The organism is Herbaspirillum sp. LeCh32-8 (assembly GCF_017814915.1).
In the GTDB taxonomy this organism is placed as follows: Bacteria; Pseudomonadota; Gammaproteobacteria; order Burkholderiales; family Burkholderiaceae_D; genus Herbaspirillum.
In genome coordinates, this window is sequence record NZ_JAGIPZ010000001.1 from 1,004,352 (window position 1) to 1,062,022 (window position 57,671).

Here is a 57,671-nt window from a genome sequence, read left to right on the forward strand (position 1 = left end):
TGCTGCGGCGGCAGGCGCAGGCATTGCGCGCCATCGTCGGTGGCCAGCCACAGCTCGATCTCGACGCCGGCAGACGTGTCGCGCCAATGGCGGCTGAGGATGAATCCCCGGCGTTCGCCTTGGCGCAATTGCTCTTGTTCGTCGCTGCCTTGCATAGTGTGTCGCTGTCCCTTTTTCCTGCTCTGCCGGCGCATGGCGCCGCCAAAGACCCGCGATTTTACTTCGATGAGCAAAGCCGCGCCCGGCTTGATTGTAAAGACTTCCAAACATGCTTTTTCAGCTGCAAAGATTTTTTCAAAAAGACCTCTCTTCTTGTCGTTTTGCGTTGCTTGCGGCGGTGCGAAGCTTGCGCACATCGCATCACCGCACCGCAGGAGAAACCATGCACAACGCCGCCACCAGCTTCTGCCCGGCCGCATCGTCTTCCTTGCCGCCCCTTTCTCCGCAACGCCGATTTCGTCCCGCCATGAAGAGCTCTCTTTGCGCCGCCGCTTTCGCTGCCGGCCTCGTCGCCTGTGTCCCCTCGCTTGCCGCCAGCTTCGACTGCGCCAGGGCCGGCGCCGCCAACGAAAAGATCATCTGCGGCGACGCCGAGCTGTCGGCGCTCGACGACCGCCTGGGCAAGGCCTTCCGCCAGGCCCGCCAGCGCGCGGCGGATCGTCGCGCCTTCAGCGTCGAGTCTGACAAGCAATGGCGCTGGCGCGAGCAGAACTGCCGCGACCGCGCCTGCCTGCTGGACTGGTACCACCGCCGCCAGGCCGAGCTGGAGGCGCTGGCCGAGGGCTCGATCACCGAAGCCGCACGCATACCGCCGAAGGGCGATAAAGCAGATAAGGCAGACAAGCCCGCCAAGATCGCAAAGGCGGATGCCCCCGTGCCGGCGCTGGCGCAGGTGACTCCGACGCAACAGGCCATCCCGGCGGCGCCGGCCGCCGCAGCTCGCCCAACGCCGGAACCCTCGCGCCTGCGCCTGAATCTCAACGCCAGCCAGATCGCCGGCATTGCGCCCGCCGGGGCCAACCCGTGGCCGCACTATATGCGCGTCGACCAGGGCCAGTACTACTATGAAGACCCGCAGGGCGACGCCAAGGGCGGGCTGGTATCGGCGCGCTACTACGGGGTCGAGAACGGCCAATACATCATCGAGGTCAACCGCGGCAATGCCGTACTGCGCTACACCTGCAGCGCCGATTGCACCTACATCGGGCAGCTGGCGCTGCCGGGCGATATCGAGAAGGACATGGTCATCGTGCGCAACGACCGCAACTCGCTGCCCTCCATCATCGTCACCGACGCCGTCAACGGCCTGCTGGCACAATCGGCAGTGCGCTGACCGACCGTCCCGTTCTCCTACAGCAAGTCGCGGCGGCGGACGACATTCTTTCGCGCCCCGCAGCGACATACTCGTCATCGCTGGAAAAGGTATGACGACTCAATGCGCTGGCGAGAGAACAACATGAAAAAGATCCAATTCGACGGTTACCTGCTCATCTATCTGGCCGACAATGCCGAAGGTCGCTGGAAAGGCTCCTTCGCCGTGCTCAGGGGGCGGACGGAGATCAGTCGTGGCTCCCTGCCGTTGACCGCCCGCTCCGAAGACGATGCCGAACTTGAAATCCTCGCCGCTGCCCGCCACAGTAGCAGCGTGAGACTGGCCGCCTGAGAGGCGAGCTTCCTCCACGGCAAATCAGGTTCCTCCTCTGCCGCACTTCTTTACGGCAGGCATACAATCCCCAAAATAAATTGCGACCGGCGGGAATAAACCCCGCTGCTGTTCGTTTTACGGGCATCACGCATCAAACGATGCGCATCACGCGGCGCCACCGCGCCCGGACCGGATTGCCATGAGCCAAGATTTCACCGACGACGATTTGCGCGAACTGCTGCCGCGGCTGCGGCGCTTTGCCTGCTCGCTCACGCGCAACGAAGGCAGCGCCGACGACCTGGTGCAGTCTTGCCTGGAGCGCGCCTTGTCCCGGCGTGAACGCCGCGCCGAAGGCGACCTGCGGGCCTGGCTGTTCCAGATCATGTACCGCCGCTTCATCGACGGCGAGCGGCGCGCCAAACGTTACGCCGGCCTGCTCTCGCTGTTCTCTGCGCGCGAGGAGGAGCTGGCGCCCTCGTCCGAGGACATTGCCCTGTCACGCGCCGCGCTGGCCGATTTCTCGCGCCTGCCGGCCGAACAGCGCGCGCTGTTGCTGCTGGTGTCGGTGGAAGGACTGAGCTACCAGGAGGCGGCGACGACGCTGGACATCCCCATCGGCACCGTGATGTCGCGCCTGTCACGGGCACGCCGCGCCCTGCGTGAATTGAATGAAGGCGCCGCCGCCGCGCCCAACCTGCGGATCATGAAATGACCAGCTACCTGCCCACTGAAGATGACCTGCATGCCTATGCCGACGGCCAGCTCGACCCGTCGCTGCGCGAATGCGTGGAGCGCCACCTGAGCATCCATCCCGAGGCTGCGCGCCATGTCGACATGCTCAAGGCCGAGGCGCAGCGCCTGCGCGCCGCCATGGAAAACGTCCCGGCCTCGGCCGCGCCGCCGCGGCTCGACCCGTTTCGCATCCGGCGTGAACTGCAATCGCGCAACCGCCTCCACTGGAGCATCGCCGCCTCGCTGCTGCTGACGCTGGCGCTGGGCGCGGCGGGCGGCTGGCAGTGGCGCGACCTCGACATGCGCAAAACCTACCTGCCGATGGCTGACGCCACCCAGGCTTACCGCATGTTCGCCTCCGACGAGTCAACGGCGATGGTGGACATACGCGCCGACGCCGGCGCGGACAATGCCCAGCAGCTGCAGCACTGGCTCGACCGCCACTTCGTCCAGGCCGCGCCGCTGCCGGACTTCAGCGCCTACGGCTTCAAGCCGGTGGGCGGCCGCCTGATGGCCAGCGACAAGGGGCCGGCGGCAATGGTGGTCTACCAGAACGGCCAGGGCCAGGCCATCGTCTATTACCTGCGCCCGCCGGGCGAGCTGTTCAACTTCGGCAACGGCAATCGCCGCGACGGCAAGCTGCTCACGCAGTACTGGCGACAGGGCCGCTACTTCTACGCCGTGGTCAGTCCGGACTCGCCGGAGACGCTGCCGCTGCAGCGCGCGGTAGAGCCCGGGCGGCCGCTCTCCTAGCCACTCCCCGACCCAACTCCGTGTGACTGAATCTTCCGCCCTGATCGGGGCGGCGGGCGGCGCTCGTCCCGACACATGGCGCGCCGCATGCAACGACCGATCGCGACCTTCGCTTTTCCAAACCCTCCAACCACTGAAGAGGATCCACCATGATCAAACGCCAATTCCTGAAAACCCTGATCGCGGCCGCAACAACCGTCGCCGCCATGACGCTGTCGCACGGCGCGCTGGCCGCCGACGGCGCGCCTGCCATCCGCAACGTGGTGCTGGTGCACGGCGCCTACGCCGACGGTTCCTGCTGGACCGACGTCATCGAGCGTCTGCAGAAGGCCGGCCTGCACGTGACGGCCGTACAAAACCCGTTGTCGTCGTTGGCCGACGACGTCGAGGCGACCAGGCGCATCCTGGCGCTGCAGGACGGACCGACCATCCTGGTTGGCCACTCGTGGGCGGGTACGGTGATCAGCGAGGCCGGCACCGACCCCAAGGTGGCAGGACTGGTGTATGTGGCCGCGCGCGCGCCGGATGCCGGTGAAGACTACGGTGCGCTGGCCGCCAAATTCCCGACGCCGCCGGCCTCGGCCGGACTGGTCAAGGCCAACGGCTTCGCCCAGCTGAGCGAACAGGCTTTCGTGCATGACTTTGCCGGTGATGTCGATCCGGTCAAGGCGAAGGCGCTGGCAGCCGTGCAGGGCCGCATCTCGGACACCCTGTTCGCCTCGCGCACCACGCAGGCGGCATGGCGCAGCAAGCCGAGCTGGTACGCGGTGTCGACCAACGACCGCACCACCTCGCCGGAGCTGGAACGCTTCCTGGCTGCGCGCATGAAGGCGAAGACGATTGAAGTGGCGTCTTCGCACGTGTCGATGCTGTCGCACCCGGACGATATCGCCAAGCTGATCCTGGAAGCGGCGCACGAGGCACCGGTGAAGTAAGCCTCAGACAGCCGTCAGACCACGACCTCGCGATGACCGCGGCGGTGGGCCAGTTCGGCCAGCCGCCGCAGCGCGTTGACCAGCTCGAAGCGGCTGCGCGAGCGTCCCAGCGAGATGCGAATATGCGCCTGCGCACCGGGCGCATCGGCTGCGGCCACCCGGAAGGCCTCGTGCGAGACCACGTTCAGACCTTCGGCGCGCGCCTTCTGCACGAAGTCGGCGCCACGCCAATGCGTCGGCAGCGCCTTCCAGATATGGATGCCGCCGGAGTCCGCCAGCCGGCCGTCGCCCAGCGTGCGCAACGCCAGCTCCTGGCGCGCCCAGGCCTCGGTGCGGATGCCCTCCAGCAGCGAGGCGGCGGTGCCGTCGTGTATCCATTGCGTGGTCAGCGCCGTCATCAACGGCGTGGACATCAGAACAAAAGAGCGCAACGCGCCCAGCACTTCTTCCTGCGGCATCTGCTCGGGCATCACGACGTAGGCCGTGCGCAGCCCCGGCAGCAGGCATTTCGACAGGGTCGACACATAAAACACATGGCGCGGCGCGTAATGCGCCAGCGGTTTGGGAGCGCCCCGGCTGAACAGCCAATACGGATCGTCCTCGATAATACGCAGCGCCAGCTTTTCGGCCACGGCCGCGATCTCGGCGCGACGCAACGCCGGCATGGTGTGGGTGCTCGGGTTCTGCAGCGTGGGGTTGAGATACACCAGCCGCGCCTGGTGCTTCTTCGCCATCAGCTCCAGCGCATCGGCGCGCATGCCGTCGCCGTCGGTCTCCACCGCGATCACCTGCCGCCCCAGCTGCGCGGCGGCCGTCAGCAGGCCGGGATAGGCCAGCGGCTCGGCCAGGATCGCCTCCCCCGGTCGCGTCTGCGACAGGATCAGCGCGGCCAGCGCCGATTGCGCCCCCGGGCAGGCCAGCACCCGCTCCTCATCCACCGCACCCAGCATCGGCGCAATCCACATCGCCCCGGCGGCGCGGTCGGCGCCGGCGCCGCCGCCCAGGTGATAGGTCATCAGCAGGTCGACGTCGCTGTGGATCAGCACCTGCGATACGCCCTGGCGCAGCAAGTCGTCCAGATCGATGCCGGACGGCGGCGGCGGGATGTTCATCGACAGGTCGATCACCTGCGTCAAGTCCACCCGCGGCGCGGCGATGAAGGTGCCGGCAGCGCCGCGCGCCTCCAGCAGGTTGCGCCGGCGCGCCTCGGTATAGGCACGGGTGACGGTGGTCAGGTCGACGCCCAGGCGCTCGGCCAGCAGGCGTTGCGGCGGCAGGCGGTCGCCGGCTTTCAGGCGCTCGTCGGAGATCGCCTGCTCCATGAATCCCACGATTTGCAGGTAACGCGGGCCGCCGTCCCCGGTGAATTCGCTGACCCATTCCAGCGCGATGTCTGCTCGGCCCATGTCGGTGTCCTGGTGTGATGTTTAGGTGGATGTATGGCTTTTGCCCGGATTGTTGCTGCACATACCGGGTGTTAGTATGGATTCATTCTAAGCATAAATCCATACATTTATCCGATTTCCCGTCCGGTGCCGGATATGCGCACGTCAAGGAACTCGACAATAGCCAGTTGCCTTCCTTTCCTCAATCAGCGGAAGCGGCCGAGATGCGCCATCGGCTGCAATCCGAGGCCTGAGGTTTTCCGCCGAATCTATCGCGGAAATTCTTCGAATTTCCCAGCATGGATTGCTCATTTCTACTTCGATTATTTCGATAGATCCTCGTATCTACTGAGCTTTCGGACTATTCCTATATTTCCCCATGCCTTAGCTCTCTAGTCTCCCGCTCTTAGTTAATTTCAGAGCGGTGTGCGGATGAACAAGGGAATCTACCGGGTTGTCTTCAACAAAAAGACCGGTGACTACACAGCTGTCGCTGAAACGGCCTGCATCCAAGGCAAGGGTAAGCACGCCGGCAACGCCGCCCCGCGTGTTTTTGCGCCTCGCCCCTTCCCTGATTTGTTCTCGCTGCGATTTGTACGTCTGGCTGTCGGCATTGCCGCACTCTTTGGCAGCGTCACCGAGGTCCATGCCCAGGTCGTCGCCTATCGCAATGCTCCTGCCAACCAACAACCCACGGTGCTCAAGACTGGCAATGGCGTACCGCTGGTCAATATCCAGACGCCGAGCGCACAAGGTGTCTCACGCAACATCTATAGCCAGTTTGACGTCGATAGCAAAGGCGTCATTCTCAACAACGCCCGCAGCAATGCGCCAACGACGTTGGGCGGGTGGGTGCAAGGCAATCCCTGGCTCGCTACCGGCACCGCCAAAGTCATCGTCAATGAGGTCAATTCGGCCAGTCCGAGTTACTTGCGCGGCTACGTTGAAGTCGCCGGCGACCGCGCCCAGGTCATTCTTGCGAATCCCTCGGGTCTGGTGATCAATGGCGGAGGTTTCCTGAATGCCACCCGCGCCACATTGACCACCGGCACGCCCAGCATCGTCGGCGGCGCGCTCGACGCCTACCGCGTCACTGGCGGCATGGTCACCATCGACGGTACCGGCCTCGACACCAAATCCGCCGACTACACCGACATCATGGCGCGCGCCGTGCAGATCAATGGCAACATTTGGGCCAACAAACTGAAGATCAGCACCGGCATCAATGCAATCTCTGTCGATCACGGTACGGTCACAGCCACCACGGGCCCCACCGGGGCAGCACCGGGGCCGTTCTCCATTGACGTGGCACAACTGGCTGGTATGTATGCCGGGCAGATCACATTGGTGGGCACAGAACACGGCGTTGGCATGAACAACGCTGGCGCCATCGGCGCCAGTGCCGGCGATGTGGTGGTCACCGCAGATGGTTTGCTGCAAAACAAGGGGCGCATTACCGCCAGCCAAGGAATCACCGCCAAAACTGCCGGCCTGAACAACCAGGGTGGCCAATTGCAGGCCGGCGGCAACACGACACTTGCGCTTGGGGCGGCGCAACTGAACAACACCGGCGGACTGATCCGCAGCAACGGCGCCGTCTCGATCACGGCCGCCAGCGTCAACAACAGCAACACCACTGGCGCCGATCTTGGCATTCAAGGCCAGTCGGTGACGATTGCGGCAACTGACCTCAGCAACAAGGCAGGCGCGATTCGCGCCAACACCGATTTGACGATCGCCGGCACAGGCGGCATCGACAACACCAATGGCACCCTCTCCGCCGGCCAGACGCTGAATGTGCACGACGCTCATGCCGCTGGCGCAGCCAAGACACAAACCGTCACCAATACCGGCGGCACCGTCATCGCCGGCAAGCAACTGAGCATCGACAGCGCCGCCGTGAGTGGCGACGGCCAAGTACTCAGCCTGGGCGATCTGTCGCTCAAGGTCAACGCCGATTATGCCAATACAGGCACCACACAGGCCGATGGCAACGCCACTATCACCACCACCGGAAAGCTATCCAACAGCGGCAAGCTCTCCGCCGGCAAAACACTCTTGGCCACTGCGACCTCTATCGACAACCAAGCCGGTGGCCAGATCATCGCGCGGACCAATCAACTGCGCGCAACCGACAGCCACACCTTCACCAACCGCGGCCTGATCGACGGCAGTGATACTTTCATCGACAGCCCGACCATCAACAACATGGGCGCCGGCCGCATCTATGGCGATCACCTGGCCCTTTCCGGCGACACGCTGAACAACCTCCCGGAGACCGTCAATGGCGTCACATCGGCCCCGGTCATCGCGGCACGCGTACGTGCGGACCTGGGCTTCTCCACTATCAACAACAGCGACCACGCCCTGATCTACTCTGCTGGTGACTTCGCCACCGGCAACGCGCTTAATGCCAGCCATCAAGCCGCTGGCATGGGTGATGTCATCAATAACAGCAGCGCCACCATCGCCGCCGATGGCAATGGCACGTTCAGCCACAAGACCGTCAACAACGTCAACGCTCATCTGGAAACGACCGTCGAAAATAGTACCGGTCGGCGTATCGTGCAATACCGGCTGAACGGCGCGACCGAAAAGATCGACGCCGACAGCGTCAAGCTCGTCAATATCGGCAATGGCCAGATCGTGACCGATTGGAAGCAAATGGGCGACGAAGACAACTTCCGCCTGCAACTTCCCAACGGCCAGACCGTCCGCGAATGGACCATCTACGACGGCACCGAACAGATCGCACGCACCAAGGTCACCAAGAGCGATCCCGGCCTGATCAACATCGGCGGCAATCTGCGGTTCAACAGCCAGTCCGTCAACAACCGCAATAGCCAGATCATCGCCGGCGGCGACAATACCGGCAGCAATGTTCTCGGCACCAAGCCGGTCAACAATGGCATCACCGGCACACAGGTGGTCACCACCACGGGCGTGGCCAAATACACCTATATCAAAAGCCATAGTTTCAGTGCCGACGACCGCCGTTACGACGACCGTCCCTATGAAGGGCAATCGATCCAGACCAGCTTCGTGCTGGACATCACCCCGACCGACGGTACCGGCGCCCAGCAAGATCGCACGCTCAAGAACACGCCCAGCGCGGTTTCCGGCAGTGCCGGCGTGGTCGTGCGCACCAGCAACCCCAACATTACGCTACCCAATAGCGCACTCTTCGTCCCTGGCAACAATCGCTACCTGATTGCCACCGATCCGCAATTTGCCAACTATCGCAGCTGGCTCAGCTCCGACTTCATGCTCACCCAGCTGAGCCAAGACCCCAATGTGGTCATGAAACGACTGGGCGACGGCTTCTACGAGCAACTCCTGGTGCAGCAGCAAATCCAGAAGGCCATCGGCCAGCGTTATGCCGGCAACTACGCCAATAACGAAGCGCAATACCAGGCACTGATGACGGCCGGAGTGCAGATGGCACAGACATTCCATTACGAACTCGGCGTGGCGCTCACCACCGAACAGATGGCCATGCTGACCTCAGACATCGTCTGGCTGGTCAAGCAGACGGTAACCCTGGCCGATGGCAGCCATCAAGACGTGCTGGTGCCACAAGTCTATTTGCGCGCAAATCGCACGCAGGTCACAGGTGAAGGCACCTTGATTGCCGGCACCAATGTCAATTACCAGACCGCCGACGACATCCTTAACAACGGCACGATTGCCGCCAAAAACACCGCCGTTCTGAGCGGCAACAACATCAACAATCTCGGCGGGCGCGTGTCCGGCACCGATACGGTATTGCAGGCGCAGACCGACATCAACAACCTGGGCGGCCAGATCGACGGGGACAACAGCGTCACCGCTGCGGCCGGCCGCGATATCAACATCAACAGCACCAGCGTATCGACAGCCAACGCCACCACTACCGGCGCCAACATCGACAGCGTCGCCAGCGTTAGCGGCAAGACCCTCAGCATTACCGCCGGGCGAGACCTGAGCGCCAACGCCGCCGTAATCGATGCGACCGGCAACGCCACGCTCTCCGCCACGCGCGACATCAAACTGGGCACTGTCAAGGAAGGCTTCACAGAGACGATTCGCTGGGCCGACGACAAAGGCGCCTCCAATTGGGTGGAGGCACTCACCGGGCCCAACTTCGCTGACGAGGCCAACGGCGCGCACGGCACCAAAGAAGTCGGTGTGAACCGCGCTACGCTCAGCGTCAGCCGGGAAGTCGCCACGCAACTCAGCGGCAACAACATCAGCATCAACGCCGGGCACGATATCACCACGCAAGGCACACAAGTCACCGCTGCCGGCGCCTTGGCCGCCATCGCCGGGCACGATCTCAACATCGGAACGGCCAACGCCTCCGCCAGCGCCCGTGATGAGCATCAGAAGAGTTCCAGCGGCATCCTCAGCGGCAAAACCACGCAAACCGACGACGCCAGCAGCTATAGCCGCCAAATGGGCAGCACCTTCAGCGGCAACACCTCCGTGCTGACTGCTGGTAACAACGCCAGCATCAACGGCAGCGACGTAGTCTCCACACAAGGCACGCAAATCACCGCTGCCGGCGACATCAACATCGTGGCCGCCGCCGACACCAGCACCGAGAGCCACTACAAGAAAGAAACCACCTCCGGCATCTTCAGCGGCGGCGGCCTGGGCGTGACGGTGGGCAGCAAGATGCAAAGCAACGCCCAGACGCGCACCACCGCCACCGCATCGGGCAGCACGGTCGGCGCCACCAACGGCAACGTGCTACTTACCGCCGGTCAGCACTACACCCAAACCGCCAGCACCGTTATCGCCCCGCAAGGCAATGTCAGTATCAGCGGCAAGCAGGTCGACATCACCGCCGGCATCAACACCGAACAGAACACGCAAGAGACCAAGTCCAAGCAACAAGGCGTCACCGTGCAGATCACCAATCCGGTCGTCAGCGCCGTACAAACGGTGATGAGCATGCAGGACGCCAAACAAAAGACCAAGAACGGCCGCAGCAAGATCCTGGCCGACGCCGCCAGCGCGCTGGCGGTGGCTAATGCCGCCGCACAGACCAGCGCAGCCGCTCCGGCCGGCGGCATCGACCTGGCCGCCTCCATCGGCGCCTCCAGCAGCCAGAGCACTACCGTACAAAACGGCACCAGCGCCGCCAGTTCCACCGTAGCCGCAGGCGGCACCACCACCATTACCGCCACCGGCGCCGGCAAAGACAGCAACCTCGCCATCGTCGGCAGCGAGGTCAGCGGCAACAACGTCAACCTCAAGGCTGACAACCAGATCAACCTGCTCGGCCAACGCAATAACAACGAAGAGCACAGCAGCAACAAGAGCAGATCGGCCAGTGTCGGTTTCTCTGTAGGCAGCAGCGGCTGGCGCTTCAACGCCAGCGCCTCCGGCAGCCGTGGTAAAGGCGATGGCAGTGACAGCGATGTCACTAACACCCTCGTCACTGCCAACAATCAGTTGGCCATGGCCTCAGGCGGCGACACCACCATCAAGGGTGCTACTGCATCGGGTAAGCAGGTCACAGCCAATGTGGGCGGCGACCTCAATGTGGAAAGCCTGCAAGACAGTAGCCAATACAAGAGCCAGCAACAAAGCTTGGGTGGCAGCATCAGCGTGGGCACCGGCTTCTCCGGCAGTATCAATGCGTCGCACAGCAAGGTTGACGGCAACTATGTCAGCGTCATCGAGCAAAGCGGTATCAATGCCGGTGATGGCGGATTCCAAGTGAACGTCAATGGCAACACGGACCTCAAGGGCGGCAAGATCGCGAGTACTGACAAGGCCGTCGCCGATAACAAAAACACCTTCCAAACCACCAGCCTCACCACCAGCACCATCCAGAACCAAAGCAACTACAAGGCCGAGAGCCAGAGTTTTAGTGTGGGTGGTGGCTATGCCGGTGGCAACACCTCAATGAACGGCGGCGGCCTCGGTGTTAGCAACGAAAGCGGCAGCGCCGCCAGTACTACCACCTCAGGCATCTCGGGCATCGCCGGCGACAAGGCCGTACGCAGCGACAAAGACAGCAGCAACGCGCTTAAGAAAACCTGGAACGGCCAGCAACTCAACGACGATGTGACAGCGCAAGCCCAGATCATGCAAGTGTTTGGGCAACAAGCAGGCCAAGCCATCGGCGACTACGCCAGCAAACAACTCAAAAAAGCCATCGACTCAGGTGACACCGAAGGCATCAACAATTGGAAAGAAGGCGGCATCTATCGTGTCGCCCTACACACCTTGGCCGGCGGCCTGGCTGGTGGTGTGGCGGGTGCTTCCGGTGCGGGCGTATCGGCGGCCTCCATTGCAGATATTGGTAAGCTCATTAACCAGCTTGATCTACCAGACGGAGTAAAGAAAGGACTCATTGCCGCAGCCGGCACCGCCGTAGGTGCTGCTGTAGGTGGTGCATCAGGCGCTGCGGCCGGGTTTAACCAGACCGTCAATAATTACCTAAAACATGACGAAGTCGAAGAAAAGCTGAAGAAGAAAGCGGACTGTGCGACAAGCAGCAATCCAGCGCAATGCCGTAGCGCCGTAGAAGCGGCTTATAACCAAATCGGTCGCGACCGCCAGCAACGACAATGCAGCGACGCCAATAGCTGCCGGGCCAATCGTGACGAGATCACGGCAGACTTGCAAACAACATCATCACGCCAAGCGGAACTGGATCGAAAGCTCTATCAAGGCAAACTCTCTCCGGAAGAAAATCAGGAATATTTTGCGAACGGCCAGCAGATACAATTGATGCAATCTGCCTTACAAGAAGCGAACCGACAGATTCGTGCAGTTGTTCCGATGTCGCAATGGACGACGGCTGAACGGGACCAGACCTTTACGGATGCAATGACGGCCGTTGGCGGATTGGGGGCTGCTGGGGCGGCAGGTAGTGTGAAGGTGCCAAGGGCAAATAGTGCAGCGAATTTCGCAAGTGATGATCTGCTCGTCGGGCACTTCAATAAGCATGGCATGGAGTTCCGTACAAACAGTTCGCAGGAATATCTGCAAGTTGGTCGGGACATTATGCAAAACGGGCAGAAAGTTACGTACTTCTATGAGCCTGCGAATGAAATACGGACGGGTTACATCTCATTCATGAGAAATTCCAGTAAGACTGGCGAGTCGCTGTTTGGATTTGTCGGGACGAACACAGATGGGGCCATTACTACCATTCATGTCAAGCCTCGCACCGAGCTGTTCGACTTGCTTGGAGATGGTGCACAGAGTCAACTGAAAGCATTCCGCACTAATACAGTTGGACCTGCACCTCAACAAGGATGGAAGTATCCGTACAACAAACCTTGAGATAAAAAATGACAACTACCAATTACCAAACTGTCCGAGTTAAAAAAATTGGGAACGATGTTGAAGAAGAAGTCGTTCTTGAGAGTGATGGCCATGAACTCGTGTGCTTTGCCAGCAATCGCCCCGCCTCTTTAGAGGTGAGTAAGACCTATCCCGTTGCCCTTACTCTTCTTGTTATGGATGACTATGACATAACTGTCTTGGAGAATGATGGCAATCAAAGCCTTGAACGGTTAGATGACAGTTTTGCTTATAGAGTTGTTGGCTCGTTAATTGATGGGCGTTTGCGGTGCTGCGGTTTTGAATTTAAAGACGAAGCGTTAGAAACTGAGTTCGCGTATTTGAACGGGCAAACTGTTGTCATGAGAGTCGATCGAATTAACGTTAAATTCTTGAAGAGTTCCTCAGGTTGTTGAAAGAGAGAAGTCCTTACTCACTCGCCTGCGGCGGGTAGCAGTTAAGAGAGGGGTCTCGATTGTAGACCTTCTCTTGTGTTTTTTTTTACTCGGGGCAAATAGCGCATTCGCTCCAACAGTGCACCGACCTACTTCCCTTACATAATAGAGGTAGCGTTGAGCGTCCAACACTCAGCAGCGTCGATGGCAAAAGTGGAATTTACGAATTCGACTGGAAAAGTGAGGCATCCGGGGGACGGCATGGCAATGAATGGCTATGTAGAAACGTTGATTTACTTCGGACTGTTTGTTCTTGCCTTGTCGCTAGTGGCATTGAGCGTCAGGAAGCGGGACAAGGATGACGATTGACCTGAGCGTCAACCGCGCCACGCTCACCGCCAGCCAGGAAGTCGCCACCCAACTCAACGGCAACAACATCAGCATCAACGCCGGACACGACCTCACCACGCAAGGCGCACAAGTCGTCGCAATCGGTGCGCTGGCCGCCGTTGCCGGCCATGATCTCAACATCGGTACAGCCAACGCGTCTGCCAGCGCCAGCGACGAACACCAGAAGAGCGCTTCCGGCATCCTCTCCGGCAAGACCACGCAAACCGACGACGCCAGCAGTTACAGCCGCCAGATCGGCAGCACCTTCAGCGGCAACACCACCCAACTCACCGCCGGCAACAACGCCACCCTCACCGGCAGCGACGTAGTCTCCACCCAAGGCACGCAGGTCACGGCAGCCAACGACCTCAACATCATTGCCGCCACCGACACCAGCACCGAAAGCCACTATAAAAAAGAAACCACCTCCGGCGTCTTCAGCGGCGGCGGCCTGGGCGTGACGGTGGGCAGCAAGATGCAAAGCACCGACCAAGCCCACACCACCGCCACCGCATCGGGCAGCACGGTGGGCGCCACCAACGGCAACGTGACACTGACTGCCGGCCAAACCGCCAGCACCGTTATCGCCCCGCAAGGCGACGTTGCCATCAGCGCAAAGCAGGTCGACATCAGCGCCGGCGTCAACACCGAACAGAACACGCAAGAGACCAAGTCCAAGCAACAAGGCGTGACTGTGCAAATCACCAACCCGGTGGTCAGCGCCGTACAAACGGTGATGAGCATGCAGGAGGCCAAGAGCAAGACCAAGAACGGCCGCAGCAAGCTCCTGGCCGACGCCGCCAGCGCACTGGCAGTGGCCAATGCCGCCGCACAGACCAGTGCCGCTGCCCCGGCCGGCGGCATCGACCTGGCCGCCTCCATCGGCGCCTCCAGCAGCCAGAGCACTACCGTACAAAACGGCACCAGCGCCGCCAGTTCCACCGTAGCCGCAGGCGGCACCACCACCATTACCGCCACCGGCGCCGGCAAAGACAGCAACCTCGCCATCGTCGGCAGCGAAGTCAGCGGCAACAATGTCAGCCTCACCGCCGACAACCAGATCAACCTGCTCGGCCAACGCAACAACAACGAAGAACACAGCAGCAACAAAAGCAGCTCGGCCAGTGTCGGTTTCTCTGTAGGAAGCAGCGGCTGGCGCTTCAACGCCAGCGCCTCCGGCAGCCGTGGCAAAGGCGATGGCAGTGACAGCGATGTCACTAACACCCACGTCACTGCCAACAATCAGTTGGCCATGGCCTCAGGCGGCGACACCACCATCAAGGGTGCTACTGCATCCGGCAAGCAGGTCACAGCCAATGTGAGCGGCAACCTCAATGTAGAAAGCCTGCAAGACAGTAGCCAATACAAGAGCCAGCAACAAAGCCTGGGCGGCAGCATCAGCGCGGGTACCGGCTTCTCCGGCAGTATCAATGCGTCGCACAGCAAGGTTGACGGCAACTATGTCAGCGTCATCGAGCAAAGCGGCATCAATGCCGGTGATGGCGGCTTCCAGGTCAATGTGAATGGCAACACCGACCTTAAAGGCGGCAAGATCGCCAGCTCCGACAAGGCAGTTCAGGACGGTAAAAATACTTTCCAAACCGCCAGCCTCACCACCAGCGACATCCAGAACCAAAGCAACTACAAGGCCGAGAGCCAGAGCTTCAGTGCGGGTGGTGGGTATGCTGGCGGCAACACGGCATTGAGCGGCACTGGCATCGGCTTCGCCAACGAGAGCGGCAGTGCCGCCAGCACCACTATCTCAGGTATCTCCGGCATCGCCGGCGACAAATCGGTACGCAGCGACAAAGACAGCAGCAACGCACTCGCTAAAACCTGGAACGGCAAAGAGTTGCCGCAGGACGTCGCCGCACAAGCCCAGATCATGGAGACCTTCGGCAAACAAGCTGCGCTGAGTGTCGGTACCTACGCCACCAGCAAACTCAACGCGCTCAAAAATCAGATCAAGGTTGAAACCGATCCTGCCAAGAAAGCCGAACTACAAAGCGAAGCCAAGAACTGGGATGAAGGTGGAGCCTACCGCACTGCCCTGCATGCGGCCGCTGGTGCACTAGGCGGTGGACTGGCAGGAGCCGCAGGGGCGACGGCATCGGCTGTAGCCATGCCGGCCATTGCAGCACAAATCGACAAGCTGGACGTGCCCAATGCAATTAAGCAGGCCTTGGCGCAAGTAGCGGCTGCGGCACTGGGTGTTGCTGTGGGTGGTACGGCGGGGGTGTCGTCGGCGGTGAGTGTGGAGGCTAATAATCGGCAGTTGCATCCCAAGGAAATACAGTGGATCAAGGACAATGCCGCCCACTATGCACAACAGAGAGGCATTACTCCCGCCGAAGCAGAAAAAGAACTGGCGGAGCAAGCCTACCGGCAGGATCAGAATGGCGCGGCAGGCACATGGGATGCGAATGCCAGTGCTTTCTTAAAGCAGGCCTATGGCACTCTGTTGCCGCCTGATCCGAATTGCCCGAGCTGTGGCCCGGGTTATATGTTTCAGGCCACGGCAGCGCAGAAGGCGGATGTCAACATGTACGCTAATCAGTTGCCACAAACTGCAGCCTTTTATATCAAGAACGGTCTGCAGATACCAACTGCCCAACAAGCAGCAGATGCAACCAAGCGCAGTAATGACATACGCGATACGGTAGGCAAAGCTACGATAGGTGCGGCTGCAGTAGCAGCCGGAACAACACTTCCGCCGATATTAAGTCTTTGCTTGTCCAATCCGGTTGTGTGTAACCAGCTTGCCATTACTGGCGGAGAAATCGCTGCTGGTGATGCTCTGGGGCCAGCAAGTCTTGCCATAGGTGGCGTCGCCGCTGGAAAGATGGGATTGAAGTCTGTGCAAAGCGCTGAACAGGCCAATGCGAAGATGATCAGAGATGGCATGGATGCCGCTTGGGCTAAGGGGACGCCGGTGATTACGGCTGACCTGACGCCCGGGACCAGGGTACGGATGGTGTTGAGTGAAGTGCAGTACAAAGAGTATGAAGAAACCAAGCGCTTGCCAATCGGTGGCTGGGCTACATTTGATAACGTCGCATCGCAGGCGACCGCTAAACAGGATTTAGCACTTCTCAATAAATTCAAGCCCGATACTAAATATGTGATGGAGCTGGAAGTTGTGAAACCAATCACTGCAGATATTGGATATGTTGGAAAAATGACTGAACCTACTGGTCAATTACTGCAAGGGGGCCGAACACAAGCAGCGTTTGATTGGAGTGGCATTACCAATCGCTCAGAATATTTGAAACTTGTAGCTAAGCCCGTATTGTTACCTGTGTTATCGAAATAGGAAAATAAGATCATGGATAAGGTAACGAGTGTTAAATCTGTTTGGGAAAATGGACAATCTTTCCCTCACGGTTGGCCTGTTGGTTTGGAAAAAAATTCAGATTCAATTGGTGAGCTAGAAGGTTTTGTCTGGAATTTTTTTGGAAGGGAATATCAAATCTCATGCAAAGAAAAGGGATTAGGTTTTCTGAAAATATTACCTGACCAAACCGGCTTCGTTGCCATCGACGGCAACCCCGGAAAACATGCCTATGTCTTGAATGGCGACGCTAGTGTTCGCTTTGTCTTAACTCCAGCTTTCAATATGAGGGGTTTTGATGCAGAACGATTAGCAGTCGTTCGCCAACATGATGAAGAACGGGCAACGCTGTCCGGTCGCATGCTCAATACGGTCATACCGCGAGAAGAACAAACCTGCTTCCATAGCGTCGACACAAGCGGTGGCAAACTGGAAATCTTTGGTGACGATGGGCTAGGCGATTGCTATTACACCTACGACTGGAATACTGGCGAACTACTTGCAACGCGCACATTATCGCGTCGGAGTTAGAACTAAAGCATGACTTTGTTCTTGTGTGCCAATCGTCTGCAAGGCGAAGGGCGTTTTCCCAGCATCGCCCGCGGCATCAATATCGTAGCCGCCACCGACATCTTCAGCGGCGGCGGCCTAGGCGTGACCGTGGGCAGCAAGATGCAAAGCAACGCCCAGACGCGCACCACCGCCACCGCATCCGGCAGCACGGTCGGCACCACCAACGGCAACGTGATACTTACCGCCGGTCAGCACTACACCCAAACCGCCAGCACCGTCATTGCCCCGCAAGGTGACGTTGCCATCAGCGGCAAGCAAGTCGACATCACCGCCGGCATCAACACCGAACAGAACACGCAAGAGACCAAGTCCAAGGAACAAGGCGTCACCGTGCAAATCACCAATCCGGTGGTCAGTGCCGTGCAAACGGTAATGAGCATGCAAGACGTCGCCCAAAAATACCAAGAACAGCCGCGGCAAGATCCTGATTGACGTCAATGAAACAGCTCAGACCAGTGAATTTGAGACTATTCCCATATTGCTTAGAGGCTTAAATCTTTAGCCTTCACTTGTCCATTCGGAGAGTTTGTAGCAGCTCGGAATGTAGCGATTGATTTGCTGCCTAATTCAAGGCAACTGCAAGACGCCAAAGAAAATCCAGAATGGCTGCAAACTCAATGACAACGTGACAGCGCAAGCCGCGCAGGTGCTCTGGCTGCATGCAGATAGACAAAAGGCTCGATCGTTCCGAGTCCAATACTGTGGCGAACCGTAATTCGGGTGATGTCTACTCGGTAGGACATTCCCTTGAGCGCCCCGTATGTCTAGCTGAAGACTCTATCGAACACGGCTGTCAAAAATCCCGTTGTGATGCTCGCAGCTGACCGTGAGCAACCTCCGTCGCTACGTTCCAAAATCATCGACACCCGCATCTGCCTGGGCGATAAAAATCCGCGTCCGCATTGAATCAATTGCAAAAGTCATGAACAGTATGTCCCCTCGCTTGCTGGGCAACATCGCCCTACTGCTTGCCAGTACCGCCGTGCACGCCCAAACCACCGGTACTGATATTGCCACCAGTCAGGAACAGCTACAGCGCGAACGCGAACGCCTATTGCGTCAGCAGCAGGAGCAAACACCCAACGTGCGTTTGCCGGCGCCCAAGGGCGTTGATCTCTCGACGGTCTTCCCGGCGGAAGAATCGCCCTGCTTCCCCATTACCAAAATCAGCTTGATCGGTGAAGCGGCTGAGCGCTTTCAGTTTGCACTGGACAGTGTCATCGGTGATGGCGGCGCGCTGGGCCGTTGCCTGGGTACCGGCGGTGTCAATGCTGTGCTCGCGCGCGTACAGAATGCGCTGATCCTGCGCGGCTATACCACCACGCAGATTCGTGCGACAACGCAAGACCTCAAGGCGGGTGAGCTGGTCTTGACGGTCTTGCCTGGCCACGTGCGCCATATTCGTTTTGCGGCTGATGCCAGCCCACGCGGTACTGCCTGGAATGCCTTGCCGATGAGCGAAGGCGATATCCTCAATCTGCGCGATATTGAACAAGGCCTGGAGAATTTCAAGCGCGTGCCGACAGCTGAGGCCGACATTCAGATCACTCCGACGGAGGTTGCCACACAACCGGGCGACAGCGACTTGGTGATTAACTATCAACAGCGCTTCCCGTTCCGCCTGAATGTCTCGCTTGACGATGGCGGCTCCAAAGCCACCGGCAAGTACCAGGCGGGCACCACGCTGGCTTATGACAATTGGTGGACGCTCAACGATTTGTTCTATGCCAGCTGGAGCCGCAACCTTGGCCGCTATGGCGACCATGGCGCCAACAGCTATACGTTGCACTACTCTGCACCTGCCGGGTACTGGATGCTGGGTGCGACCATGTCAGGCAGCCGCTATCACCAACAAATCGCGGGCGCTAACAGTCCGATTGTTTATAGCGGGCAAAGTGAGAACGTGGAATTGAAACTGTCTCGCCTGGTTTATCGTGACGACGTCCGCAAGACGACGCTTTCACTCAAGGGCCTGCTGCGCAACTCACGCAACTTTATCGACGACACCGAAGTCGGGCCGCAGCGCCATCAGACCAGCGCCTGGGAAATAGGCGTCAATCACCGCGAATTCATTGGCAATGCCACGGTGGATGCCAACCTTGCCTATCGGCGCGCGTTCGACAAGCAAGGCCGGGAGCCGGAATCCAATACCGATCTGCCGCAAGTTGCCACCCGCTACAGCCTGTTCCTGGCCGACGCAGCGGTCAATGCGCCGATTCAGGTCGCCGGACAACACCTGCGCTACAGCGGCAGCGTGCGTGCCCAATGGAATGGCGGAGAACTGCCGTCACAAGATCAGTTCGCCATTGGTGGCCGCTACACCGTCCGCGGCTTCGATGGCGAATTGATCTTGCAGGCCGAACGTGGCTGGTTAGTGCGCAACGAGCTTGCATGGGCGCTGGGTGCTAGCAATCAGGAGCTATACGCCGGCATCGATGCCGGCCAGGTCAGCGGGCCTTCGGCCCAATACCTCTTGGGCAAACGCCTGGCCGGTGCAGTCATCGGTTTGCGTGGTGCGCTTTGGAAGGCAAGCTATGACGCGTTCGTCGCTACGCCACTGAACAAACCGGAGGGATTCAGGACTGCGGCGGTCACTGGCGGGTTTAGTCTCGTTTTTGCGTTTTGATTGCTCGGATTGCTCGATCAACGCCTAAGCACCAACTGCACTGTCTCCCCAAAATGCCTACCAGAAAAAAGATTGCACCTCAGGCTGCGGCAGCCCAGGCGATCGCGTCCTCACCGGCCGGAATGCGCGTCGGTGCCGAAGGATCGGTGGCGGCCTGCCAGACGGCGTCGGCCACGTCCTTGGCGTAAGTCACCTGCGATTCATCCTGGAAGTTCTCGAACACCGCTGCAGCCAGCGGACCGTAAGCCTCGGGAATGTTGCCGTCCATGCGGGTGCGCGCGTTCTCGGCAAATTTGGTACTGGGCGAACGTCCCGGCAGCACGATGTGCGCGCGGATGCCGAACGCCTGCAATTCCAGCGCCAGCGATTCGGTGAAGCCGTTCACCGCCGCCTTGCTGCCGGTGTAGACCGCCAGCAGCGGCAGCGACTTCAGCGTGACGCTGGAGGTGACGTTGATCACCACGCCCTCGCGGCGCTCGCGCATCTGGGGCAGCACCGCCTGCGTCAGCGCGATGGTGCCCAGGGTGTTGGTCTCGAAGATCTCGCGCACCTTGTCCATGGTGATGGCCTCGACCGCGCCCAACAGGCCGATGCCGGCGTTGTTGACCAGCACGTCGACGGGGCCGGCGGCCTCCAGCGCGGCGCGGATGCTGCTCTCGTCGCCGACGTCCAGCGGCAGGATGCGCAGGTTCGGCGAAGCGGGCAGCAGATCGGTGCGCGGCGTGCGCATGGTGGCGACGACGTTCCAGTCGCGTGCGAGGAAGTGTTTGGCGATTTCAAGACCGAAACCGGAAGAACAGCCGGTGATCAGGACGGTTTTCATGGGGGGCTCCTGGTGAGGGTGGCAATGGTGAACAGGGATCATGACGGCCGCCGATTGCGACCGATGACCAAGCATAGAAGCCACGCGCTGGACTTGCTACAATCAAACGTCCAATTTCCTTTCGCGATAGTCCAATCATGCTCGATGCCATCGATCCGCTGGCCGAATTCGTCACGCTGCTGCGCCCGGCGGCGCGCTACTCCAAGGCAGTGTCCGGCGCCGGGCCCTGGCGCGTGCGGCGCACCGATCCCGGGCAATCTTTCTACAGTGCGGTGCTGGAAGGCGCCTGCCGGGTGCTGCTGGACGATGGCAGCGAGGTGGTGCTGCAGGCCGGCGACTTCGTGCTGGCGCCGTCCATGCAAGGCTTCGCGATGGCCAGCCTGGAGGCTTCGGACGCCCCGGACATCACCGACGACAATCCGCCACCGCAACTGGCCAACGGCGAATTTCGCCTGGGCCGGCTCGACGCCGAACCGCAGGCGCGCTTCCTGGTGGGGCATTGCATGTTCGACTCGCCCGACTCGGCGCTGCTGGTCTCGTTGCTGCCGCAGCTGGTGATCGTGCGCGGCCAGGAGCGGCTGGCCACGCTGGTGCGGCTGGTCAGCGAAGAATCGCGGGCGCAACGGCCGGCGCGCGAGGTGGTGCTGGCGCGCTTGCTGGAGGTGTTGCTGATCGAGGCGCTGCGTTCGGGATCGGAGAGCAGCGCAGGCGCTTCCCCCGGACTGCTGCGCGGCTTGGCCGATGCCCGACTGGCGCTGGCGATACGGCGCATGCACGAGCGCCCGTCCGAGCCATGGAGCGTGGCGCAGCTGGCCAGGGAAGCGGCCTTGTCGCGCTCGGCGTTCTTCGAACGCTTCCGTCGTGAAGTGGGTGTGGCGCCGATGGAATACCTGCTGGCCTGGCGCATGGCCCTGGCCAAGGGCCTGCTGCTGCAAGGCGCCGGCGGCGTGGCCGAGATCGCGCAGCAGGTCGGCTACAGCTCGGCCAGCACCTTCAGCGTCGCCTTCGGCCGCCATGTGGGGATGCCGCCGTCGCGCTATGTGCAGGAGCAGAGGCAGGCGCGGCCGGCCTGAGTGCCTGTCCGGGCATCAGGGGACGCACGCTGGAGCCGGGGTGGTTCCGTACAGAACCGGGAATGTTTGCGTCATCCCCGGCTGTCCCTTTGCAGCGAACGATGAACGACGCTGGATCCCTGCTTTCGCAGGGACGACAGGCCGGCGTTTGTCGATACCGCCGTCGCTCCCGCGAAAGCAGGAGCCCCGTGGCGTTATCTTTGCCAACCCTGTCGCCTCCACCGCCTGCAGCCCTTGTTCGCTCAACCCGTCTTGAACCCCACCCGCTCCATGGTGCCGATGTGCATGCTCAACAGTTGCAGAGCCCGCTCGGTCTTCTTCTCTTTCAAGGCGTCGATGATCAGCATGTGGTCATGGTCCGACCTCGGCTGCCAGCCGCGCTTCATCCCGGTCGAAAACAGATAACGTGAATTGGTCAGCTGCAGCTGGGCCAGCACCGCGAGCAGGCGCGGCATGCCGCATTCGCTGGAAAGGATGTCGTGGAACTGGTTGTTGGCGCTGTCCCATTCGGCCAGCGAGCTCGCCTGCGAGCAGGCTTCGTGCGCCTGTTCCAGGCGGCCGATGTGCAGCGAGGTGAAACGCGGCGCGCCGTGCTTCAGGGCCAGCAGCTCCAGCGACGCGCGCATCACCACGTTCTCCTTGATGGTGACCGGATCCAGCTCGGTCACCCGCACCCCGCGACGCGGCAGGGCGATGGCCAGGCCTTGCGCTTCCAGCTGCCGGAAAGCCTCGCGCACCGGCACATGGCTGGACTGGAATTGCTGGGCGATATGGTCCTGCCGCAAGGCCGCGCCGGCGGCGATTTCGCCGCGCACGATCTGCGTTCTGAGGGTGTCGGCGATGCGCTCCACGATGGTCATGGAGGCGGGAATGAGGCCACTCATTTTATAGATAATCTATGATAAAACTTGTTGTTTGATGAAAAAGCACGAAGATAGAATCCCCGAAGCAGAATTTTAAGCTTTTCAAACCTTGCTTTGGATTTTATCTATGAGCCTGAGCCCCATCGCCTTTCATCCGCGGAAGGCTGCATTGCCGTCTTCCCCGTCCCTCTCCGACGATATCCGCACGGTTGACGCCGACGCCGTCGAAGCCCTGTTCGAACTGCCCTTCCTGGACCTGCTATATCGCGCCCAGACCGTCCACCGCGAGCGTCACGCCGCCAATGAGGTGCAGCTCTCCAGCCTGCTCTCGATCAAGACCGGCGGCTGCCCCGAGGACTGCGGCTATTGCTCGCAGTCGTCCAGCCACAAGGACGCCGGCGTGCCGGCCGGCAAGCTGATGGCGCCGCAAGACGTGCTGCAAGCCGCGCAGGCCGCCAAGGCCCAGGGCGCGACGCGCTTTTGCATGGGCGCGGCCTGGCGCAATCCCAAGGAGCGCGACATGCCGGCGCTGACCACCATGGTCGGCCAGGTGCGCGCGCTGGGGCTGGAGACCTGCATGACGCTGGGCATGCTGGAAGAACAGCAGGCGCGCGCCTTGAAGGAAGCCGGCCTTGACTTCTACAACCACAACCTCGACACCTCGCCCGACTTTTACGGCCAGGTCATCTCCACCCGCGGCTACCAGGACCGGCTGGACACCATCCGCAAGGTGCAGGAGGCCGGTCTGCATGTGTGCAGCGGCGGCATCATCGGCATGGGTGAGACGCGGCGTCAGCGCGCCGGCCTGATCGCCCAGTTGGCCGCACTCGATCCGCAGCCGGAGTCGGTGCCGATCAATCACCTGGTGCCGATCAAAGGCACGCCGCTGGAAGACGCGCCGCCGCTGGACGAGTTCGAGTTCGTGCGCACCGTGGCGGTGGCGCGTATCGCCGTGCCGGGCGCGGTGATCCGCCTGTCGGCCGGGCGCGAAAGCATGAGCGACGCCACGCAGGCGCTGTGCTTTGCCGCCGGCGCCAACTCCATCTTCCTGGGCAGCAAGCTGCTGACCACTCCCAATGCCCCGGTCTCGGCCGATCTTGAGTTGCTGGCGCGCCTGGGCATGCGCCCCGCTCCCGCCAAGGCATGATGCGCGACACCCCGCCGCTCGCGCAGCCCGCGCATGAGCCAGTATGGAGCGAGCAGTACTGCGGCGGCGCCTGGGTGCTCAGTGGTTATGACGATGTCGCCGCGGCGCTGCGCGATCCGCGCTTCTCGGTGCGGCGCGCGGCGCGCTGGATCAACGGCGCCGCGTCCGACGCCGGCGACGCCAGGCAGCAGCGCGACTTCAAACGCGTCTTCTCGCGCTCCCTGCTGTTCCTCGACGGGCGTGCGCATCGCCGCTTGCGCCATGTCATCCAGCCCGGTTTCAAACCGGCCGAGCTGCAGCGCCAGGCGCCGGCCATCGCAGCGATTGCCCGGCGCCTGCTCGATCGTATCGGGCCGCAGGTCGCCTCCCATACCCAGTTCGACTTTGTGGAGGCCTTCGCCCGCCCGCTGCCGGCGCTGGTGATCGCCAACCTGCTGGGCCTGCCCGACCGGGTGCCGGCAGAGTTCATCGACTGGGCCGCCGCGCTGGCCGCCTTCATCGGTGCTCCGACGCCGGACCAGGCGCAAGCCGCGGCGGCACGGCAAGCGCTGGCGGACATGTGCGACTTCTTCACCCTGGCCATGGCCGCCGACGATCTCGGCGATGGGCTGCTGGCGCGCATCGCGGTGGCGCATCGCGAGCAGAAGATCTCCGGCACCGAGGCGTTGGCCCAGTGCAGCACCCTGCTCTTCGCCGGCTATGAAACCACCCGCAACCTGCTGGGCAACGGCCTGCTGGCGCTGCTGCGGCATCCAGCGCAGTGGGCCGCCCTCAAGGCTGCGCCGCAGAACCTGCGGCTGGCCGTGCGCGAGATGTTGCGCTACGACAGCCCGGTGCAATACACCGGGCGCCGCCTGGTGGCGGATATCGAGCTCGGCGGGCAGCGCCTGCGCCGGGGCCAGCTGGCGATACTGCATATCGGCATGGCCAACCATGATGCGCGGCGCTTTTCCGATCCCGGGCGCTTCGACATCGCGCGTGACCAAGGCAACCATCTTTCCTTCGGCCACGGGCCGCACGTCTGCCTGGGCGCGGCGCTCACGCAGCTGGAGGCCGAGATCGCCTTCGGCACGTTGCTGCAGGCCTTGCCGGAGATATCGCTGGCGCCCTCGCCCCCGCAATGGCAGCCGCTCGCGGCCTACCGGGCGCTGGAGCGGCTCCCCGTGACCCCGGGGAAATCGACACAACAGCCGACGCAACCACCGACGCATAGAGAACTGACCCATGCATGATTTCACGCAAGACCTGGCCGAACTCGCCGCGCAGAGCCTGGCGCGCACACGGCGCGTAGTGGCCGGCGCGCAGGGGCCGGTGCTGGAAGTGGACGGGCAAGCCTGCCTGTCATTCTGCAGCAACGACTACCTGGGCCTGTCCAACCATCCGGACATCGTCGCCTCCTGTATCGCCGCAGCCGATCAATATGGCGTAGGCGCGGCCGCCTCGGCGTTGATCTCCGGCCACGGTGATGCGCACGAACAGCTGGAGCGCGAACTGGCCGCCTTCACCGGCCAGCCGCGCGCACTGTATTTTTCCAACGGCTACATGGCCAACCTCGGCATCCCTTGCGCCTTGCTGGGCGCGGGCGACACTATCTTCCTCGACCGCCTGAGCCATGCTTCGCTGATCGATGGCGCACGCTTGTCCGGCGCCGAGCTGCGCGTGTTCCCGCACAACGACACGGCGCGTTTGGAACAGGTGCTGGCCCGCTGCAAGAGCGCGCGCAAGCTGGTGGCCACCGATGCGGTGTTCAGCATGGACGGCGACCTCGCGCCGCTGGCCGAACTGGCTGCGGTATGCGCGCGCCACGGCGCCTGGCTGCTGGTGGACGACGCCCACGGCTTCGGCGTGCTGGGCCCGCAGGGACGCGGCAGCCTGGCGCATGCGGGCGTCTCTGCGCTGCATGCACCGCACGTGCTGTACATGGGCACGCTGGGCAAGGCCGCCGGCGTGGCGGGCGCCTTCGTGGCGGGCGATGCGACGCTGGTCGAGTGGATCATGCAGCGCGCCCGCACCTATATGTTCACCACCGCCAACCCGCCCTTGCTGGCGGCGGCCGCCTCAGCGGCGTTGCGAGTGATCGAACGCGACGAATGGCGGCGCGAACGCCTGCGCGAGCTGGCCGCTCAACTGACGCTGGGCTTGGCCGACCTGCCCTGGCGACTGCTGCCCTCGCCCACTGCCATCCAGCCGCTGATCGTCGGCGACAACGCGCCCGCGCGTGCGTTGATGCAAAGCCTGCGCGAGCAAGGCATCTGGACGCCGGCGATCTGCCCGCCCACGGTACCCAAGGGAACGGCCCGCCTGCGCATCAGCCTGTCGGCCCTGCACACGCCGGCGCACGTGGAACGCCTGATCGACGCCTTGCGGCAAGCCGCCGGAGTTCGCCAATGAATACGCCACACCCCGACAGCCTGGCCGCGCGCAGCTCGCGCAGCGTCTGGCATCCCTGCACCCAGATGCGCCGCCATGAGAGCCTGCCGCCGATCGCGGTTGAACGCGGACACGGCCCCTGGCTTTACGACACCGACGATCGTCGCTATCTGGACGCGATCAGCTCCTGGTGGGTCAACCTGTTCGGCCACACCAACGCGCGCATCAACCGCGCCCTGACGGACCAGCTGGGCCGACTGGAGCACGCCATGCTGGCCGGTTTCACGCATGAGCCGGTGGTGGCGCTGTCGGAAAAACTGGCGGCCCTGACCGGCCACGCGCTGGGCCGCTGCTTCTATGCCTCCGACGGCGCCTCGGCGGTGGAGATCGCGCTGAAGATGAGCGTGCACGCCTGGCGCAATATCGGCCACAGCGACAAGACCGAGTTCATCTGCATCGCCGGCGGCTACCACGGCGAAACGCTGGGCGCACTGGGCGTGACCGACACCGCGCTGTTTCGCGCGCCCTATGAAGCGATGCTGCGGCCGGCGCATATCGCCGCCTCGCCCGATGCGCGCTTGGCGCTACCCGGCGAGCGCGCAAGCGACGTCGCAACACGCGCGCTGGCGGACGTCGAACGGCTGCTGCAGGAGCGCCATGGCCGGATCGCCGCGGTGATCGTGGAGCCGCTGGTGCAATGCGCCAACGGCATGGCGATGCACGATCCGGCCTACGTCGCCGGCCTGCGCAAGCTGTGCGACGCCTACGGCGCGCACCTGATCGCCGACGAGATCGCGGTCGGCTGCGGACGCAGCGGCAGCTTCTTCGCCTGCGAGCAGGCCGGCGTCTGGCCCGACCTGCTGTGCCTGTCCAAGGGCATCAGCGGCGGCTACCTGCCGTTGTCGCTGGTGATGGCGCGGGAGCACATCTACCAAGCTTTCTACGACGACGATGTGCGCCGCGGCTTCCTGCACTCGCACTCCTACACCGGCAATGCGCTGGCCTGCCGCGCCGCGCTGGAGACGCTGGCCATCTTCGAGGATGACGACGTGCTGGAGCGCAACCGCCGCTTCGCCCACACCATGACCGCCGCGCTGCACCCGCTGGCGCAGGATGCGCGCATCGCGCACTTCCGGCGCACCGGCATGATCTGGGCCTGCGACGTCAGGCTCGATCATGCGCGCGCCAGCGACTTCGCCCGGCGCTTCGCCCAGGAGGCCGCGCGTCGCGAAGTGCTGATGCGGCCCATCGGCAACACCCTGTACCTGATGCCGCCCTACATCCTCGACGACGCCCACGCAGCTTGGCTCGGGCGGCGCGTGTACGAGGCCTTTGAGGCCGCGATGGGAATGCAATGAAAGAAACGGCAAAAGAGACGATGAACAAGGTCATCAAAGACACACCCCGGGCAAGGGGCTATTTCGTCACCGGCACCGATACCGGCGTGGGCAAGACGCTGGTTGCCTCGGCGCTGGTGCATCTGCACGCTGCGCGCGGCTTGCGCAGCGCCGGCATGAAGCCGGTGGCCTCCGGCGCCAGTTTCGACGGCGAGCGTTGGCGCAATGACGATGCCGACGCGCTCAGCGCCGCCTCCAACCTCGCGCTGCCGCCGGCGCTGGTCAACCCCTTCCTCTTCAGGAGCGCTACCGCGCCGCACCTAGCCGCCAGGGAAGAAGGCAAGCACATCAGCATCGACCATCTGGAACGCTGCTATCGCGACATCTGCGCGGCGGCCGAGGTGGTGATCGTGGAAGGCGCCGGCGGCTTCCTGGTGCCGCTGGATGACGACCACAACAGCGACGCGCTGGCCGCACGGCTGCGCCTGCCGGCAATCATGGTGGTGGGTATTCGCCTGGGCTGCATCAACCATGCCCTGCTGACGCAACTGGCGATCCGGGCGAAGTCATTGCCGCTGGCCGGCTGGGTGGCCAATCACATCGATGCGGATGAGCCGTATGCGCAGGCCATGGTGGAGAGCCTGACACGGCGCATCGATGCGCCGTTGTTGGGCGAGCTGCCGTGGATGGACGCTACCGACGCCGGGCGCGCGGCGCAACTGCTTGATGCGGCGGCGCTGGGCCTGCCGGCCGTACACTGAGACCTAATTGGCCGCCTGGCCGCGCACCGGCAACGGCAACTCATCCTTGTCGGCGGTGCCGCTCAGGCTGCGATAGGTCGCGCGGCCGAGCTCGGCGATGGAGTTGGACAGGTCGACCAGCTCGGCCACGGCGTCTTCCGCATAGATGGCGTCGATCTCATTGGACTCCAGCCAATGACGGATGCGGCGCTCGCCGGAGAACACGAAGTCGCTCAGCTGCGACCAATGGGCGCGAATGATCGCCGCCTCGGCGCCTTCACGCCCCGACAGCACGCCATCCACCTGCGCCACCAGCTGGCGCACGCTCTTGCCGCTGCCGTCCTGCAAAAAGCGTTCGACCTCGTCGTCGCCGGCGCAGTACCACAACCACAGCGCGTTGAAGGCGGTCTCGATCTGGTGACGGATCAACGCAAAGGCCGAGGCGTGCACCGGCATGTCGTTCCTGAGCAAGATGATGATGGCGCTGTGATGCTGCTGCGCCACCGTCAGGCAGCCGATGGCAGCGCACGCGCGCGGATCGGCCGGCAACGGCTGGCCGTTCAGTTCGGAAGAGATGCGATAGGCCAGCGATTCCGCCTTGGCCAGCAGATGTTCCAGTTCCATGAATATCCTTTCCGGATGCTTGTGCCCTGCGGCTGCAGTTCAGCTGACGCCGGTGGCGCCGTCGAGCACGATACGGATCTTGCGCGCCAGTTCATCGTGGCGGTAAGGCTTGCCGATGACCTGGAATTCTCCTGCGGCGTCATGGCGCTCTATGGATTCGCTGGCGTAACCGGTGGTGAGCAGCACCTTGATGCCCGGTTTAAGGCGTCGCGCCTCGCGCGCCAGCAGCACGCCGTTCATGTTGCCCGGCATGATGAGGTCGGTGAACAGCAGGTCCACATGCTTGCCGGCACGGATCAGCTGCAGGGCTTCCACCGGCGAGTTCACCATGCTGACATGATAGCCCAGGCTCTCCAGCATTGCCTGCGCCAGCTCGGCCACTTCGATCCTGTCGTCCACCACCAGCACGTGCTCGTGTCCGCCCTGGTCCGGCGTGTGGCTGTCGAACTCGAAGGCGCCGCCGACCTGATCCTGTGTCGCCGGAAAATACATGCGCACCACCGCGCCGCCGCCGGGCAAGTCGCCCGAGGCGATCTTCACCGCGCCGCCGGACTGCTTGACGAAGCCGTACACCATCGACAAGCCGAGACCGGTGCCCTTGCCCTCATCCTTGGTGGTGAAGAACGGATCCATCACGCGCGGCAGGATGTCCGGGGCAATCCCCGGACCATCGTCGGCGATGGCGATGCAAACATAGCTGCCTGGCTTCAGGCCCAGCTCCAGCGCCAGCTCGCCGGACTCCAGCATCTCGTTGGAGGTGGTAATGCGCAGCGTGCCGCGGCCATCCATGGCGTCGCGCGCGTTGATCAGCACGTTCAGCAGCGCCACTTCCATCTGGGTCGGGTCGAGGCGGCAGTTCCACAGCGCCGGCGCCAGATGCGTCTGCACTTCGATCTCCCCGCCCAGCGTGCGGCGCACCAGATCGGTAAAGCCCTCGGTGAGCGAGTTCAGGTTGATGGTGCGCCCTTCCAGCCGCTGCTTGCGGGCAAAGGCCAGCAGCTGCTGGGTCAGCATGGCGGCCTTGCCGGAGGCATTGCGGATGCTGTCGGCGCTGCGCGCCACGCGCGACAGATCCGGCGCGTCGCTGCGCAAGGCCAACCCGATGATGTCGAGGTAACCGCTGATCACCTGCAGCAGGTTGTTGAAATCGTGCGCGATGCCGCCGGTGAGCTGGCCCAGCGCTTCCATCTTGCGCGCCTGGCCGAGCGCCTGCTCGGCATCGCGGCGGCGACTGATATCCAGCTGCGAGCCGAAGAAATAGACGAGGCTGCCATGCTTGTCGTAGACCGGCGAGAGGAACAGCGCATTCCAGAAGCTCGAGCCGTTCTTGCGGTAGTTCAGCACCTCGGTGGCGATCTCGCGACGCTGGGCGATGGCGTTACGGATCTGCATCACCACGGCACGGTCGGTCTCCGGCCCTTGCAGGAAGCGGCAGTTCTTGCCGATCACCTCATCGCGGCTGTAACCGGTCATGTTGATGAAGGCGTTGTTGACGAAGACGATCGGGCAATCCGGCTGGCGCGGATCGCACACGACCATGGGCATGCGCGTCATCTCGACGGCGGCGAAGAAGATGTCGTTGGCGTCGTCGCCTACCGCGATCTTGGCCTGGTCGTTGCGAACGCCGGCGTCGTCGAACTCGCCAGCCGGACATCGGAATCGTTTGTGCTTGCCTGGACTATGCATTGGTTTTCTCTCCAGTAAGGTTGAGCTGGCCGACCTCAGGGCGCCAAGGCGCAGGTCGGATGAGCTGTTGTTATTAGTTGGACAAGCTCTTCTCTCGCGGTTCCCGTTGATTTTGGGCAAGCGCGACAGTAGTAGAGAGAAAGGTGAATGTGGGGGATTGCAGCGCGTACGCCGCAAAGGCAGCTCAGAGGCCGTCCGCGGATTGATGAGCTTGGATAGCGTCGAGCTCGCCGTGAAAAACAATGCGGCCGTGTTCAAGTAGATAGGCGCGGTCGCTGACCAGCCGTGCGAAATGGAAATTCTGTTCGCACAGCAACACGGCCATGCCGGCCGCCTTCAGCCGTGCGATGGTGTGCGCCATCTGCTCGACAATCACCGGCGCCACGCCTTCGGACGGCTCGTCCAGCAGCACCAGGCTGGGGTTGCCCATCAACGTGCGCGCGATGGTCAGCATCTGCTGCTCGCCGCCGCTCATCTGGCCGCCGGGGCGATCGGGCATCGCGCCCAGGTTCGGAAACAGCTCGAACAATGCCGCCGGGGTCCAGTGCAGCACGCCGGCGCGCGCAGGCTGGCGGCCCGCTTCCAGGTTCTGCAGCACCGACAATTCGGTGAACACGCGGCGATCCTCGGGCACGAAGCCCAGGCCCATGCGTGCACGCCGATACGGTGCCAGGCGCGCGATGTCGGCGCCGTCGAAAGCGACCCGGCCTTGCGTACCATCCAGCAGTCCCATCAAGGCCTTCAGCGTGGTCGACTTGCCGGCGCCGTTGCGCCCCATCAGTGCCACCACCTCGCCGCGCCCGACCTGCAGGTCGAGATCGAACAGGATGTGGGCGCGCCCGTAGAAGGCGTTCAGGCCCTGCACGTTGAGCAAGGGCGCGCTCATGCGATCTCTCATGTCACCGCTCATGCCGCGCTCCCGCCGAAGGTGCTGCCGGAGCCGAAATAGACGTCGCGCACGCGCTCGTTCGCGCGTACCGCCTGCGCGTCGCCGTCGGCGATCAGTTGACCGCGCGCCAGCACGATGATGCGATCCGCGTAGGTGAACACCACGTCCATGCTGTGCTCCGTGAACAGCACCGAGATGCCGCGCTCGCTGACCAGGCGATGGGTCAATGCCATCATCTCGTTGCGCTCGCGCGCCGCCATGCCGGCGGTGGGCTCGTCCATCAGGAGCAGGCGCGGCGCGTTCGACAGCGCCATGGCCAGCTCCACGCGCTTGATGTCGCCATAGGCCAGCACGCCGCAGGCGCGCTGCGCCTGTTGCGCCATGCCGACCTGTTCCAGCAGCTGCATCGCCTCGTCGCGGAAATAGCGCGCAGCCGGACGCCACAGCTGCGCCAGCTTGCGGCGATGCGAGAGCAACGCGGCCTGCACGTTCTCCAGCACCGTCATCGAGTGAAAAGCGGCCGAGACCTGGAAGGTGCGGCCCACGCCGCGGCGCCAGATGCGACGCGCGCCCAGGCCGGCGATGTCCTCGCCATCGAGCAGCACCGCGCCGCCGTCCGGGCGCAGCTGGCCGTTGATGATGTTGAAGCAGGTCGACTTGCCGGCGCCGTTGGGGCCGATCAGCGCCAGCAGTTGGCCGGCGGGCAGGTCAAAGGACACATCGTCGAGCGCCTTGACGCCGCCGAAGGCCTTATGCAGATGCGCTACCTTGAGCAGGCTCATGCGTCCTCCCCGTGACGTCGGGAGAACAGCTTCGCCAGCTGCCGGAAAGCGCCGGACACGCCGCCCGGGAACAGCAGCACCAGCGCCAGCATCACCAACCCCAGCAGCGCGCGCCAATAGTCGGTCTCGCGCGCGACCAGATCTTGCAGCCAGGTGAACAGCGCCGCGCCGGCCAACGGCCCCATCAGGCTTTGCACGCCGCCCAGCATCACCATCACCAGGCCGTCCACTGAGCGGCTGACGCCGGCGGCCTCGGGCGAAATGCTGCCCTTGGAAAAGGCGAACAGCACGCCCGCCAGGCCGCAAAACAGGCCGGCCACGGCAAAGCCCAGCCATTGCACGCGACGCACGTTCATGCCCAGCGCCTCGGCGCGCACCGCCGAATCACGCGCGGCGCGCAGCGCCAGGCCGAACGGCGAATAAATCACCCGTCGCAGCAGCCACACGCCAAGCACGGCGCACGCCAGCGCCAGGTAGTAGTACGCCACCGGCGACGCCAACGCCTCGGCGGGACGAAGGCCGACCAGGCCGTTGCTGCCACCGGTCAGGTCATCCCACTGGAAGATCACGGCCCAGACGATCTGGGCGAAGGCCAGCGTCAGCATGGCAAGATAAACGCCGCTCAGCCGCACGCAGAACCAGCCGAACAGCAGCGCGCCCAGTAGCGCCACCAACGGGCCGGCGACGAAAGCCGCGGCCATCGGCCATTGCAGCTTGAGCGCGAACAAGGCCGCGCCATAAGCGCCCAGGCCAAAGTACGCGGCGTGTCCGAAGGACGCCATGCCGCCCGGCCCCATCATGAAATGCAGGCTGGCGGCGAACAGCACGGCCACGAAAATTTCCACCATCAGCACCGGCAGATAGGGGAAGCTGCCGGCCGCCAGCGGCAAGGCCAGCAGCACTGCCAGCAGGCCCATGCCGGTCAGCCGCGAGCGACGGCCCGGCGCCGGCAGCGGCGCCTCGTTGCCGCCATGGCGCACGATCGCCGGCGGCTTGCCGAACAAGCCCCATGGGCGCGCCACCAGGATGGCCGCCATCACCAGGAACTCCACCACCAACGTCAGGCGCGACAAGGAGATCTCGATGCCGAACAATGAGACATTGCCCAACGCAATGCACAGCGCCTTGACCTCGGCAATCAGCAGGGCTGCCGCGAAAGCGCCGCCGATCGAACCCATGCCGCCGACCACCACCACCACGAAGGCGTTGCTGATGGTGTCCAGATCCAACGCCAGGTTGGCGGGCATGCGCGGCCCTTGCAGCGCCCCGCCCAGGCCGGCCAGGAAACAGCCCAGCGCGAACACGCCGGTGAACAGCCACGCCTGGTTCACGCCCAGCGCACCCAGCATCTCGCGGTCCTGGGTGGCGGCGCGAATCAGCGTACCCCAGCGCGTGCGCGTGGTCAGCAGCCACAGCAGCGCGAACACCGCGGGGCCGATGAAGATAAGCAGCACATCGTATTGAGGCAAACGCCGGCCCAGCAGCTGCACCGCGCCGGAGAGTCCGGGCGCGCGCGGGGCGAACAGGTCTTCCGGGCCCCACTGCCAGAGCACGGCGTCCTTGATCACCAGCACCAGCGCGAAGGTGGCCAGCAGCTGGAACAGCTCGGGCGCGCGATAGATGCGGCGCAGGATGGCGATCTCCACCACCGCGCCAATCGTGGCCACCGCCAGCGCTGACAGCAACACACCGGCCCAGAAGCCGAACGCGCCGCCGCCGATGGCATCCACCAGGCTATAGGCGATGTAGATGCCCAGCATGTAGAACGAGCCGTGCGCGAAGTTGACGATGCGCGTGACGCCAAAGATCAGCGACAGGCCGGCCGCCACCAGGAACATGGCGGAGGCGTCGGCCAGGCCGTTGATCAGCTGGACGGTGAGGCTGGCAAGCGTCATGGCGCGGGCGCCTGCCGTGGGGGAATGGACATCAGGACGGGAGGGACGGCAATCGTCGGTTCGGCCGCAGACACGCTTAGTCGGCCGGGCGCAGCTTTTTCACCTCGGCGTCGGGCAATTGCAGCGTGGCGCCGTCGACGTAGGTGAAGCTGGACATGATGCCCTTGCCGTCTTTCACGCCGGTGCGGCCGACGAAGGCGCCCAGCGTGGACTGGTGATCCTGCGCGCGGTAGACGATGGGCGCCACCGGAGTATCGACCTTGAGGCCGGAGAAAGCGGCGGCCAGCTTGTCGGCGTCGGTGCTGCCGGCCTTCTTGATGCCGGCGGCGATCGACATCAGGGCAGCGTAGCCGACCAGCGAGCCGTTGCGCGGATAGTCATTGAATTTCTTGCGGTAGGCGTCGACGAACTTTTTGTGTTCGGGCGTGTTGATGGCGTACCAGGGATAGCCGGTCACGATCCAGTTGGTCGGCGCTTCGTTCTTCAGTGGGTCGAGGTATTCGGGTTCACCGGTCAGCAGCGAGACCACCTCCACGCCGTCGAACAAGCCGCGGGTATTGCCTTCGCGCACGAACTTGCCGAGATCGGCCGCGAACAGCGCATTGAAGATGGCATCAGGCTTGGCGTCGGCCAGCGCCTGAGTGACCGAGCCGGCGTCGATCTTGCCCAGCGGCGAAGCCTGCTCGGCGACGAACTGCACGTCCGGCTGCGCCTGCTTCATCAGCGTCTTGAAGCTGGCCACGGCGGACTGGCCGTATTCGTAGTTGGGATAGACCAGCGCCCAGCGCTTCTTCTTCAGCTTGACGGCTTCCTTCACTACCGAGGCCACCAGCATGTAAGTCGAGGGGCGCAGGCGATAGGTGTACTTGTTGCCGTTCTGCCAGACGATCTTGTCGGTCAGCGGCTCGGCGGCCAGGAAGAACACCTTGTGTTGCTTGGCGTAGTCGGTCAGCGCCAGGCCGGTGTTGGACAGGAAGCCGCCGAACAGCAGCGCCACGCGCTCACGCGCCACCAGCTCCTCGGCGATGCGTACCGAGTCGCCCGGGTTACCGTTGTCGTCACGCGCCACCACTTCCAGCTTCTTGCCCAGCACGCCGCCGGCGGCATTGACCTCGTCAAGCGCCATCTCCCAACCGCGACGGTAGGGCTCGAGGAAAGCCGGCTGCGCCTTGTAGCTGTTGATCTCGCCGATCTTGATGGTGGCTTGCGCGTTGGCGCCGCCGCTGGCCAGGGCCATTGCCATGGCGCCGGCTGCTGTTGCAGCGATCAGGATGCCGCGCTGGAGAAAACCGATGCGATTGTTCTGGTGGCTCACGTTATTCCCTTGTTGGTGTCGTTGCGTACCTGCGCCCTGCCCTCGTGGCGACGGCATGTGTTGTACCGGGCTGCGGGCGTCATGATACCCGTTGTCGCGAGGTTCGGCCCGGGATGAACGCTGCAGATCCGGCATGGGCGGCATGGCCGGGCCAGATCACTTGATGCGCTGCTTTTCCAGCTTGCGCGCCAGCGTGCGGCGGTGCATGCCCAGCCGGCGGGCGGTTTCGGAGATGTTGAAGTCAGTCTCGACCAGCACTTCGTGGATGCGCTCCCATTCGAGCGTCTTGATGGAGGTCGCGCGCGCCGGCAGTTCCAGGTCTGACACCCCGGCCACGTGTTCAAAGGCGGCCTCGATGTCGTCGGTGTTGGACGGCTTGGCGAGGTACTGGCAGGCGCCCAGCTTGATCGCCTCCACTGCGGTGGTGATGCTGGCGAAACCGGTCAGCACCACGATCAGCATGGCCTCATCATGGGCGTGCAGCATTTGCACGCAAGCCAGACCGGATGCGTTGCCGGAGAGTTTCAGGTCAACCACGGCGTAGCGCGGGTTGTGGTCTTTCAGGTGAACGGCCGCCTCATCCTGGTTGGAGGCTTGCAGCACCGTGTAGCCGCGGCGTTCGAACGAGCGGCCCAGCGTGCGGGCGAAGGCGGCATCGTCCTCGATGATCAGAAGCAGGCGATCAGCCGACATGTTGCTTTCCCATCTCTCTATTTCTACTTTCCCAACCCGCTATTGTATTGCGAAGTTGGGTCTTGGCACTTACACCAACGTGGAAAAATGGGCTTGATCAACATCAACCGCCCGCCCGGCAAGGCTTGAGGCGGGTCAAAAAGATAGGTGCGGAGGTGGGTGAAAAAGCCTTGATGCCGGCTGAACCGCTGCGCACGGGCCTGGACAGCAGCTTACGCGGCGCCCTGATCCTCGGAGGGCTCTTCCAGGCTGATGGCAGAGAGCGGCAGTTCCAGCGTCACCTGGGCGCCGCCGCCACCGCGATTGCGGGCCGAAATGCGTCCACCCAGCTTGCGCGCGACGTTGACCACGAAGAACAGGCCCAGGCCGCGCCCGGGCTTGCCCTTGGTCGACTGATAGGGCTTGCCGATCTGGTTGATCATCCAGTCCGGGAAACCGGGGCCGCGGTCGGTGACTTCGATCAGCAGCAGGTCTTCTTCCCGCCTGACCAGCATGGCCAGCCAGCCGGGCGAGACTTCAAAGGCATTGTCCAGCACGTTGCCCAGCATCTGCTTGATGGCGGAATCGAACGCCACCGGCACATCGTGGCCGATCATGTTGCGATACTCGAACACCTCCACCGGGCGCGATTTGCGCCAGTCTTCGGCGACGCTGTCGAGGAAAGTGTTGAGCGTGGTCTTGACCGAGGATTCGCCGCGCGCCTCGCCGGCCGACAGCAGCACGCCGCTGACGATGGACTTGCAGCGCTGCAATTGCGCTTCCATTTCGCTGATGTCGTCCAGCAGCTCGGGGCGCTGGCTGATCTCCGGCATGCGGCGCCAGTCGCCCAGGATCACCGAGACGGTGGCCAGCGGCGTGCCCAGCTCGTGGGCCGCGCCCGAGGCCAGCAGGCCCATGCGCACGATGTGGTCCTCTTCGGCGGCGCGCTGGCGCAAGTCGGCCAGCAAGGCGTCGCCGGCGCGCAGGTTGCTGTTGATGCGGGTGATGAAGAACACCATCAGGCCGGCGTTGAGCAGGAAGCAGATCAGCGTGCCTTCGACGTACAGGCTGAAGAGACCGGCGCTGTGATCCGGCGGCAAGGCCAGCGGCTCGGAGAACAGCGCCAGTCCGGCCAGACACACCATGGTGACGCCGACGATCGCCCAGCTCGACCAGGGCTTCAACAGCACCGCCGAGAGGATGATCTGCATCAGGTAGAGGAAGGCGAAGGGATTCGAGATGCCGCCCGAGAGGTAGAGCTGGAAGGTCAGCACGCCCACGTCCACCAACAAGGCCAGGAACAGCTCGGCGTTGGAGACCGTGCGCCGTTCATGCCAGCGCAGGTGGCTGGCGATGTTGAAGGCGATCAGGCAGGACAGCACCTCCAGCATGTGCGGCAGCGGCAGCTGGATGCCGAACACCAGCACCACGAAGGAGACGGTCGAGATCTGTCCGAACACCGCCAGCCAGCGCAGCTGGATCAGCAGCAGCATGTTCTGGTGGCCAGCCGGGTTTTCTTCCCCCTGGCGCAGGCGCTGCCAGCGCTCCCTGAGCGTCCTGCGCTTGACTGGCGTGTCGGCGGCCGTCATGTCGTGCCTACTCTGCCGCTGCGGCGCCGCGGGCGCGACGGCGACGTTCGTCGCGCACCACCCACCAGCCGGCTGCGGCCGCCATCAGGGCCAGCGCATACCAGGTCAGCGCATACACCAGGTGACTGTTGTGGAAGGCAATCACGGTCAGGCCGCCGACCGGCTTTTCGGCGTCCGGCGCCGTGGCCGCGTTGGCCTGTGAGGAAGCCCTGTCAGCATCGATGAAGTAAGGCGCCACCGTCTCCGCCTTCAGCTCGCGCGCAGCAGCGATCTGCGCCACGTCGCGCGAATACCAGCGATTCTGCCCGGCGTCATTGCTACGCAGGAAACCGCCACCCTGCTCGCTCATGCGCATCAATCCGGTGACCTCGACCACCTGCTCGGCCGAGCCGTTGGCGGCTGTGCTGGCGATCAGCTTGATCGGTGAAGTGCTGACGAAACCGCGATTGATCATCACGATATCGCCGCCTGCGGTCTGCAGCGGCGTGAGCAGCCATGAACCGCTGCCCAGGTCGGTGCTGGCCTGTACCGCGGTGGTCTTGCTATAGAGATAGCGGCCGCTGAGCGTGACGCGGCGATATTCGTCACTGTCGGACGATACCTGCGGCCACTGGTCATGGCCCGGGGCTGCGACCGCTGCCGCATGCACGCGCGCGTCGACCTTGGCGATCAGGGCCAGCTTCCATTGCAGGCGATATACCTGCCAGGTTCCGAGCGCGATGAAGACCACAAAGAAAAATCCCGCGCAAATGGCCAGGAAAACCAGGCTGGCCTTTGAGCGGGATGTCGGGACCGCTTGCGCGGCCCCATTTTCTTTGCCTTGTGTGTCTTGCATCACGCCATTAGGTGGCGTCGGACTCATTTCGGCTGTTCTGCGCCGTGCTGCATGCCAGGCATGCTTTGCTGCATCTGCTGCATCGATTGCGGCACGGTTTCAGTCGGCATGTGTTCCGGCGACATGGTCGGCATCATGTTGTGGTTCAGGTGGTACATGACCCACAGCGAGCCGGACAGCGTGATGCCCACGATGACGATGGTGAAGATCATCGACAGCATGTTCCAGCCGCCTTCGGACTTGCCGTTCATGTGCAGGAAGTATTTGATGTGCACCACGATTTGCACGGCAGCAAAGGCCAGCAGAACGATGCCCATCTGCGCCGAACCTTCGATCTTCTTGGCCATCACCAGCCAGAACGGGATCGCGGTCAGGATCACGGCCAGCACGAAGCCGGTGACGTAGTCCTTCATCGTGCCATGCGCAGCGTGGTCGCCGTGACCATGGCCATGATCGCCGTGGCCGTGGTCGTCGTGGTGGCCCATCGGACGGGCCGGGTGTTCTTGGTGACCGCGACTCATGGCAGGACTCCCATCAGGTAGACAAAGGTGAAGACGCCGATCCAGACCACGTCCAGGAAGTGCCAGAACATCGACAGGCACATCAGGCGACGGCCGTTGGCTTCGGTCAGGCCGTGCTTGTTGATCTGGAACAGCAGCACGATCAGCCAGATGATGCCGAAGGACACGTGCAGACCGTGGGTGCCGACCAGCGCGAAGAACGAGGTCAGGAAACCGCTGCGGGCCGGGCCGGCGCCTTCGTGGATCAGGTGCAGGAACTCATACAGTTCGAAGTAGATGAAGCCTGCGCCCAGCAGACCGGTGATCACCAGCCAGAAGATGGTGTTTTGCTGCTTCTTGGCTTGCATGGCCAGCATGGCGAAACCGTAAGTGATCGACGACAGCAGCAGCAGCGCGGTGTTCAGCGCCACCAGCGGCAGGTCGAACAGCTCGGCGCCGGTCGGGCCACCGGCGTAGTTGCGGCCGAGCACGGCGTAGCACGCAAACAGGCAGGCGAAGATCAGGCAATCGCTCATCAGGTAGATCCAGAAGCCCAGCATGGTGCCGTTCTCCGGATGATGATGGCGGACGAAGTAGCGCGAGCTTGGCGTCGCGTCGGCCGTGTGGTTAATTGCTTCAGACATGGCTATTCAACAGGCGAGTGCGCTCTGCTTCGACACGGACGACTTCGTCGGCCGGGATGTAGTAGTCGCGGTTGTAGTTAAAGGTGTGAACGATGGTAGCCACGACCAGGGCGATGAAAGCTGCCACGGCGGGGATCCACATCTGCCAGATCAGGGTGAAGCCGCATGCTGCCGCCAGAGCGGCGATGATGAAGCCGGCGCCGGTGTTCTTGGGCATGTGGATTTCCACGAAATCGCCCAGCGGACGCTGATACTTGTTCTTCTTCATGTCAGCCCAGGCGTCGTTGTCATGCACGACCGGGGTGAAGGCGAAGTTGTAGTCGGGCGGCGGCGACGAGGTCGACCACTCCAGAGTACGGCCACCCCACGGGTCGCCGGTCACGTCGGCCAGCTTCTTGCGGTCGCGGATCGAGACGGCGATCTGGATGATGAACGAACCGATGCCCAGGGCGATCAGGCCGGCGCCGATGGCGGCCACCACGAACCAGATCTGCAGCGACGGATCTTCGAAGTGGCTCATGCGACGGGTCACGCCCATCAAGCCCAGCACATACAGCGGCATGAAGGCCAGGTAGAAACCGACGAACCAGAACCAGAACGAGCACTTGCCCCAGAAGTCGTTGAGCTTGAAGCCGAAGGCCTTCGGGAACCAGAAGTTGATGCCGGCGAACATGCCGAACACCACGCCACCGATGATCACGTTGTGGAAGTGAGCGATCAGGAACAGGCTGTTGTGCAGCACGAAGTCGGCAGGCGGAACCGCCAGCAGCACGCCGGTCATGCCGCCGATCACGAAGGTGATCATGAAGCCGATGGTCCACAGCATGGGGACTTCGAAGCGGATACGACCGCGGTACATGGTGAACAGCCAGTTGAAGATCTTGGCGCCGGTCGGGATCGAAATGATCATCGTGGTGATGCCGAAGAACGAGTTGACGCTGGCGCCCGACCCCATGGTGAAGAAGTGGTGCAGCCAAACCAGGTACGACAGGATGGTGATCACGACGGTTGCGTACACCATGGAGGTGTAGCCGAACAGGCGCTTGCCGCTGAAGGTCGAGACGACTTCAGAGAAGATGCCGAACGCCGGCAGAACCAGGATGTAGACCTCGGGGTGGCCCCAGATCCAGATCAGGTTCACGTACATCATGGCGTTGCCGCCCATGTCGTTGGTGAAGAAGTTGGTGCCGAAGACGCGGTCCAGCGACAGCATGCCCAGCACGGCGGTCAGCACCGGGAAGGCGGCCACGATCAGCACGTTGGTGCACAGCGAGGTCCAGGTGAAGACGGGCATCTTCATCATGTTCATGCCGGGAGCGCGCATCTTGACGATGGTCACGACCAGGTTGATGCCCGATAACAAGGTCCCTACCCCGGCCACCTGTAGCGCCCAGATATAGTAGTCGACCCCCACGTCAGGGCTGTACAGGATGCCCGACAGCGGCGGATAAGCCAGCCAGCCGGTGCGGGCGAATTCGCCCACGAACAGGGAGGCCATCACCAGCAGCGCGCCGAAGGTGGTCATCCAGAAGCTGAAGTTGTTCAGGAACGGGAACGCCACGTCGCGCGCGCCGATCTGCAGGGGCACGACGTAGTTCATCAGACCGGTCACCAGGGGCATGGCCACGAAGAAGATCATGATCACGCCGTGGGCGGTGAACACCTGGTCATAGTGGTGCGGCGGCAGGAAGCCGGCGTTGTCGCCGAACGAGATCGCTTGCTGCGCACGCATCATCAGCGCGTCGGCAAAGCCGCGCAGCAGCATGACGATGGCGAGGATGATGTACATGATGCCGATGCGCTTGTGGTCGATACTGGTGAACCAGTCGCGCCAGAGCATGCCCCACAGGCGATATTTGGTGAGCAGGGCCAGCATCACGAGGCCGCCCAGCGCCACCATGGCGAAGGTACCGATCAGGATCGGCTCATGGTATGGAATCGCTTCCAGACTGAGGCGACCGAAGATCAGCTTTATCAGGTCAAAATTGTCAGACATCTTTACTTCCCGGGGAAAGAGGAAATTAATGCGCGGCGGCGGGCCGCCGCGCCAATACGGCTACTGCGCTCGCAGTGGTCAGTCCTTCTTCGGCTGACCGGGCTTCACGTTCAGGTCGGTGGACATCATCTTGTCCAGGCAGACCGAATTGGGCGTCACGCAACGATTCACGATGGCGTGGAACAAACCATTGTCGACGGTGCCGAACAGGCGTGCCGGCTCGCGCTCGCTGGGCTGCTCCAGCTTCAGGTAGTCCGCGCGCTGCATGGTGCCGGCGTCAGCCTTGGCCTTCTTGACCCAGTCGTCGAAGCCTTGCTGGTCCAGACCGTGGAACTTGAAGCGCATGTGCGAGAAGCCTGCGCCGCTGTAGTTGGCCGAGAAGCCTTCGTACTCGCCGGCCTTGTTGATGACGGCGTGCAGCTTGGTTTCCATGCCCGGCATGGCGTAGATCTGGCCGGCCAGAGCAGGAATGTAGAACGAGTTCATCACGTTCGACGCAGTGATCTTGAACTGGATCTGGGTATCGACCGGAGCCGCCAGCTCATTCACGGTGGCGATGCCCTGCTCCGGGTAAATGAACAACCACTTCCAGTCCAGCGCCACCACTTCCACGGTCAGCGTCTTGGCCTGCGGCGACAGCGGACGCTCGGCGTCGATGCGCGACAGCGGACGGTACGGGTCCAGGGTGTGGGTGGTAATCCAGGTCAGCAGGCCCAGCGCGATGATGATCAGCAGGGGCGCGCCCCAGATGACCAGCTCCAAACGGGTCGAGTGATCCCAGTCGGGCTCGTAGGGAGCGGAGGTATTGCTCTTGCGGTAACGCCAGGCGAAGAGCAGAGTGAGGATGATCACCGGAATGATGATGATGAGCATCAGCACGGTGGAGATGACGATCAGTCGCGCCTGTTGGTTAGCGATGTCGCCGGAGGGATTCATGACTACGGTGTTGCAACCAGCCAACAAAAGTGCAGGCAGGAGAAGCAATCCGCGACGGAGTATTTGAGAAACCATGGAGGAAAAGTCCAGTCGTATGTAGCAGAGCATGCTAATGTAACGGCAATAAAGTGTGTTGGCGATTGGACGTTTTGTCCCACCCTGCCGTGCCACAACTGTCAGGATGGGATTTCGTACTGCGACTAAACCTCTAACAGTGGGAGACAAAGCCATGGCAAGCACCAGCATCCACAATGCCCAAGGTTCCGGCGCACATCAGCCGCAATCCAACGCCCCTTCTGCCGCTCGTGATCACGGGCACATCGAGCCCGGTGAGATCGCCGTCGGCGTCGTCATCGGGCGAGCGTCCGAATACTTTGACTTCTTCGTGTACGCGCTGGCGTCAGTACTGGTATTTCCGGCCATTTTCTTTCCTTTCGAACAGAGGCTGGAAGGTACGCTCTACGCTTTCGTGATCTTTGCGTTCGCGTTCCTCGCCCGGCCTGTCGGCACAGTGATATTCATGGCGATCCAGCGGGCCTACGGAAGAGAATTGAAGCTGACGCTGGCGCTGTTCCTGCTTGGTTTTTCAACGGCGGGTATTGCCTTACTGCCAACTTTTGACCATATAGGCGTGTGGGCCATCATCCTGTTGTCGCTGCTGCGCGTAGGACAAGGCATTGCGCTGGGTGGGGCTTGGGACGGCTTGCCGTCGCTGCTTGCCATGAATGCTCCCCAGAACAAGCGTGGTTGGTATGCAGCCCTTGGCCAGCTTGGCGCGCCGACCGGATTCATCATCGCGGCGAGCCTGTTTGCCTATATGTTGGCGAATCTTACCACGGAAGATTTCCTGGATTGGGGCTGGCGCTTCCCTTTTTATGTCGCTTTTGCCATTAACGTTGTTGCGCTGTTCGCACGCCTGCGTCTGGTGTCGGCTCCGGAATACGCCAAACTGCTGGACGAACGCGAGCTGGAACCTGCCGGCGCGGTCGAACTGATCAGCACCCAAGGCCGCAACATCATCATTGGCGCCCTCGCCGCGCTGGCCAGCTATGCGCTGTTCCACCTGGTGACGGTGTTCCCGTTGTCGTGGATCAAGCTGTATTCCTTGCGTGAAACGGCGGACTTTCTCGTGGTGCAGATCTGGGGTGGCGTCATCATGGCGGCAGGCATCGTGATCTCCGGTGCGGTCGCCGATCGCTTTGGCCGCCGCACCACGCTGGGCTCGATGGCCCTGCTGATCGCCATCCTGTCGGCCTTCGTGCCCACGCTGATGAACGGCGGCGAAGCCGGCCAAAACACCTTTATCCTGATCGGCTTCGCGCTGCTGGGTCTGTCCTACGGCCAGGCTGCAGGCGCCGTGACCGCCAACTTCCAGAGCCGTTACCGCTACACCGGAGCGGCCCTGACGCAGGACGTGGCCTGGTTGGTCGGCGCCGGTTTCGCGCCGCTGGTGGCGCTGGGCTTGTCGGCGCACTTCGGCATGGCGTATGTGAGCTTCTACCTGCTGTCGGGCGCAGTCGGCTCGCTGGCCGCACTGAGCCTGAACCGTGCGCTGGAGTCCAAGGAAGAGTGACGGACCGGGCCGCTCACGCGGCGTATATAAAGAGAGGTGGGAGCCCGCCCTCCTCGCCCGCAGATCGCAAAGCCCGGAAGCCCGCTTCCGGGCTTTGTTCATTTTGGCGACGACAAATGATGCGCGCCGGCCCCAAGAGTGATTTTCCATGCATTTTCAGGAAAAACCTGAAGCAAATGTCCGAACGCTCAGGGAATACCCGATTAGCGATTGTCCCCGAGCAACCTAAAGTCCGTATTGCCGAGATCACACAGCAAACAGGCGGCAAGACGTCGCCGGTTCGGCCAGGGGAAACAATCATGCTCAAGAAGAAAATACGCACGTTCAGCTTCGCGCTCGCCGCTGCGATCGCCACGCCATGCGCTCCGTCCCTCGCGGCAACCGGCCTTGGCAGCATCAGTGTGGGCACCAATGTCTTGTCGTTGTGTCTGGTGTCGGGCTCAACCATCGCCTTCGGCACCTACAACACGGCGTCGCAGGTGGATCAGGCCGGCGCCATCACCGTCATCTGCACCTTCGGCACCAGCTACAACGTGGGGCTCGATGCGGGCTCCGGCGCCGGCGCCACCACGGCCGTACGCAAGATGACAGGCCTCAACGGCGATACGCTGAACTACGCGCTGTACCGCAACTCGGCCCGCTCGACCCTGTGGGGCTCCAGCATAGGCACCGACACGCTGGCCAGCACCGCCACCGGCCTGATCCAGACACACACGGTCTATGGCCGCATTCCCGCCGGACAGGCGCCCAGGGCGGACCTCTACTCGGATACCGTGACCATCACCCTCACCTATTGAGCATCAGCGACGGTCGGCGCGTTGCCGGCGCTCACTTCTCCGGTCACCACCTGGTGCACGAAGCGCAGCTTGTCCAGCACCGGCGTCGACAAGGTGAACGGATAGGAATCCGGCATGCCGATGCTGCGATTGAGGCTGTTCAACACGTAAGTCAGCGCAAACCATTCTCCCACCAGCTCGTCGAACGAACCGGCCGCGATCGGCGGCGCCTTGATCACCAGCTTCTGCTCATCGGCGTTGCGCGGACGTAGCTGCACGCCGCAGGAATAAGCGGTCTCCAGCGTATCGAACATGTGCAGGTAATGCGCCCAGGTCTCAGCCCAGTCCTCCCATGGGTGGCTGCTGGCATAGGCGCTGACGAAGCGCTCTTCCCATTTCTCCGGAGGACCGTTCTCATAGTGCTGCTGCAGGCTCTCACCGTAGTCTTGGCGTTCGTCGCCGAACATCGCCCGAAACGGCTCCAGCCAGGCCCCGGGCGCTACCAGCCGATCAAAGTAATAATGCCCGCTCTCATGGCGGAAGTGCCCCAGCAGCGTACGATAAGGCTCCGCCATCTGCTGGCGCGCCTGCTCGCGATAGGCCGGATCGGCCTCGGCCACGTTGATGGTGATCACGCCGTCGGCGTGCCCGGTCAACACCCGCTCGCCGTGCGGCATATCCTGCAGGAACTCGAAGGCCAGGCCGGCTTCCTCGTCCTCGGTCTTGGGCACCGGCTGCAGCTTCAGCGTCCACAATGAATGCAGCAGACGTCGCTTGGCGGTTTCCAGACGGGCCCATAGCACGCGGTTGTTGCCGTCTTCCAGCGACGGAATCACGCGCGTCAGGCGGCAGGACGCGCACAGCTCATGCTGGCTGTGCTCATCGATCATCCAGTTGCAGACGTTCTCGCGCGAGTAGTTGATGCACTGGCGGAACACCTTCCCTTCGTTTTCCGGCTTGACGCTGCGCCAGCGTTGCGGCGGCGCGGCAGGCTCCCCGGATTCAGCGCCCGGAATGCCTGCAGCGTCTGCCGCATCCGCGATCGGAGAAAAGCTGGCAATGGCCTGCAGCTCAGGCTGGTAACCCAGCATCCAGCCGCAATGCCCGCACACGGTGTTCTCGAAGAAGACCTGCTTGCCGCAATTGTCGCAATGGAAAGTTTTCATCGTTCTCCCTGATGGTTGTCATCGCCGCACAGCGCTGTCGACGACAAGCGCGGCTGTCCAGACATTGGAAGAAGGATGACGCATTACGTTCCGCACCGCGAGGGTCGGACGTCTTGCAGTCCGGGCGGGGTCAGATGAAGTGTTCAGCCACGATGCGCGCGGCTGCTGCCACCACGTCGTTGCGCATCGGCGCGTCCTTGGCGGTCTGGGTGAAATAGATCGCCAACACCACCGGCGCCTCGCTACCGGGCCAGATCACGGCCACATCATTGGTGGTGCCGTAGTCGCCGCTGCCGGTCTTGTCGCCGATCAGCCAGTCGCGCGGCATGGCCGAGCGGATGCGGGTGCCGCCGGTGGTATTGCCGCGCATCCAATCCACCAGCATGCGACGCTGCAGCTCAGGCAAGGCCTGGCCCAGCGTCAGCCCCTGCAGCGTGTGCGCCATCGCCAGCGGCGTGGTGGTGTCGCGCTCGTCGCCGGGGACGGCGCTGTTGAGCTCGGTCTCCAGACGGTCCAAGCGGAAGCTCTGATCGCCGATCTTGCGTGCGTATTCGTTGACCATGCCGATGCCGCCGAGCTCACGGATGAGCAGGTTGGCGGCGGTGTTGTCGCTGTACTGCAAGGCGGCCGCACACAGGCCGCTGACGCTCATGCCGGCGCCGATGGCCTTCTCGGTCACCGGCGAGTACGCCACCAGATCGCCTGCGCCGTAGCGCACGCGGCGTTGCAGCAAAGTGGAGTCTTCCAGGCTGCGGGTCAGGATGGCGCCGACCAGGATGATCTTGAAGGTGCTGCAGAACGGGAAGCGCTCGGTCTCCCGGTAACCCACGCGGTCGGACGATGCCCCGCCGACATTGTCGATGACCATCATGCCCAGGCGACCGCCGGATTGCTTTTCCAGCTCGGCCAGCTTCTGCCGGATGATGGCGCTGTTGTCGGGCCGCTCGCGGATCAGCGCGCAGCCGCCCAGCAAGGTGGAGAGGCCGCCGGCGATCAGCAGCGTGCGGCGGTTTGGCGATGGTGTCATGGTCTTGTTTTTCTGATGTTGGCATGCCGCTCGGTCAACCCGCCGCCGCATGCGTGATTCGGTGGATCTGTGTCAGGCGCGCGGCCGCACAAATGGTTCCGGCTGTCAGTGCGCCGTCAGCGAAATTTCATATTCGCCCGGCGCAAACGCCGCATGGCCACAGATATGGGCATGCACTGCGCAAACTCAAGGCCGGCGCCCACCCTTCCCGCACTCTGCGCAATGCTATATTCAGCCATCCGCCACCCCGACAATCTACCACCATGAACTATCTGCTGATGTACGACTTCGTTCCCGACTACGTAGCCCGCCGTGCAGCGCACCGCGACGAACACCTGGCATTGTGTCGGCAAGCCGTGGCCCGCGGCGAACTGGCCGCCGGCGGCGCAGTCGGCGATCCGCCGGAAAGCGGCCTGCTGCTGTTCCTCGGCGCCGCCGTCCATGCCGAAAACTTCGCCGCCGCCGATCCCTACGTGCGGCATGGCCTGGTCACGCGCTGGCAGGTCAAACCATGGAACACCGTGGTCGGCATTGCCGCACTGGTGCCCAATCCGCTCTGACGCAGGCGCGCCGCCGGATTAAAAACATTCATCAGCGAGCGCCGCAGGAAAGCGGGATAATGCCTCATCGTCTACTGAATACAGAAAGGCGGCCACAAGAGCTGCCCGATCAACAGACACCAGCCAGCAAGAGGACACACCAAGGAGACCCAATGTCCGCACGCCCCGCCTTCGCCCGCACCGTCCGCCATCCCGGCAAGCCCGACCCGGTTCGCATCGTCACTCTCGAAGCCCCCGCGCTGAACCACGACTTCACGCTGCAAGCCGGTCGCAGCCTGCGCGACGCCATGAGCATCCCGCTGGCGCAAGCCGGACTGGACGGCGGCACCGTACGCTTCGAGAACCTGCGCGTGGCGCCGCTGCATTTTCTGATGCCGGCGCTGGCGGTGGACGACCAGCACGCCGCCTTCTACAGCGACCCGCACAGCATGGAAGAAGGCACCCTGATCGAATACGCCGTGGCGACCTACGGCCGCAAGGACGGCGAACCCTTCGTGCACTGCCACGCGGTCTGGCTCGACCGCAACGGCGAGCGCCAGGGCGGCCACCTGATGATGGACAAGACCATCGTCGCCGAGTCCGGCCCGGCGCAGGCCTGGGGCGTACACGACGCCACCATGGCGACCAGGTACGATCCGGAAACCAACTTCACCCTGTTCCACCCCACCCGCCTGAGCGACACCGTGCACCCGGCCGCCCACGGCAAGCGCGTGGTGCTGGCGCGCATCCGCCCCGATGAAGACCTGACCATGGCCGTGGAAGAAGCCTGCCGCGCGCACGGCATTGCGCATGCCATCGTGCGCGGCAGCGTGGGCAGCATCATCGGCGCCGACTTCGAAGACGGCCGCGTGCTGGAGGATCGGGCCACCGAGATCCTGGTGCGTTCCGGTGAAGTGGTCGACGGCCCGCAAGGCCTGCGCGCCCGGCTGGAAATCGGCCTCATCAATCCGCAAGGCAAGGTATGCGAAGGCGTGTTGGCGCGCGGGCGCAATCCGGTGCTGATCTGCTTCGAGCTGGTGCTGGAAGAACAGTAAGACGGCATCGGAAAAGCAAAACGCCGCCCGAAGGCGGCGTCTCACTGAGATGAGCGACGGCGAGATGATTGCCGCGCCCAACTCCCCCTTTCCGGCCCTGCGGCCGGCCCCTGAGTTCTTTTTCACCCGCCTCCGGTGCGCGGGAAACGACGCTGGGCTCCTGCTTTCGCAGGAGCGACACCGAAGAGACGGCTCGGCCCTCGGTTGTCTGAGGGCACGCATTGCCTGTCGTTCCTGCGAAAGCAGGAACCCAGTGTCGTTCGTCGTTCAACCGACATCAAAACACCACATCAGTCACTGCGTCCCGGCCAGCGCCGGGCGACCCGCGGTAACCGCGTTAAAACGGATGAACGGGTTGATGCGCTTACACCCCCACCAGCTTCTTGAACGTCGGCAGCACCGCATCGCCCTTGAACGGCTTGACGATCCAGCCCTTGATGCCGGCCGCCTTGCCGCGCTCCTTCATGATCGGCGAGTTCTCGGTGGTCAGCATGATGATGTTCACGGCGGCGTTGCCCAGTTCGCTGCGAATCTTCTCGGCCATGGTCAGGCCATCCATGTTGGGCATGTTGACGTCGGACACCACCAGCTTGATGGCCGGGTCGGCCTTGAGCTTGGTCAGGCCGTCGCGGCCGTCCACCGCCAAGGCCACGTCCAGGCCGTTCTTCTTCAGGAAATCGCCGACTTCGGCGCGCACGGTGCTCGAATCGTCCACTACCAGGATTTGTGCCATGTTGTTTCTCTCTCGATGATGAAGGCGTAAATAAGCGCGGCAAGGCAGCTGCAAAAACTCAGAACAGCTCCAGCTCGCCGCTTTCGAACAGTTCTTCCACGGATGCCTGGTTCTCGGTGAAGTCCTCCGGCGACCACGACAGGTTGAAGATGAAGCGTTGCAACAGCGTCACGGGCGCACCGCCGTCCTTACCGGTCAGCACATACTTGAAGCACAGCTGGGCGTCGTCCGAACCGAAGGAGATGTAGCGGTGCTGGTGATTGATGATGATCGGCACCTGGCTCATCTGCTGCCCCACGTGACCGTGGTTGACGAAACGGTTCTTGAACCAGCCCCAGATCAGGTTGGTAACCTCGCCCAGCGCATTGTTGAGGTCGCGAAAATCTTCCGTCTCGCCCGGCACCAGCGCCTGCAGCGCGCGCTGCTCGGCCTGCAGCATCATGTAGCCGCGGCACCAGCTGCTCTCCAGCGGAATCAGCGTGAATACTTCGCCGAAGATGATGCGGTCGCGCACCAGGTAAGGCTTGTCGATCTCCACTGTCATCGCGGGGAACTGGCTCTCCAGCACCATGCGGCTGATCTCGGCAATTCCGCGCACCAGCGCGTTGGGATAGCTCTGGCTGAAGATCGAGGCGGCCACCACAGGCGCCAGCGCGTCGATATCGTCGATGCGATAGACGCCGTTGAAGAGTGCAGCCTCACGCGGCGCAAGCGCGTCATCGGCGGCGGCTTCGCGACGGCGGCGCAGGAAGATCGGCAACTCCGGGCGCACCTCGTGGATGCGGCGCGCCAGCCCGCGGCCGTCGCCCCCCAAGCCGGCCAGGCTCTCCGAGAGCATCACGCCGCCCAGGTCGACGTTGCTGCGCAGCACCGCCATCACGTGTTCCTCGTGGGCTTTCACGCCCACCAGGTTGTTGCGTTCACAGAAGGACTTGATGGTGCCGTAGCAGTCGGCATCCTTGTCCAGCACCAGCACCTTGCTGGTGATTGCGGTATCCATGCTCACTCTTCTCTCCGTCGTCAGATATCGCAAAACGCAAAATCAGTTCAAACAAACTTGCCGCACTGTCAGAACAGCTCCAGCTCGCCGGTGCTGACGTCTTCCTCGTCGGGCGACACTGCAAAATCCATCCCGGCGTAGGCCGACACGCACAGCGACACATGCAGTCGCGGCGAGCCGGCGATGTCCACCGCGAAATGCCGGATGTGGGCCGCGTTGAGCTTTTGCAGGTAGGCCGCGCATTGCTTATCAATCACGTTCGGCGTCGACATGCCAAGGTGCGGGAAGAAGCGTCCGAGGTCGCGGTTCAGGATGCCGCAGCAGAGGTTGCCGCACTCGGCGATGGCGTCCATGAAGACCTGCTCATCCATGTCGGCCGGCTCGACCCGATTCAGGCGCGCAAAATGCCCCTTGGTCGCGGCGTCCGGCGAGAAATGGAACATCACCATCAGCCGGAACAGATAGGACGACACCGTCAGCACCACGATCTTCTTTTCGCTGATGAGGGTGATGTCATCGATCACCGACATCTCGGCGCTCTCGCCCGAAGGCACGATGCTGGCCTTGAGCGCCTGTTGCAGCAGCAGGTCGAAGCCGTCGCGTGCCGACTGGCTGACCAGGCAGTCCTCTTCGTGCGCATCCTCGGCGACGATGGCGAGGTCGGCGTCCATGCTCTCGCTCATGCTGCCTCGGCCAGGGTGGTGCGGGTTCTCTTGTTGATCAGGTCCAAGCCGATCACCGCGCCCATGATCATCTTGCCGCCCGCCTGCAGATCCTGGAAGGTGGTGGTGGTGATCAGGTCGTTCTGATAAAGATTGGCGCGATAGCTCTTGGAGAGCTTCTCGGCGCGCTGTGCCAGGTCGCGCACCTCGGAGGCCACCACCGCGAAGCCGCGACCGTGAGCGCCCGCGCGCGCCGCCTCGATGGAGGCGTTGAGCGCGACGATGATCACCTGATTGACGATCAGCGCGAATTCATCGTTCTTGCGATGCATTTCCCGGTTGTGCGAGATCAGCACGTTCATGTCCTCGTGCCAGCGCTCGAAGGTGCGGATCAGGCCCAGCAGCTTGTCGATGGTGTCCTGCGAGGCGTCGCAGTTCTCCATCATGCGCGCCATGCTTTCCGACTTCTGCGACGACAGGCGCGCGATCATTTCCTCGCTCTCGCGGTGCATCTCCAGCATGCGCAATTCGCCCTCGCGCTGCGCCAGCGCCAGTCTCTCCTGGTGACCGGCGGCGTCGCGCTGCTGTTCTTCCAGCGTTTCCTGCACGCTGCGTTTCAGGGCTTCGACCTGCTCGAGGTCGATCATGCGCGCCGCGCGCGCCTTCTGGCGCTTCCACAGCAAGGCCATCGGCGCGCCGGCCAGCACGGCGCCCAGCGCCAGGAAGAGTATCGAATTCCACATGACTGTCATTTCCACCATTGCAACATCGAGGCCTCAGGCCACCTGCGGATTGCCGCCCTGCGGCAGATGCACCGGGTGCGGGTGCGCCTGCTCCTGGCCCGCGACCGGATACGGCACGTCGATGCCGTCGACTTCCACCGCCACGTTCTCCGGCAGCATCACGATGATCTGGAACGCACGGAAGGCGGCGCCTTCGGCGGTGTCGTTGAAGTGGATCTCGATCTTGCCGTGCTCGCGGGTCACGAAGTCCAGCACCGCGTCCATGCCCACGCCGCGGCCGGACACCTCGGTCACTTCGCTGCGGGTGGAGAAGCCCGGTTGCAGGATCAGGCGCGCCACCTCGGCGTCGCTCAAGACCTGGTCGACGCTGATCAGCTTCTTCTCGATGCCGATCTGGCGCACGCGGTGCAGCGCCAGGCCGCGTCCGTCGTCGGACAGGGCCATCTGGAACATGTCGTCCATCACGCCCATTTCCAGCTTGATGCTGCCGGCCTCCGGCTTGCCTGCGGCGATTCGCTCGTCGGCGCCCTCCAGGCCGTGGTCCATGGCGTTGCGGATCAGGTGCATGAACACGTTTTGCAGCAGCGGCGAGGCGAAGCTGTGCACCACGTAGCCGTTGTCTTCGATCTCAACATGCGGGGCAACCTTGCCCAGCTCGGCGGCCAGCGCCGGCAGCGAATCGGTCACCGGGGCCAGCACGTCCTGCACGGTCTCGGTACCCAAGAGGCGCAGCATGCGGCGCATTTCGTCGCGCACCGTCACCATTTCATGCAGGTTGGTGGTGTTGACGTTTTCCAGGCGGAACAGGCTTTCCTGGATGTGCTTGCGGTCGATGGTCAGCACATGGCGCTCGTAGCCGGCGCCCACGGCTGCCGCTTCGGCATTGGCCACGCGACCCAGCGTGACGTCGTTGATGCGAGCGTAGCGGTCGATGATTTCGCGCACCTGGGCCAGTTGCTGCAGCAAATACTCCTGGCTCCAGACTGCGCCGGTTTCCGGATGGCGCAGGTCGTCGTAGTGCTGCTCGGCGTCGTGCACCACGTTGGCCAGGTGCAGCAGGCCGTAGGTGCGGCCGTTGCCCTTGATGGTGTGCATGTTGCGGAACAGCTTGGCGATGGCGAAGGCGGTAGCTTCCGGATTCTGGTGCACGATCTGTTCGTTCTCTTCCAGGAAGCGGCGCGCGCTGCTGATGAACTCGGCGAACTTGGCAGGCGCCACCGCGAGGATCTCGCCGATCATTTCCAGCTCGCGCTTCTGTTCGTTGGCTTCGGCCGCCAGCTGGCGCAACTCGGTGACATCGCGTACGCACAGCATCAGGCGGATCACCATATCGTTGTCATCAGTGATCGGTGACCACGACAGGTCGAGGATCTTCTTGACGCCACCGGCCAGGGTCTTCTCGACCTCGCCCACCATCAGGTGTTCGTTGAAGGCGAAGTTCATCACGTCTTCGCCGATGCAGGCGCCGCCGATGGCTTCGATCTGCGACAGGGTGTCGGCGCCCAGGTTGGTGCCGGCGAAGACCAGATCCATCAGGTCGCGACCGGCGATGTCGGAGGTCTCGAACACGGTTTCAAGGAAGGCCGAGTATTCAGGGTGGATCTTGTTGCCATCGACGATGGTCAGGATGCCCTGCGGAATGTTCTGCAGCATGGCCTGCATGTCGGCGGTCTTCTGGCGGATCTGCGCCGAAGCGCCCTCGATCTTTTCCACCATGCCGTTGAAGGCGACGATGGAATGACCCACCTCATCCATGCGCTGCACCGGCAGGCGGCGGGTGAAGTCCTGGCTAGCGGCGATCTCGCCCATCATGCTCGACATGCGGCTGATCGGGCCGGTAATCTGGCGATACAGCAGGAAGCCCAGGCCGCCCAGCAGCACCACCGCCACGGCGGTCACGATGCTGATGGTGGTGGTGGTCTGCGAGAGCTTGCCGTTCAACGACGCGATGGCGTTGTCCTTGAAGCGGTTCTTCTCGATACGCAGGGTGTTGACGATGCCTTCCAGTTCAGTCTGGTATTGCATCACGCCGCCGAAGAACTGCGCCTGGGCGATCTCATTCTTGCCGGCCAGCTTGAACTTGGCGGTGTTGTCGATGGCGCTGAAATAGTTGTCCAGGCTTTCGCGGGCCTGCTCGATCAAGCCGCGCTGCGCTACGCCGTCAGCCTGCTTGGCTTGCTGTTCCAGCGCCTTTTCCAGCACGGCTTTCTTCTGGGCCAGCTTTTCGTTTTCCTGCACCACCAGCTGGTTGTCGGTCTCGGTGACCATCACCATGGCCGCCAGCTGCACGTCCTTCAACTGCCCCATCAGGTCCGACGAGGCCAGCACGCTGGGCATCACGCCCTCGGTGACCGATTTGACTTCCACTGCACTGCCGCGCGACTGGTACATCGCGTAGCCGCCAATGGCGGCAATGGCGACGAAGGTAAGCATCACGAGCAGCGTGATGCGCATACGGATGGTCATTGAATTCCCCTTGTAGTGGCGATCCGCGGCACTGTTTCACGTTCATCCCAGGAACGTGAACAGACGATCAGGCCGATTTGGATGCGGGGCGGATTGTTGCATTCAAGTATTACTGCTGCGTGACAACACAACGCCGACTTGACCTGCCTTACCAGGTACTCGCGTTTATGCCGGGCATATACGGAATGAATCCATGCGGCTGAAAAGGACAATGCTGCACGGCAATTCTTCGAACTCGCAAGGCGCGACAGAGTCTTCCTACATCAGCTTGGGCAGCTGTCCGATGTGCCGACGCCGCAGCCGGCGCTATGGTGAGATCTCAATCGACGAATCAGGAGGACACCATGCAGCACAAGCACTCTCCTCAGACATCTGCGTCGCATCCGGCCAATGCGCCGGGCAACCCGTTTGCCGAGCAGTCGCAAGAGCAGGCAGAAAAACAGCAGCAGTCCATGGCCGCCGAGAGCGAACGCCAGGCCGCGTCGCGCGCCCACGTTGAACAAGGCAACACGCACATCAAGCAGCCGGACAAATCGCGCAACGGTTCCTGAGCGAACCGGCGCAGGCACTCTGTCAATTTTTCCGCAGTCAATTTTTCGTATCCAGCAGGAGCTTTTATGCATGCTCTGAACCCATCCCACCTGCAGCGCTTCAAGAACAAGGTAGTCGTCGTGACCGGCGCCGCTTCTGGCATCGGAGAAGCCACAGCGCGCCGTTTTTCGGATGAAGGCGCCAACGTGGTGCTGGCCGATCGCAACGCGGCCGGCCTGGCCAAGGTAATGGACTCGCTGCCTGCGGAGCGCACCGCGGCGCGCGAAACTGATGTCTCCGTGCATCATGAGGTAAAGGAGATGATCGACTTCGCCGTGGAGCGCTTCGGCAAGCTGGACGTGTTGATCAACGACGCCGGCATCTTCGCTCACGGCACCGTGACCGAGGTCAGTCCGGAAGACTGGCACCGGGTTCAGGCGACCAACGTGAACGGCGTTTTCTACGGCGCGCGCGAGGCGATTGCGCATCTCGAAAGGACGCGCGGCTCGATCGTCAACATCGCCTCGGTGTCGGGCTTGGGTGGAGACTGGAGCATGAGCGCCTACAACACCTCCAAAGGTGCAGTGGTCAACCTCACCCGGGTGCTGGCGATGGACTTCGCCAAAAAAGGCATCCGCGTGAATTCCGTGTGCCCGACTTTCACGCATACCGGCATGACCGCCGACATGGAAGGTCAACAGCCGCTGATGGACAAATTCGCTGAACGCATCCCTCTGGGCCGTGGCGCCGATCCGCAGGAAATCGCCTCGGTGATTGCCTTCCTCGCCAGTCCCGACGCCGCCTTCGTCACCGGCGTGAACATGCCGGTCGACGGGGGCCTGACCGCCTCCAACGGCCAGCCTCCGCAATGAGGCGCGGCCCCCAACAGACAAGGAGCACATCATGAGCAATACCGCCCCCCTGGCGCAGGAATATGCCAACTCCACCGAAACCGGCTTGGACAAGAGCAAGCCGCAGCGCTTCCCTCATCAAGACAAGCCGCAGGTTCAGACCGGCGCGTCCGCCAAGGCGACGGATGGCAAAAACAAGGCGCGCGAAGAGCATCCGATTTCGGTCGGCAAGCCCTAAGCCGGCCTCAGCCTTAGCTTCATCGCCGCCAGCACAGAACAACACCAAGATCAAACTCCGGAGCCGCCATGCCAGACCTCGTTGAACCCGATGCCGATCGTGGCCTGCTACAGCCAGGCCGCAATTGCTGGCGGCTGGAACAGGCCGACCGTTTCAAACTGCTGATCGACGCGGCCGAGTATTTCGGCGCGCTGCGCTCGGCTCTGCTGAAAGCCGAGCGCAGCGTCTTTATACTCGGATGGGATATCGACAGCCGCACGGTGCTGGTGCCCGACGGTGCCGACGACGACTTCCCACCGCAATTGGGCGACCTGCTGCATGCGCTGGTGGCGCGTCGACCGGGGCTGCATATTCATGTGCTGAACTGGGATTATGCGATGCTGTATGCGCTGGAGCGTGAATGGCTGATGGCGAAAAAGCCCGGCCGCGAGCGCAACAAGCGTCTGCGCTTCCATACCGACGCGCGTCATCCCGTCGGCGCATCGCATCACCAGAAAGTGGTGGTGATCGACGACCGCCTGGCCTTCGTCGGCGGGTTGGACCTGACTCGCTGCCGCTGGGACACACCCGAACATGCGGTCGACAATCCGCTGCGCCGCGATCCGGACGATCGCCCCTACGCGCCCTTCCATGACGTGCAAGCCATGGTGGAAGGCGACGTCGCGCGCGCATTGGGCGAGCTAGCGCGCCGCCGCTGGCGCCAGGCCGGGCACGGCGAGCCGCTGCAGCTGCCGGATCGCATTGACGACGCGAGCCGCAGTGATCGCAGCCCGCTATGGCCGCAAGACCTCGAACCCGACCTGACCGACCTCAAGGTCGCCATCTCCCGCACCGAACCCGACTATGAAGGCCGCACGGGGGTATTTGAAGTGCGCCAGCTCTACCTGGATGTCATCTCCGGCGCACGCGACTTCCTTTTCTTCGAGAATCAATATTTCACCTCCAATGTGCTGGCCGAGGCGCTGGGTGCGCGCCTGCGTGACGCCGCAGGTCCGGAAGTAGCCGTAGTCTCGCCGCGCACGCAAAGCGGCTGGCTGGAACAGGCCACGATGGGCGCCCTGCGCGCCCGCATTCATCATCGGCTGAAAAACGCGCTGTCGGTGCACGGCGACGCGGCCGCTGCACGCTACCAGATGTATTGCCCGCGCCTGCCCGGCCTGGACGATGAATGCCTGAATGTGCACAGCAAAGTGTTTGCGATGGATGATCGCCTGTTCTCTGTGGGCTCGGCCAACATGAGCAACCGCTCGATGGCCTTCGACACCGAATGCAACCTCAGCATCGAGGTTCAGGGCGACGCCCCTAAGCAAGACGAGATAAGGCGCGCCATCGCCTTGATGCGCAACCGCCTGTTGGCCGAACACTTGGGCACCGAGCCGGCCGCCGTGGCCGAACAGATCGCCGTCGCCGGCAGCCTGCACGGCGCCATCGCCGCCCTGCGCAAGGAGGACGAGCGCGAGCTGGCGCCAATGGATCCGCGCCTGATCCCGGAACTGGACATCCTCACGCAGGACAACGCCGTGTTCGACCCGGAACGCCCGATCAG

General features: G+C 62.9%; 50 protein-coding genes (2 of these 50 cut by a window edge). 26 read left to right on the plus strand and 24 right to left on the minus strand.

The genetic code is table 11. The features are described from left to right. Positions 1 to 155: the 5' end (the start) of a DNA polymerase II gene (locus J8I26_RS04630; RefSeq protein WP_209604465.1), read on the minus strand. The gene continues 2,245 nt to the left of window position 1, outside the view; the window shows 155 of its 2,400 coding nt (coding positions 1-155); the start codon lies at positions 153 to 155; the stop codon falls past the left edge of the window. A 311-nt stretch (positions 156 to 466) separates the two neighbouring features. Between J8I26_RS04630 and J8I26_RS04635 the strand changes: the two genes are divergently transcribed. The 5 genes from J8I26_RS04635 (at position 467) to J8I26_RS04655 (ending at position 4,065) form a co-directional block, all read left to right on the plus strand. After that, positions 467 to 1,333, plus strand: coding sequence for a hypothetical protein (locus J8I26_RS04635; RefSeq protein WP_209604467.1), 867 nt, complete (start codon positions 467 to 469; stop codon positions 1,331 to 1,333). A gap of 123 nt (positions 1,334 to 1,456) precedes the next feature. Continuing rightward, positions 1,457 to 1,663: a hypothetical protein gene (locus tag J8I26_RS04640; RefSeq protein ID WP_209604469.1), complete on the plus strand. Its 207-nt coding sequence runs from the start codon at positions 1,457 to 1,459 to the stop codon at positions 1,661 to 1,663. A 181-nt stretch (positions 1,664 to 1,844) separates the two neighbouring features. After that, positions 1,845 to 2,357 (plus strand): sigma-70 family RNA polymerase sigma factor, encoded by a 513-nt coding sequence (locus tag J8I26_RS04645; RefSeq protein ID WP_209604471.1) that lies wholly within the window; start codon positions 1,845 to 1,847, stop codon positions 2,355 to 2,357. Next, positions 2,354 to 3,130: an anti-sigma factor gene (locus J8I26_RS04650; RefSeq protein ID WP_209604473.1), complete on the plus strand. Its 777-nt coding sequence runs from the start codon at positions 2,354 to 2,356 to the stop codon at positions 3,128 to 3,130. Before J8I26_RS04645 ends, J8I26_RS04650 begins: the two co-directional genes overlap by 4 nt. Before the next feature lie 149 nt (positions 3,131 to 3,279). After that, on the plus strand, positions 3,280 to 4,065 hold the full coding sequence (locus J8I26_RS04655) for an alpha/beta hydrolase (RefSeq protein ID WP_209604475.1): 786 nt from the start codon (positions 3,280 to 3,282) through the stop codon (positions 4,063 to 4,065). Positions 4,066 to 4,079: 14 nt separating this feature from the next. Here J8I26_RS04655 and J8I26_RS04660 read toward each other — a convergent pair whose 3' ends face one another. Next, positions 4,080 to 5,471: a PLP-dependent aminotransferase family protein gene (locus J8I26_RS04660; protein WP_209604477.1), complete on the minus strand. Its 1,392-nt coding sequence runs from the start codon at positions 5,469 to 5,471 to the stop codon at positions 4,080 to 4,082. Between the two features lie 411 nt (positions 5,472 to 5,882). On the opposite strand from J8I26_RS04660, the gene J8I26_RS04665 reads away from it, so the two are divergent. The 7 genes from J8I26_RS04665 to J8I26_RS04695 all read left to right on the plus strand — a co-directional run bounded on the left by J8I26_RS04665 (position 5,883) and on the right by J8I26_RS04695 (position 20,049). After that, complete coding sequence (locus J8I26_RS04665) at positions 5,883 to 12,734, plus strand: hemagglutinin repeat-containing protein (protein ID WP_209604479.1); 6,852 nt, start codon at positions 5,883 to 5,885, stop codon at positions 12,732 to 12,734. An 8-nt stretch (positions 12,735 to 12,742) separates the two neighbouring features. Further along, the gene (locus J8I26_RS04670; RefSeq protein ID WP_209604481.1) at positions 12,743 to 13,150 is read left to right on the plus strand and encodes a hypothetical protein; all 408 of its coding nucleotides are present in this window, start codon (positions 12,743 to 12,745) and stop codon (positions 13,148 to 13,150) included. Positions 13,151 to 13,333: 183 nt separating this feature from the next. After that, positions 13,334 to 13,498, plus strand: coding sequence for a hypothetical protein (locus tag J8I26_RS04675; protein WP_209604483.1), 165 nt, complete (start codon positions 13,334 to 13,336; stop codon positions 13,496 to 13,498). Then, positions 13,488 to 16,832 carry a hemagglutinin repeat-containing protein gene (locus J8I26_RS04680; protein WP_209604485.1) on the plus strand — a complete coding sequence of 1,115 codons (3,345 nt, stop codon included), beginning with the start codon at positions 13,488 to 13,490 and terminating at the stop codon, positions 16,830 to 16,832. The genes J8I26_RS04675 and J8I26_RS04680 overlap by 11 nt, the downstream gene beginning before the upstream one ends. Before the next feature lie 12 nt (positions 16,833 to 16,844). Then, complete coding sequence (locus J8I26_RS04685; RefSeq protein ID WP_209604486.1) at positions 16,845 to 17,381, plus strand: hypothetical protein; 537 nt, start codon at positions 16,845 to 16,847, stop codon at positions 17,379 to 17,381. Positions 17,382 to 17,390: 9 nt separating this feature from the next. Next, positions 17,391 to 17,855: a hemagglutinin repeat-containing protein gene (locus J8I26_RS04690; RefSeq protein ID WP_209604487.1), complete on the plus strand. Its 465-nt coding sequence runs from the start codon at positions 17,391 to 17,393 to the stop codon at positions 17,853 to 17,855. A 394-nt stretch (positions 17,856 to 18,249) separates the two neighbouring features. After that, positions 18,250 to 20,049, plus strand: a complete 1,800-nt coding sequence (locus J8I26_RS04695) for a ShlB/FhaC/HecB family hemolysin secretion/activation protein (protein WP_348635277.1) — start codon at positions 18,250 to 18,252, stop codon at positions 20,047 to 20,049. A gap of 79 nt (positions 20,050 to 20,128) precedes the next feature. On the opposite strand, the gene J8I26_RS04700 is transcribed toward J8I26_RS04695, so the two are convergent. Next, positions 20,129 to 20,872 (minus strand): SDR family oxidoreductase, encoded by a 744-nt coding sequence (locus J8I26_RS04700; protein WP_209604489.1) that lies wholly within the window; start codon positions 20,870 to 20,872, stop codon positions 20,129 to 20,131. Between the two features lie 137 nt (positions 20,873 to 21,009). Between J8I26_RS04700 and J8I26_RS04705 the strand changes: the two genes are divergently transcribed. Continuing rightward, positions 21,010 to 21,945, plus strand: a complete 936-nt coding sequence (locus tag J8I26_RS04705; RefSeq protein ID WP_209604491.1) for an AraC family transcriptional regulator — start codon at positions 21,010 to 21,012, stop codon at positions 21,943 to 21,945. 242 nt (positions 21,946 to 22,187) lie between these two features. Here J8I26_RS04705 and J8I26_RS04710 read toward each other — a convergent pair whose 3' ends face one another. Then, positions 22,188 to 22,829: a GntR family transcriptional regulator gene (locus J8I26_RS04710; protein ID WP_245200056.1), complete on the minus strand. Its 642-nt coding sequence runs from the start codon at positions 22,827 to 22,829 to the stop codon at positions 22,188 to 22,190. A gap of 106 nt (positions 22,830 to 22,935) precedes the next feature. Between J8I26_RS04710 and bioB the strand changes: the two genes are divergently transcribed. From bioB to bioD, 5 genes are read left to right on the plus strand one after another with little or no spacing between them, the layout of a single operon-like run. Beyond that, positions 22,936 to 23,955 carry a biotin synthase BioB gene (bioB, locus tag J8I26_RS04715; RefSeq protein ID WP_209604493.1) on the plus strand — a complete coding sequence of 340 codons (1,020 nt, stop codon included), beginning with the start codon at positions 22,936 to 22,938 and terminating at the stop codon, positions 23,953 to 23,955. Then, positions 23,952 to 25,187 carry a cytochrome P450 gene (locus J8I26_RS04720; protein WP_245200057.1) on the plus strand — a complete coding sequence of 412 codons (1,236 nt, stop codon included), beginning with the start codon at positions 23,952 to 23,954 and terminating at the stop codon, positions 25,185 to 25,187. The genes bioB and J8I26_RS04720 overlap by 4 nt, the downstream gene beginning before the upstream one ends. Beyond that, positions 25,180 to 26,346, plus strand: coding sequence for an 8-amino-7-oxononanoate synthase (bioF, locus tag J8I26_RS04725; protein WP_209604495.1), 1,167 nt, complete (start codon positions 25,180 to 25,182; stop codon positions 26,344 to 26,346). The genes J8I26_RS04720 and bioF overlap by 8 nt, the downstream gene beginning before the upstream one ends. Next, the gene (gene bioA, locus J8I26_RS04730; protein ID WP_209604497.1) at positions 26,343 to 27,683 is read left to right on the plus strand and encodes an adenosylmethionine--8-amino-7-oxononanoate transaminase; all 1,341 of its coding nucleotides are present in this window, start codon (positions 26,343 to 26,345) and stop codon (positions 27,681 to 27,683) included. Before bioF ends, bioA begins: the two co-directional genes overlap by 4 nt. Positions 27,684 to 27,703: 20 nt before the next feature. Next, positions 27,704 to 28,423: a dethiobiotin synthase gene (bioD, locus tag J8I26_RS04735; protein ID WP_209604499.1), complete on the plus strand. Its 720-nt coding sequence runs from the start codon at positions 27,704 to 27,706 to the stop codon at positions 28,421 to 28,423. Positions 28,424 to 28,426: 3 nt separating this feature from the next. Here the strand turns inward: bioD and J8I26_RS04740 are convergent, their stop codons facing one another. The 13 genes from J8I26_RS04740 to cyoA all read right to left on the minus strand — a co-directional run bounded on the left by J8I26_RS04740 (position 28,427) and on the right by cyoA (position 42,840). Further along, the gene (locus J8I26_RS04740) at positions 28,427 to 29,026 is read right to left on the minus strand and encodes a DUF5677 domain-containing protein (protein ID WP_209604501.1); all 600 of its coding nucleotides are present in this window, start codon (positions 29,024 to 29,026) and stop codon (positions 28,427 to 28,429) included. 39 nt (positions 29,027 to 29,065) lie between these two features. Continuing rightward, positions 29,066 to 30,712: a histidine kinase famiy protein gene (locus J8I26_RS04745; protein WP_209604503.1), complete on the minus strand. Its 1,647-nt coding sequence runs from the start codon at positions 30,710 to 30,712 to the stop codon at positions 29,066 to 29,068. 184 nt (positions 30,713 to 30,896) lie between these two features. Further along, positions 30,897 to 31,598, minus strand: coding sequence for an ABC transporter ATP-binding protein (locus tag J8I26_RS04750; protein WP_209604505.1), 702 nt, complete (start codon positions 31,596 to 31,598; stop codon positions 30,897 to 30,899). Positions 31,599 to 31,618: 20 nt separating this feature from the next. Continuing rightward, positions 31,619 to 32,383 carry an ABC transporter ATP-binding protein gene (locus tag J8I26_RS04755; RefSeq protein ID WP_209604507.1) on the minus strand — a complete coding sequence of 255 codons (765 nt, stop codon included), beginning with the start codon at positions 32,381 to 32,383 and terminating at the stop codon, positions 31,619 to 31,621. Next, on the minus strand, positions 32,380 to 34,278 hold the full coding sequence (locus J8I26_RS04760; RefSeq protein WP_209604508.1) for an ABC transporter permease: 1,899 nt from the start codon (positions 34,276 to 34,278) through the stop codon (positions 32,380 to 32,382). The genes J8I26_RS04755 and J8I26_RS04760 overlap by 4 nt, the downstream gene beginning before the upstream one ends. A gap of 76 nt (positions 34,279 to 34,354) precedes the next feature. Then, a complete protein-coding gene (locus J8I26_RS04765; protein ID WP_245200126.1) occupies positions 34,355 to 35,521 on the minus strand; it encodes an ABC transporter substrate-binding protein in 1,167 nt (388 codons plus the stop codon). A gap of 228 nt (positions 35,522 to 35,749) precedes the next feature. Further along, positions 35,750 to 36,286 carry a response regulator transcription factor gene (locus J8I26_RS04770; protein ID WP_209604511.1) on the minus strand — a complete coding sequence of 179 codons (537 nt, stop codon included), beginning with the start codon at positions 36,284 to 36,286 and terminating at the stop codon, positions 35,750 to 35,752. Between the two features lie 212 nt (positions 36,287 to 36,498). After that, positions 36,499 to 37,854, minus strand: coding sequence for an ATP-binding protein (locus tag J8I26_RS04775; RefSeq protein ID WP_209604513.1), 1,356 nt, complete (start codon positions 37,852 to 37,854; stop codon positions 36,499 to 36,501). Between the two features lie 7 nt (positions 37,855 to 37,861). Beyond that, complete coding sequence (locus tag J8I26_RS04780) at positions 37,862 to 38,716, minus strand: SURF1 family protein (RefSeq protein ID WP_209604515.1); 855 nt, start codon at positions 38,714 to 38,716, stop codon at positions 37,862 to 37,864. Beyond that, entirely contained in the window at positions 38,713 to 39,210 is a 498-nt protein-coding gene (gene cyoD / locus J8I26_RS04785; protein ID WP_209604517.1) for a cytochrome o ubiquinol oxidase subunit IV, read from the minus strand. The genes J8I26_RS04780 and cyoD overlap by 4 nt, the downstream gene beginning before the upstream one ends. After that, entirely contained in the window at positions 39,207 to 39,833 is a 627-nt protein-coding gene (cyoC, locus tag J8I26_RS04790) for a cytochrome o ubiquinol oxidase subunit III (RefSeq protein ID WP_209604519.1), read from the minus strand. The genes cyoD and cyoC overlap by 4 nt, the downstream gene beginning before the upstream one ends. After that, a complete protein-coding gene (gene cyoB, locus J8I26_RS04795; RefSeq protein ID WP_209604521.1) occupies positions 39,826 to 41,829 on the minus strand; it encodes a cytochrome o ubiquinol oxidase subunit I in 2,004 nt (667 codons plus the stop codon). The genes cyoC and cyoB overlap by 8 nt, the downstream gene beginning before the upstream one ends. Before the next feature lie 78 nt (positions 41,830 to 41,907). Then, positions 41,908 to 42,840 carry a ubiquinol oxidase subunit II gene (cyoA, locus tag J8I26_RS04800; RefSeq protein ID WP_209604523.1) on the minus strand — a complete coding sequence of 311 codons (933 nt, stop codon included), beginning with the start codon at positions 42,838 to 42,840 and terminating at the stop codon, positions 41,908 to 41,910. Between the two features lie 154 nt (positions 42,841 to 42,994). Here cyoA and J8I26_RS04805 point away from each other — a divergent pair, with 154 nt between their 5' ends. Both J8I26_RS04805 and J8I26_RS04810 read left to right on the plus strand, forming a co-directional pair. Further along, positions 42,995 to 44,338: an MFS transporter gene (locus tag J8I26_RS04805; protein ID WP_209604525.1), complete on the plus strand. Its 1,344-nt coding sequence runs from the start codon at positions 42,995 to 42,997 to the stop codon at positions 44,336 to 44,338. 401 nt (positions 44,339 to 44,739) lie between these two features. Next, positions 44,740 to 45,135 carry a spore coat U domain-containing protein gene (locus J8I26_RS04810; RefSeq protein ID WP_348635278.1) on the plus strand — a complete coding sequence of 132 codons (396 nt, stop codon included), beginning with the start codon at positions 44,740 to 44,742 and terminating at the stop codon, positions 45,133 to 45,135. On the opposite strand, the gene J8I26_RS04815 is transcribed toward J8I26_RS04810, so the two are convergent. Both J8I26_RS04815 and bla read right to left on the minus strand, forming a co-directional pair. Beyond that, entirely contained in the window at positions 45,129 to 46,280 is a 1,152-nt protein-coding gene (locus tag J8I26_RS04815; RefSeq protein ID WP_209604530.1) for a putative zinc-binding metallopeptidase, read from the minus strand. The two genes, J8I26_RS04810 and J8I26_RS04815, sit on opposite strands and share 7 nt — an antisense overlap. Positions 46,281 to 46,410: 130 nt before the next feature. Then, positions 46,411 to 47,307 carry a class A beta-lactamase gene (gene bla, locus J8I26_RS04820; protein WP_209604532.1) on the minus strand — a complete coding sequence of 299 codons (897 nt, stop codon included), beginning with the start codon at positions 47,305 to 47,307 and terminating at the stop codon, positions 46,411 to 46,413. A gap of 263 nt (positions 47,308 to 47,570) precedes the next feature. Here bla and J8I26_RS04825 point away from each other — a divergent pair, with 263 nt between their 5' ends. After that, positions 47,571 to 47,867, plus strand: a complete 297-nt coding sequence (locus tag J8I26_RS04825) for a YciI-like protein (protein ID WP_209604534.1) — start codon at positions 47,571 to 47,573, stop codon at positions 47,865 to 47,867. Between the two features lie 152 nt (positions 47,868 to 48,019). Next, positions 48,020 to 48,901 (plus strand): DUF296 domain-containing protein, encoded by an 882-nt coding sequence (locus tag J8I26_RS04830; protein ID WP_209604536.1) that lies wholly within the window; start codon positions 48,020 to 48,022, stop codon positions 48,899 to 48,901. 364 nt (positions 48,902 to 49,265) lie between these two features. Here the strand turns inward: J8I26_RS04830 and J8I26_RS04835 are convergent, their stop codons facing one another. From J8I26_RS04835 to J8I26_RS04855, 5 genes are all read right to left on the minus strand, one after another. Then, positions 49,266 to 49,634, minus strand: coding sequence for a response regulator (locus J8I26_RS04835; RefSeq protein WP_209604538.1), 369 nt, complete (start codon positions 49,632 to 49,634; stop codon positions 49,266 to 49,268). Positions 49,635 to 49,692: 58 nt separating this feature from the next. Continuing rightward, a complete protein-coding gene (locus J8I26_RS04840; protein ID WP_209604540.1) occupies positions 49,693 to 50,634 on the minus strand; it encodes a chemotaxis protein CheX in 942 nt (313 codons plus the stop codon). Between the two features lie 68 nt (positions 50,635 to 50,702). Next, a complete protein-coding gene (locus J8I26_RS04845; RefSeq protein ID WP_245200058.1) occupies positions 50,703 to 51,317 on the minus strand; it encodes a hypothetical protein in 615 nt (204 codons plus the stop codon). Next, entirely contained in the window at positions 51,314 to 52,039 is a 726-nt protein-coding gene (locus J8I26_RS04850) for a methyl-accepting chemotaxis protein (protein WP_209604542.1), read from the minus strand. Before J8I26_RS04850 ends, J8I26_RS04845 begins: the two co-directional genes overlap by 4 nt. Positions 52,040 to 52,072: 33 nt before the next feature. Then, positions 52,073 to 54,505 carry an ATP-binding protein gene (locus tag J8I26_RS04855; protein WP_209604544.1) on the minus strand — a complete coding sequence of 811 codons (2,433 nt, stop codon included), beginning with the start codon at positions 54,503 to 54,505 and terminating at the stop codon, positions 52,073 to 52,075. Between the two features lie 344 nt (positions 54,506 to 54,849). On the opposite strand from J8I26_RS04855, the gene J8I26_RS04860 reads away from it, so the two are divergent. From J8I26_RS04860 to J8I26_RS04875, 4 genes are all read left to right on the plus strand, one after another. Continuing rightward, positions 54,850 to 55,056 (plus strand): hypothetical protein, encoded by a 207-nt coding sequence (locus J8I26_RS04860; protein ID WP_209604546.1) that lies wholly within the window; start codon positions 54,850 to 54,852, stop codon positions 55,054 to 55,056. A gap of 66 nt (positions 55,057 to 55,122) precedes the next feature. Next, entirely contained in the window at positions 55,123 to 55,908 is a 786-nt protein-coding gene (locus J8I26_RS04865) for an SDR family oxidoreductase (protein WP_209604548.1), read from the plus strand. A gap of 31 nt (positions 55,909 to 55,939) precedes the next feature. Beyond that, on the plus strand, positions 55,940 to 56,125 hold the full coding sequence (locus tag J8I26_RS04870; protein WP_209604550.1) for a hypothetical protein: 186 nt from the start codon (positions 55,940 to 55,942) through the stop codon (positions 56,123 to 56,125). 68 nt (positions 56,126 to 56,193) lie between these two features. Then, positions 56,194 to 57,671, plus strand: the 5' portion of a protein-coding gene (locus J8I26_RS04875; protein WP_209604552.1) for a VTT domain-containing protein. Its footprint extends 865 nt past the window's final position; 1,478 of the gene's 2,343 nt are visible here — the first part of the coding sequence; it begins with the start codon at positions 56,194 to 56,196; its stop codon lies off the right edge, out of view.

Coding starts and splice junctions, on each gene's coding strand:
- J8I26_RS04635 (WP_209604467.1), top strand. CDS start 467: ATGAAGAGCTCTCTTTGCGCCGCCGCTTTCGCTGCCGGCCTCGTCGCC.
- J8I26_RS04640 (WP_209604469.1), top strand. CDS start 1,457: ATGAAAAAGATCCAATTCGACGGTTACCTGCTCATCTATCTGGCCGAC.
- J8I26_RS04645 (WP_209604471.1), top strand. CDS start 1,845: ATGAGCCAAGATTTCACCGACGACGATTTGCGCGAACTGCTGCCGCGG.
- J8I26_RS04650 (WP_209604473.1), top strand. CDS start 2,354: ATGACCAGCTACCTGCCCACTGAAGATGACCTGCATGCCTATGCCGAC.
- J8I26_RS04655 (WP_209604475.1), top strand. CDS start 3,280: ATGATCAAACGCCAATTCCTGAAAACCCTGATCGCGGCCGCAACAACC.
- J8I26_RS04660 (WP_209604477.1), bottom strand. CDS start 5,471: ATGGGCCGAGCAGACATCGCGCTGGAATGGGTCAGCGAATTCACCGGG.
- J8I26_RS04665 (WP_209604479.1), top strand. CDS start 5,883: ATGAACAAGGGAATCTACCGGGTTGTCTTCAACAAAAAGACCGGTGAC.
- J8I26_RS04670 (WP_209604481.1), top strand. CDS start 12,743: ATGACAACTACCAATTACCAAACTGTCCGAGTTAAAAAAATTGGGAAC.
- J8I26_RS04675 (WP_209604483.1), top strand. CDS start 13,334: ATGGCAAAAGTGGAATTTACGAATTCGACTGGAAAAGTGAGGCATCCG.
- J8I26_RS04680 (WP_209604485.1), top strand. CDS start 13,488: ATGACGATTGACCTGAGCGTCAACCGCGCCACGCTCACCGCCAGCCAG.
- J8I26_RS04685 (WP_209604486.1), top strand. CDS start 16,845: ATGGATAAGGTAACGAGTGTTAAATCTGTTTGGGAAAATGGACAATCT.
- J8I26_RS04690 (WP_209604487.1), top strand. CDS start 17,391: ATGACTTTGTTCTTGTGTGCCAATCGTCTGCAAGGCGAAGGGCGTTTT.
- J8I26_RS04700 (WP_209604489.1), bottom strand. CDS start 20,872: ATGAAAACCGTCCTGATCACCGGCTGTTCTTCCGGTTTCGGTCTTGAA.
- J8I26_RS04705 (WP_209604491.1), top strand. CDS start 21,010: ATGCTCGATGCCATCGATCCGCTGGCCGAATTCGTCACGCTGCTGCGC.
- J8I26_RS04710 (WP_245200056.1), bottom strand. CDS start 22,829: ATGAGTGGCCTCATTCCCGCCTCCATGACCATCGTGGAGCGCATCGCC.
- bioB (WP_209604493.1), top strand. CDS start 22,936: ATGAGCCTGAGCCCCATCGCCTTTCATCCGCGGAAGGCTGCATTGCCG.
- J8I26_RS04720 (WP_245200057.1), top strand. CDS start 23,952: ATGATGCGCGACACCCCGCCGCTCGCGCAGCCCGCGCATGAGCCAGTA.
- bioF (WP_209604495.1), top strand. CDS start 25,180: ATGCATGATTTCACGCAAGACCTGGCCGAACTCGCCGCGCAGAGCCTG.
- bioA (WP_209604497.1), top strand. CDS start 26,343: ATGAATACGCCACACCCCGACAGCCTGGCCGCGCGCAGCTCGCGCAGC.
- bioD (WP_209604499.1), top strand. CDS start 27,704: ATGAACAAGGTCATCAAAGACACACCCCGGGCAAGGGGCTATTTCGTC.
- J8I26_RS04740 (WP_209604501.1), bottom strand. CDS start 29,026: ATGGAACTGGAACATCTGCTGGCCAAGGCGGAATCGCTGGCCTATCGC.
- J8I26_RS04745 (WP_209604503.1), bottom strand. CDS start 30,712: ATGCATAGTCCAGGCAAGCACAAACGATTCCGATGTCCGGCTGGCGAG.
- J8I26_RS04750 (WP_209604505.1), bottom strand. CDS start 31,598: ATGAGCGCGCCCTTGCTCAACGTGCAGGGCCTGAACGCCTTCTACGGG.
- J8I26_RS04755 (WP_209604507.1), bottom strand. CDS start 32,383: ATGAGCCTGCTCAAGGTAGCGCATCTGCATAAGGCCTTCGGCGGCGTC.
- J8I26_RS04760 (WP_209604508.1), bottom strand. CDS start 34,278: ATGACGCTTGCCAGCCTCACCGTCCAGCTGATCAACGGCCTGGCCGAC.
- J8I26_RS04765 (WP_245200126.1), bottom strand. CDS start 35,521: ATGGCAATGGCCCTGGCCAGCGGCGGCGCCAACGCGCAAGCCACCATC.
- J8I26_RS04770 (WP_209604511.1), bottom strand. CDS start 36,286: ATGTCGGCTGATCGCCTGCTTCTGATCATCGAGGACGATGCCGCCTTC.
- J8I26_RS04775 (WP_209604513.1), bottom strand. CDS start 37,854: ATGACGGCCGCCGACACGCCAGTCAAGCGCAGGACGCTCAGGGAGCGC.
- J8I26_RS04780 (WP_209604515.1), bottom strand. CDS start 38,716: ATGAGTCCGACGCCACCTAATGGCGTGATGCAAGACACACAAGGCAAA.
- cyoD (WP_209604517.1), bottom strand. CDS start 39,210: ATGAGTCGCGGTCACCAAGAACACCCGGCCCGTCCGATGGGCCACCAC.
- cyoC (WP_209604519.1), bottom strand. CDS start 39,833: ATGTCTGAAGCAATTAACCACACGGCCGACGCGACGCCAAGCTCGCGC.
- cyoB (WP_209604521.1), bottom strand. CDS start 41,829: ATGTCTGACAATTTTGACCTGATAAAGCTGATCTTCGGTCGCCTCAGT.
- cyoA (WP_209604523.1), bottom strand. CDS start 42,840: ATGGTTTCTCAAATACTCCGTCGCGGATTGCTTCTCCTGCCTGCACTT.
- J8I26_RS04805 (WP_209604525.1), top strand. CDS start 42,995: ATGGCAAGCACCAGCATCCACAATGCCCAAGGTTCCGGCGCACATCAG.
- J8I26_RS04815 (WP_209604530.1), bottom strand. CDS start 46,280: ATGAAAACTTTCCATTGCGACAATTGCGGCAAGCAGGTCTTCTTCGAG.
- bla (WP_209604532.1), bottom strand. CDS start 47,307: ATGACACCATCGCCAAACCGCCGCACGCTGCTGATCGCCGGCGGCCTC.
- J8I26_RS04825 (WP_209604534.1), top strand. CDS start 47,571: ATGAACTATCTGCTGATGTACGACTTCGTTCCCGACTACGTAGCCCGC.
- J8I26_RS04830 (WP_209604536.1), top strand. CDS start 48,020: ATGTCCGCACGCCCCGCCTTCGCCCGCACCGTCCGCCATCCCGGCAAG.
- J8I26_RS04835 (WP_209604538.1), bottom strand. CDS start 49,634: ATGGCACAAATCCTGGTAGTGGACGATTCGAGCACCGTGCGCGCCGAA.
- J8I26_RS04840 (WP_209604540.1), bottom strand. CDS start 50,634: ATGGATACCGCAATCACCAGCAAGGTGCTGGTGCTGGACAAGGATGCC.
- J8I26_RS04845 (WP_245200058.1), bottom strand. CDS start 51,317: ATGAGCGAGAGCATGGACGCCGACCTCGCCATCGTCGCCGAGGATGCG.
- J8I26_RS04850 (WP_209604542.1), bottom strand. CDS start 52,039: ATGTGGAATTCGATACTCTTCCTGGCGCTGGGCGCCGTGCTGGCCGGC.
- J8I26_RS04855 (WP_209604544.1), bottom strand. CDS start 54,505: ATGACCATCCGTATGCGCATCACGCTGCTCGTGATGCTTACCTTCGTC.
- J8I26_RS04860 (WP_209604546.1), top strand. CDS start 54,850: ATGCAGCACAAGCACTCTCCTCAGACATCTGCGTCGCATCCGGCCAAT.
- J8I26_RS04865 (WP_209604548.1), top strand. CDS start 55,123: ATGCATGCTCTGAACCCATCCCACCTGCAGCGCTTCAAGAACAAGGTA.
- J8I26_RS04870 (WP_209604550.1), top strand. CDS start 55,940: ATGAGCAATACCGCCCCCCTGGCGCAGGAATATGCCAACTCCACCGAA.